The sequence below is a fragment of the Enterococcus mundtii genome (genome assembly GCF_002947535.1).
In the GTDB taxonomy this organism is placed as follows: Bacteria; Bacillota; Bacilli; order Lactobacillales; family Enterococcaceae; genus Enterococcus_B; species Enterococcus_B mundtii_B.
Window position 1 is genome coordinate 1 of the sequence record NZ_PUAP01000036.1, and the last position, 42172, is coordinate 42172.

Sequence of the window (42172 nt, forward strand, 5' to 3'; positions counted from 1 at the left end):
GATGTATGGAGCGGACTGATACTAATCGATCGAGGACTTAACCAAAATAAAATGAAAAAACTCGGAGAGTTTCTTACTGATACTTCAAATCCAGTTTTGAGTGAACAAGATTTACTCAATATAGATAACACCAAGTGTGGTGGCGATGGCGAGAAGGATACACCTGTAACCATGCCGAACACAGAAGTTAAGCTTCTTAGCGCCGATTGTAGTGAGGGGTTGCCCCTTGTGAGAGTAGGACGCCGCCACGCAAATGAAAAACAGTTGAACGAAAGTTCAGCTGTTTTTTTGTCTGGATGCGAACAAATTTTCGGTTTTTTGCTGAAAAAAAGCAATGGAAATGTTATGATAAACCATGTATAAACCAAAAAAGCCAACAGATATCGATCTGTTTTAGTAAAGCGATACAGACAAACTTGTATTTTATTATCTTATATTATGGGGAGGTAGTAGCCTAATGGTCAAATTTATTCATGCGGCAGATTTGCATATGGATCGTTCATTTGAAGGACTAGTGGGAATCGATGGAAAAGTTCAAAAGAAATTATTACGGGCTAATTTGACCGTACTTGAAAATATTGTGGAACAGGCAATCAAACATCAGGTTGATTTTGTTTTGCTAGTTGGGGATAGCTTCCACCAGCATCGTCCTTCGCTAAAGATCCAAAAGCATTTTTCGGAACAAATCAAGCGTTTAGGAGAACACAATATCTCAGTTTTTTTAACATTTGGTAATCATGATTTTTATCAAAAAGAGAGATATTGGTTTGAATTCCCCGAGAATCTTTCTTTGTATACGTCGGAAACAGTAGAGACACAGCAATTAACAACTAATGTTGGTGAAACAATCGCACTCAGTGGATTTAGTTACACAAAACAATGGATCACTGATGAAAAAGTACCTGAATTTCCCCAACGTTTTGCTGTTGACTACCATATTGGACTCTATCATGGTGAAATTGGGTCAAATCATGGGAATTATGCACCATTTCAATCAAAGCAAATGGAAGCAAAAGGCTACGACTACTGGGCGTTGGGACATATCCATGTTCCCACCAAATTAAATGAAAAAGGAACAATTCTTTATCCCGGTGCACCACAAGGACATACCAAAAAAGAAGAGTCTGCGACTTCAGTAGTTCTAGTTGAACTTCAGGGAGCGACTTGTCGAACAATACCTATAAAAGTTGCAGAAGTTTATTGGGAACGCCAGCAAATTTCTCTCAGGGAAGTGAAACAAACGACGGATGTACTGAAGAAAATCCAACAAGAAGTAGTTGAACCCAATGCGATGACACTCGTCGAATTTGAGATCATTGATTATGAGCACTTAGATCAGGAAGTGTTGGATCGTATTCACTCCGGAGAATTATTAGATTATTTGAAGGAAGAAATAAATAGGAAATTTTCAAATTTGATTATTTGGCGTATATCTACTTTAGAAAGAGATAATGAGGCGAAAATTTCTTTATCTGCTTCAACAGCGATGTTTGAACAACTATTCGAAAATTACCAAACAAAGGAAGATTTTCAGCATATACTACAAGAAGCCTACACAAATCAAGAGGCAATCAAAGTGTTGGATCTACTACCGGATTTTCAAGAATCTACGATACAAAAGGCCCAAGAAATCATTCGGCAAGACTTTTTGTTTGAGGGGGATACTGAATGAATATTTTAAAAATCGAAATAGCAGCTTTCGGAAAGTGGCGTCAGCAAACCTTTGATTTTACCTCTGGCAATCAGTTGATTTATGGTGAAAATGAAGCGGGAAAGTCAACGATCTACCAATTTATCCAAGCCATCCTTTTTGGGTTTCCATCTAAAGGGAAGAAAAAGAAAGATTACACACCGCGAGACGGTTCTGCATATGGTGGGAAAGTATGGCTGAATCATCCCATACATGGAGAAATTTATGTTGAGAGATATAAACAACAAAATAGAGGTAAATCGAAGGTCACATGTAATGGCCAAAGTGGAAGTGATGAACTCTTAGAAAAACTACTTTCACCTTTGACGAAAGAGTTATTCCAACAGGTTTTTACATTTCAACAAGAGCAACTGAGTGAACTTGCTCATTTAACAGAAAAAGAATTACATGACGCGTTGATTTCATTAGGAATCACTGGAAGTTCTCATGTCTTTCAAAAAAGACAAGAATATTATCAATCAGCTGATAAGTTGTTTAAAAGAAAAGGTCAAAAATTAGTGATTAATCAGCGACTAAATGAATGGAAACAACTACAAGAAAAGATTCACCAAAAGCAAGAGCAAGAGGCGATCTATAGTCAATGGATCATGGAGGAACAACGTCTAGCAGAACAGCAACAGCTCTTATTGCATGATATCGAACAAATCAATCAAAGACTTACGTTATATCATCAACAAGAATTGAATTTCTCTTTATATGAAGAATGGCAATCACTGAAAAAAAATATGCTAGCTGAAGTACCGGATGAATCATTGATACAAGATTTAGAAGTATTTACCAAACGTTATCAACAAATGAACGAACGTCTGGAAGAACTTGAAGCTTCATTAGAGCGACATAGTGGGATGGATCAGCAGTCTGCACGTTATTATTTTTATTTAGAACAAGAACAAGAGTTGAAAGCACTACAGCAAAAGCAATTTTCAACTGAGCAATTAATGGATGAGTGGCAAAGACTGCAAGTAGAAACAAGGGAAACAGCGTCCGAATTGAAAATCTTGGAACAGCGTTGGCGCTGGGATCGTTTGCAACGACCACAGGAATTTATTGATGATAAAGAGTGGCGTTCTTTGTATACGATGGCGCAACAATTAAAGGATCACCATAATCAGTTGGCGATTCGCTTTGATATTGTGAAAGAACAGCAACAAACATTGGAAGCCGAGATCAATGAATTAGAAGTAGCCCACCCAACATTGATCCAAGCAGGACCGATCCAAGAAGTTCCAGAAAAACAATCCTTTTTAAAATTTTACATTAGTGCTTTAGTGTTAGCTGCAATTGGCTTATTCTTGCCCATGCCAGGGAAAATCTTAGGGCCCTTGCTTGCGTTAGGTGTGGTTGCCTATACGTTTACTCGTAGAAAAGGTAAGATACAACCAGCCCAAGGATTACCAGAAATCAAAGGGAAATGGCAAGAAAAATTAGGACAACTGGATATCGTATTAGCGCAATTAGAAGAACTTACCCAAACACTCAATGAAAATAAACGTAAACAACAAAATTTAGAGCAATCAGTTACTGATTATGCCTATGGTCATTCATTGGGGACGATGAATACGATTGAAACGATGAAAAATGAGGGCCAAGAAGTAACAGATTACCAAAAGCTTTATGCTGTTTTTCAAAAGAAACAACAACGGGAACGAGAGATACAAGAACAGCTATTACAGATAGAAGAGGCATTCGAGTTAGCAAAAGAGTGGTTACCACTACAACATAAATCGCTCTCAGAAAAAATGGATCTGTTAGCAACATTTATCCAAGAGATGGAACAAATGAAATATGCTAGAAGTTATCAACAGAATACTTTATTGAAACAAGAAATCAATGCCTTGAAAAAGAAACAAAAAATGTGGTTGGAGGAATACAAAGAACAATTTGCTAGAGCAGAACTTTCCTATCCATCAGAAGTACCGATCTTTTTACAAAAGGCGGAGCAAACGAAACAACAACAAGCGCGTTTTGAAGAATTGACGCATATTCTTTCCCCGATTTTTAAAACTGTCATTACTTATAGTCAGTTGCAGACTCAGATTGCTCATGAATCCGAACGGTTGCAAGAACTAAAGAGGGAAGAAAGTACGAAGAGTGAGCAACGTCAACGCTTGCAGTTGCAAATTGAAGGACTACAACAAGACGGGACATTAGATGAATTATATCAACAGGAGAGTCTCCAAAAAGCACAACTACAAGTCTTATTTGAGGAGTGGGGCGGCTTAGTGATTGCTGGGACATTTTTAGGTGATCTTTCGACAGAATTAAGTGAACGGCAATTACCACAGTTACTCAAATTAGCTGGAGACTATCTAAGTATCCTAACTGATCGACAGTACCAAGAAATACAATTGAGAAACGATACATTGACATTAACAAATGGTACAGATGAGTTTCCGATTTATGAACTATCGACAGGGACAAAGGATCAGATGATTATGGCGATGCGGTTTGCTTATCTTGCTTTGGAAGCGAAACGTTCGATCTGTCCAGTGATAATCGATGATGGTTGGCTACACTACGATCATAAGAGAAAATACCGTTTAGCTAAATTGCTAGCTGAATTTAGCAAAACCTATCAAGTAATCTGCTTGTCTTCTGACCAAGAAATGGTAAGCTATTATCATGAGCTAGAACAATCTGTGAGAAAGTTAGAAGGTGCAAATAGTGAAAAAAATACGTGAATTAGTCGTTGATGAACAATTCGAACAATTCGTTTTGATCAAAAATGCAGATGTAAGAATCGCTAAGAACGGTAAGAAATTTATCGCTTTTACATTTCAAGATACATCAGGAACAATTGATGGCAAATATTGGGATGCATCAGAAGACGAGATCAAAAAATTTACACCAGGAACAGTTGTTTTTTTAAATGGTAAACGCGAGGTCTATCAAGGAAATCCGCAAGTAAAAATCTTGCATATGCGTTTAACAAAAGTTGATGAACCGAGTGATCCAAGTTTGTACATGGAAAGAGCCCCATTGAAAAAAGAAGAAATGGAAGAAGAAATCAATCAATTGTTATTTGAGATCACAAATGCACATTGGAATCGAATCGTGCGTTATTTACTCAACAAATATCAAAAACAATTTTTTGAGTATCCGGCAGCCAAACGAAATCATCACGCATTTGCTAGTGGATTGGCATACCATACAGTATCAATGTTACACTTAGGTAAAGCGATTGCTGATGAATACCCTGAATTGAATCGTCCCCTACTTTATGCGGGAATTATCTTACATGATTTAGGGAAAGTGATCGAGTTGTCCGGCTCAATGGCAACTGAATACACGTTAGCTGGTAATTTAGTGGGTCATCTTGTATTGATTGATGAAGAAATCACAAAAGCTTGCTTGGCGTTGAAAATCAGTGAAGAAGAAGAGGATGTCTTGATTTTGCGTCATATGGTCCTATCACATCATGGGTTGTTAGAATATGGTTCACCTGTTCGTCCTCGGATCATGGAAGCTGAAGTCTTACATCAGATCGACACGATCGATGCCTCGATGCAAATGATGACTACTGCGATTCGTCAAACAGAGCCAGGAAAATATACGGATCGAATATTTGGTCTGGATAATCGTAGTTTTTATGTACCAAAACAGAAATGATGGTCATTGTTGGGTAGGTATTGAAAGATACGTAATAATTTAATATATTGCTATCATCTCACTAGTTTTAAAGAGGTCGAAACAGAAGTGTTTAGCCTCGATGAATAAGGTGACATCCACGAAAATTGTTTTTCAAACTTTTGGGGATGTCGCCTTATTTCCGAAGAGGGGACTTTTGTTCCCGTCGTTTATTCGCTTTTAGATGGTTCGAATGGATTATTACTCCAAACATTTTTATGAACCCAAATAATTTTTCATTTTCCGTTAGCAGAGACGGATAATGAGAAATTATCGTATTCAAAAAAAGTGGTTTAGGATGAGTTTTATCATCCTAAACCACTTTTTTAATACTTTCTCTAGCATTCATTTTTAAATGCCTAGACGCGTATAGTGCTTATTCGTTTGTTGATTCAGTCGTACTTTGCTCTGTTTCAGATGCTTCAGTAGAATCAGTTGATTTTGTTTCAGAAGTCTTTGTTTCTGAGCTTTCTGTTGCTGAGTCTTCAGTTGAAGATGTACTTGTCGTAGCTGAAGTAAATGGTGTCAAGATGTTTTGGAATGCGTCATCTTTGATTTTTACATTCGCTTCTTTTAGTTCTTCACCGATTACTTTTGTTGTAAATTCGCTGTCATTTACTTTTGCTTGAGTCGCAATTTCTTCTAATTGATCTTTGAATTTATCCATGTCGTTTCCTTTATCTTGGTTTTTCACCATTTTAACGACATAGTATTCTGTTGCGTAAGTAGAAGGATTTGTTGCAGTGATCACATCTGAGATCTCACCGTCTTTAAGTTTGAAAGCAGCTTCTTTTACTTCAGATGGAACAGTTTGTGTTTCTGAGTCAAACTTGATATTACCACCATCGTCTTTAGTTGTATCTGTTGATTTTTCTTTTGCTAGTTCTTCGAAATCTTTGCCGTCATCAGCTGATTTCTTAACTTCTTTTGCTTCGTCTTCACTAGCAACTTTGATGATTTGTGCTTCTACTTCTGGATGGAATGTTTCCCAAGTTTTCTTCAAGTCTTCATCTGTCAATTTCACATGAGATTCGATCCCAGCTTTAAAGACAAGATTATTACGAAGGAATTCTTTGTAGCTTTCTTCTGTAAATCCAGCAGATTCTAATTGTGTTTCGAAGCTGTCACCATAAGTTTCTTTTGTTTTATTATATTCAGCATCTACTTCTTTATCTGAAACTTTATCGTTGTATTTGCTATTGAATACATCATAGATGACCATTTGTTGAAGTAATTGTTGGTTTGCTGATTCAGATTTTGCTTTTTCATAAAAATCAGCGACGGTGATTGTACCGCCTTTCATGGTTACGATATCCTTATTTGTATCCCCGCCACCAGAACAAGCTGCTAGTGTTAGAATAGCTAACGCACTTGTCGCAGCTAAAATTATTTTTTTCTTTTTCATTTAAGTTTTGCACTCCTGTAATTTATTATTGGTTTTCACAAATATTACTATACCATATCTATTAGCGAATAAAAACGTTCTGACTGATAGTTTCAAACAAAATTCAAATTTTTGTCACATTCCACTCAACTTGGTACATGAAAAAGACACATAGATATCAAAAGTGCTTGTTTTTGCGTCATTATTGCACGTCTGTCAAGGCTTCAGGTAAATGTGCCGAAAGTTTTTCCACTTGCTCTTGGATTTGTGTAACTCGTGGTTCTGCTTGGAATTTGAAATTTTCAATGTCTTTTTCGATTGATTCTTGAAAAGATGGAATAACAGTTTCAGCTGTTCTTTTTGTTTCAGATAACGCCTGCTTAAAATGATTCAAGCTGTTATTTAACTCGTTGGTCAATTCAGTTGCTTCATCTAATTCTGCAATCAATTTCTCTCTGGTCTCATTTCCGCTGCGTGGGGCAAATAATAGTCCCGCTGCTGCACCAGTAACAGCACCGAATACTAATCCTTTTAGAAAATTTTTAACCATGAATCGTCACCTGCTCTTTGATTTTTTCTTGGATAGCCGTCATTTCTTCCGCTGTATAATCTGCTTGATGATTTCCAAAGTGGATGGAGAAGTCATCTTTTTTACTATAACGTGGAACTAAATGGAAATGGGAATGAAAAACGGTTTGATAGGCTAGTTCTCGGTTATTATTGATAATATTTAACCCTTCCATTTCCGGAAATGCTTTTTCAATGGAACGAGCAATTTTGGGGATGCGAGCAAAGACATCACTGGCTAATTCTTCGTTATATTCAAAGATATCAGTTACGTGTTCTTTAGGAATGATCAATGTATGACCTTTGGTTGATTGAGAGATATCTAAGAACGCATAGATTTTCTCGTCTTCATAGATTTTATAACTAGGGATCTCTTGCTTGATGATTTTACAAAAAATACAATTGTCCATATAAAAACACCTTTCTTCTATTCAAGTTTCGTTACCTCAACTTTAACATAAGTTCATGAGAATGCACGTAAAAAATAATTGGAGGTGATTTGCTTCGTGGTATAATGAAGACAGTATATTAACGGAGGAAGAAATATGAGTTTAAAAATCGAACATGTAACAGGAGGCTATGGTCATTTACCTGTTTTGAAAGATATCAGTTTTAACGTTCAGCCTGGAGAAATGGTTGGGTTGATTGGTTTGAATGGAGCAGGGAAAAGTACCACGATCAAGCATATTATCGGCTTGCTTGAACCAACGAAAGGCAAAATAGAGATCAATCAATTATCCCTTAAAAAGGATGTAGAAAATTACCGTAAACAAATTGGTTATATTCCAGAAACACCTTCATTATATGAAGAACTTACTTTAAAAGAACACATTGAAGTAACGGCGATGGCTTATAACATTCCAATGGATATCGCGATGAAACGGGCAGAAAAGTTGTTACACACATTTCGTTTGTCCAATCGATTAGAGTGGTTTCCAGCGAATTTTTCAAAAGGAATGAAACAAAAAGTCATGATTTTGTGTGCTTTTTTGATTGAACCATCTTTGTATATCATTGATGAACCTTTTCTAGGACTAGATCCGTTGGCAATCAATGCCTTGTTGGAATTAATGGTCGAGATGAAAAATGAAGGGTCTGGTATTTTGATGTCTACGCATATTTTAGCCACTGCTGAAAAATATTGTGACCGTTTTGTCGTTCTTCATGAAGGAGAAATCAGAGCAGATGGAACGTTAGAAGAGTTGCAGACTGCTTTTAGAATGCCAGAAGCATCCTTAGATGAAATCTACATCGCGTTGACGAAGGAGCAAGGTTATGAATGATTTTTTTCAAAAAAGACTAGCAAAACATCATAAAAAAATGATGAAATACTTACGCTATGTATTCAACGATCATTTTGTATTAGTCTGTTTGTTTTTGATTGGGGGTCTAGGACTTTATTATTCTAACTGGCTAAAAACACTGGAGGCTCCTTTTTCGCTTGGAGGTATCGTCGTCTCGTTGATTTGGTTGATTTGCTTGGCCGTTGGGAAAATCGCAACTTTTGCGGAACCAGCAGATTTAGTTTTTCTTCTACCAAAAGAAAACGAGATGAAAGGATACTTGCAACGAGCTTTTCGTTATTCTTGTCTTTTCCCGATGGTTTTTCTAGGATTAGTGTGCGGATTTGCGATGCCGTTAGTCGTTGTTTCAACGCAACAACCATTTTCGCTGTTTTTTGTTTATTTACTTATACTATGGAGTTTGAAATCTAGTCATTTACAGCTGAAACGAACAGATTTTTATCGTTTGGAAGAAACACGTAAAAATCTTTTTAAATATGGCTGGTGGGTCTCGTCATTTGGTATCTTACTTCTCTCTTTTTATGGGAATATTTGGTTGGGACTGATTCTTTCATCAGTTCAAGCTGGAATCTATTATTGGTTCTTATGGAGAAATCTGTCCGCTCATTTAGACTGGGAAAAAATGATCCAATTAGAAAAACAACGTTTGCACCAAATCTATCAGTTCATCAATTTGTTTACAGATGTGCCGGAGATCACCGCGAAAGTCAAAAGACGCCGTTATCTTGATCCTGTGATACAAGGAATCAAGAAAGAAACGAAAAACACGTATCTTTATTTGTTTGCTCGACGTTTTGCTAGAGGGTCAGATTTTATTGGCTTGTATGTACGTTTGACAGTGATCGGCTCGATCATTATCGCCGGAATCAACGACCTATACTTTACTTTAGGTATCGGCTCATTGTTTCTATATTTGATTGGCTTTCAGTTATTACCGTTATACAGTCAGTTTCGCTATATGATCTTGGTCCAATTGTATCCTATCCCAGAAAGTCAAAAAAGTGGAGCGCTCCAACGTCTTTTGACGTGGTTATTAACTTTTGTTGCTGTTTTATTTGGAGTGATTGCTGCGGTTGTTCTTGATGGAAATGAGAGATGGCTACCTATCTTGGTTTATCTTATTGTCAATGGACTCTTGATCAAATGGTACGTGCCATCGCGGATCAAGAAGATTGCGGAGTAACATTTGAAAAGTAAGTGGTGTGACCAGAAAAAGGAATCTTCTTGGATCGAAATTCAGAAGTAACATTTGAAGTGAGCTGAGAATCCTCACTTTTTTATGACAAATAAATAGGGATTCATGTAGGAAAGTCCGAAATCACTTTATGTTTTTTCGAACTTTCCTATTTTTTTCAATAGTCCAAAAAGTGTGTGCTAAACCTGATGAATAAGAAGAAATCACTAGGGAGTTTTTTTATTTTGATAAAAGTTGGTTTTTTAGAGGGCAAAAGATAGAAAAAGAACGTATATGTGCTTGACGTTCAAGACTTGGGCGACTAGAATAATAGATACTGCAAACATATAGTAGAGGACGGGAGAATGCGCGATGGAGTTTCAGTTAGACCAAGAGTGGCGGTTACGCCCCATCAAAGGTGACACAGGAAAAACATACATAGGCATGCGTGATAAAGACAAGGTTTTTATCAAGAGAAATACAACGCCAATGCTCGCTGCACTCTCTCGTGAAGGCATTACGCCGAAATTAGTGTGGACTAAGCGAACAGGAGATGGCGATACCTTGACCGCACAAGAATGGCTGGAAGGCCGATTGTTGACGCCTAGTGAGATTGGTCAAAGAAATGATGTCATTGATGTACTGTATCATCTACATCATTCGACATCTTTAAAAACGATGCTATCTCGAATTGGTGGTAGGGTAATGACCCCTCAAAAAATGCTCCAATATTATGAACAAGATTTACCCGATAGCTTAAAAAACAATCAATTTTTGCAACTCGTTTATCGCTATTTGTGTCAACAAATCCCTTCGGTGGACAAGGAAAAACTAGCGGTCGTGCATGGAGATGTCAATCATCGAAATTGGTTAGTCTGTAAAAATTATTTATATTTAGTTGATTGGGATTCGATCATGTTCGCTGATCCGGCTGTAGATATTGCAACCATTTTAGGGAATTACGTGCCTTTGTCTAGCTGGAACCAGTGGTTGATCAGCTATGGCATCCGACCAACAGATGAAATTCTAGAAAAATTACATTGGTATGCGGTGATGAATTTATTACAAGAAATCACGCGCTACTGCAAACGTGAAGATTATCGACGAATGAATGAAGAGATTTTACAACTCAAACGAATTTTTAGTGGTTAAGCTCGGATATTCAGTTGATTTTTTTATTTTTAGGGGCAATACCAATAGCGATTTACAATAAATTCAGTAGAATCTAAAGAACAATCTTTTGTAGGAATAGAGAGGAAGAAAAAGATGCGTGTTCGTAACCGACCAAATGCAGCAGAAATGCTAGCCGCTCATCCAGAGATCGTCATCAGTGAGCCAACAAAATGGCGTGGAAAATGGAAAGAATTATTTGGAAATGATCAACCAATCCATATTGAGATCGGTATGGGAAAAGGTCAGTTTATTACTGGGATGGCCAAAGCGCATCCAGAAATCAATTACATCGGGATCGAAATGCAAGTGAGTGTCGTATCGATTGCTTTAGACAAAGTATTGGAGGAACCACTACCCAATTTAAGATTACTGCATGTGGACGGTTCTGCTTTAACTGAGTACTTTTCAGAGAATGAGATCGACCAGATTTATTTGAATTTTTCAGATCCATGGCCCAAAAAGAGACATGAAAAACGTCGATTGACGTATCGTACATTTTTAGCTGTCGATGAAGAGATCTTAAAACCAAATGGCGAAATTCATTTCAAAACAGATAATCAAGGATTGTTTGAATATTCGTTAGCTAGTTTTTCACAATACGGGATGCGCCTTAAAAAAGTTTGGCTTGATCTACACCAAAGTGACTTTGAAGACAATATCATGACAGAATATGAAGAGAAGTTTTCTTCTCGAGGCCAAAGAATCTATCGTGTAGAAGCACAATTTGTGGACAAAACTAAATAAAAAAAGAAGAGGGGAGGAACATTGAGTTCCTGCTCTTCTTTTTTGTTATGCTCTTTTTTAGTATTATTGGTCACAGACTGGGATCAAATCAAATTTTGAAAAAGAGAAGAGCCCCATATCGGTGATTTTCAATTCAGGAATAACTGATAACGTTAGAAATGAAAGTGTCAAGAATGGATCGAATGCTTCACTTGCACCTAACTGATGCGCTTGATCAGTCAAGTTCAGCAACTGTTGATTAACTGTTTCATAAGGTTCTAGTGACATCAAACCGCCAATAGGCAAAGGTAAACAAGCTAATTCGGTTTTCTGATCTACAACGATCATCCCGCCGCCTTTTTTGATTAATTGTTCAGCAGCGTAGCACATATCTTCATCATTTGTTCCTACAACGACGATATTATGTGAGTCGTGAGCCACAGTAGTAGCTAAGGCACCACTTTTTAGTTGGAATCCTTTAACAATTCCTAGACCAATATTTCCTGTAGCATGATGCCGTTCGATGACAGCGATCTTTAGTTGATCATCTGCCACTGAAGGAGTAAAAGAACCGTTCTCGACTTGGACTTGCTCCAATAAATCATTTGTCAGTAAACTATTTGGAATGATCTCGATGACATGAGCGGTTGTTGAAGATAAAGCTAGTTCCAAAGAGTGTGGACCAAATGGTGCAACCGCCATTTTCGGTAACGCATCGATGGCTGGCTGATTTTTTGCTTCTGTAAGATCCGGAACCAACTGTCCATCTAGAACAACCGTTTTCCCTTGATGGAATACGGTATTGATCGGCAACTTATTCAAGTCATCTGTTAAGAAGAAATCTGCCTGATAGCCTGGTGCTACTGCCCCTAAATGTTGTAAGCCGAAGCATTCTGCTGCATTTAATGAAGCCATCTGGATCGCTTGTAGTGGGTCCATCCCCGCCAAGATTGCTTGGCGAACGATGTGATCGATTGAACCCTCTGCTACAAGATCATCGATCAATTTATCATCGGTCACGAATAAACAGCGACGTGAATTGTCAGGTGTGATAGCAGGTAAGAGTGCCTGTAGATCTTTCGCGACGGTTCCTTCTCGAACCATCAAATACATTCCTAGCGCTAAACGTTCCTCCGCTTCTTGGGCGGTCGTTGCTTCGTGGTCTGTGCGAATGCCCGCAGTTAAATAAACGTTTAAGTCGTCCCCGTTGATTCCTGCGGCGTGGCCATCGATTTTTTTGTTCTTTTGATGCATCAGCTGTAATTTATCGATAATCGTTTGCTCATTTGAAGCGACTGCCTGATAGTTCATTACCTCAGCTAGACCAAGTACTTCAGGATACTCAAGAAAAGGAGCAAGTGCTTTTGCATCTAAGACAGCACCACTTGTTTCAAATGGTGTGACAGGTACACAAGAAGGCAGCATGATAAATATATTCATCGGCGTTTCTTTCGCATCTGCTAACATAAATTCAAGACCCAAACTTCCAGCTACATTTCCGATTTCGTGAGGGTCAGTTACTACTGTTGTCACACCATGTAATAGAGAGATTTTCGCAAACTCTTTAGGTGCTAACAGAGAACTTTCGATATGCACATGACCATCGATCAGACCAGGAACTAAATACTGTCCTTTTGCATCATAGATAGTCGTACCTTCGTATTCCCCAATACCTACGATTCTTCCGTCGCAGACAGCGACATCACCCTCCATGATCGTTTTCGTAAAGACGTTGACGATTTTTGCATGTTTGATAACTAAATCAGCGGGTTGTTTTTTTCCTGCAACTGCAATGTGTTTGTTTAAGTGCGAATCCACTCTGAAACCTCCCCAAATAAATTTTTACTAGTATAACATAAATTCGGATTTAACCCATGATTTTCATTAAATTTTGTAAAAATAAACGATTCATCTGAAAAAGACGTATATTTTTTTGGAGGGCAAAGAAATGAAGATAAAAGATTTAGCTAATGAGATCATTTGTGGAGGAGCTAAAAATAAAGTGCAAGATATCTATATTTTGCCATTCGCAGAAGAATTTAAGATTTATTTCCGTACAGGTAAAAGACGAACATTCCAACGGTCGCTTTCTCTTGAAATCGGCCAGCAATTGATCGCTAGTTTCAAGTATCTAGGACAAATGGATATCGGTGAAAAAAGAAAAGCACAATTAGGCTCACTGACTTATTTAGTGGATGAACGAAAAATAAGGCTAAGGCTTTCGTCAGTGGGTGATTATTTACAAAGAGAGAGCTTGGTTATCCGGATACTCTATGCGTTGAGGGAAAAGAGTTTTCGTTGTTTTGTCCCCAGAGACTTACAAATCATTGAACGTGGTACGATCGAACGTGGGTTGTTTTTGTTCAGTGGTCCTGTTGGCTCTGGGAAAACCTCATTGATGTATCATCTTGCTCATAGAAATGAGGAACAAGTGATCACGATCGAGGACCCAGTAGAAATTGAGGAGCCATTGTTTTTACAGTTACAAGTCAATGAAAAAATCGACCAGACGTATGATCAGCTATTAAAACTAGCCTTGCGTCATCGTCCTGATTTATTGATTGTCGGTGAAATCAGAGATAAAAAGACAGCAGATGCAGCAATTCGGGCAGCATTGACGGGCCATCGTGTATTTGCTACAGTCCATGCACGAGACCTCAAGGGAACCTTGGCAAGGATGAAGGAACTAACGAACAACGATGGATTTGACGAATGTTTGTCCGGCATTGTCTATCAAGAGTTGCTGCCTGATTTTAATGAACAACCGACGGCATTGTGGTCTTTTTATTTTCCTGACAATGAAATCGAAAGAAAAGAATGGAGAGCTAGCTATGAAGAGGCACAAAAAAATGTTTGGCAATCCTATCCATTTTAAAAAGATGGATCACAAACAACAAGCTCGTTTTATCCAAACGATCGGTGAATTACTCTTGAATGGCTTTAGTTTACAGCAAGCGATTGATTTATTGGAATTGCTTCGACTGATACCACAAGTTTATGTCCATTTCGCCAAAAGAAATCTTCAAGCTGGCGAATCTTTTCATTTTGTCCTTCAGCAATTGGGGTTTAAGCAAGAGCAACTCGTACAGGTGGAACTAGCAGAAGTCCATGGGAATTTAGTCGAAACTTTAAAGGGTATCGCTGAACAATTTCGATTGATTGAACAATTTCGAAAAGAATTAAAAAAGGTCATCAGCTATCCACTAGTATTACTTGTCTTTTTAATCGGTATTTTTGTTAGCCTACGTGAGTTCGTCTTGCCTCAATTGCTTCAGACCGACATGGTCACTGCGACACATTGGGGGATTCGATTGCTTCAATCAAGTCATTGGCTATTCTTGGGTGTCTTTGGTAGTAGTGTTTTTTGCTGTTCAGTGATTTTTTTCCGCATGAAAAAGTGGGAGGTTATCAAAAGAAGTGAGTGGATCAGTAAGCGCGGGGTGATTGGAAAGCTCTATCGTTCCTACCAATCAGCTTATCTAGCACTAGAAATAGGCAAACTATTTTATGAAGGCCTCGACTTGAAACAAATCATTCGTTGTTTGAAAGAAACCAAAGAAGGAAGTTTGGTCCAAGCTTTAGCGTATCAATTAATGGAAGGGCTCGAACTAGGTATTCCTTTAGCGCAACAATTTGAGCAATACCCTTTTTTGACGACAGAGTTTAGTCGTATCGTACTACAAGGAGAAGCCAAAGGAAATTTAGGCAAAGAATTGTTGTTTTACAGTGCTTTGACACGTAAAGAATTTTTCCAAAAGATCCATCGTTGGTTATACTGGGTCCAACCAGTCCTTTTCTTAGGGATCGCTGCATTGATCTTACTGATTTATGCGGCTATCTTATTGCCAGTATATGGAAATATCGAGGAGGTCCTAATATGAAGAATAGAAAAAGAATGGCTCGGCTAAAAGGTTTTACACTGATTGAAATGTTGATCGTCTTACTCGTCATCAGTGCATTAGTTTTATTATTTGTCCCAAATATTTCTCGTTATCGTGACCATGTCAATAAGGAAGGACGTGAAGCAGTCTTGCAATTGATTGATGCTCAAAGTGAACTTTACGCATTACAAAATGATGGAAAGATCCCAAGTATTGATGAGCTGTTACGAGAAGGATACATCAAACAGGAACATGCCGATGCGTATCGCAAAAACTAAACAACACCTCACCGAAGCTTACACTTTAGCAGAAACGATCATGGTCTTAATGGTTTCCCTCTCTTTCTTTATCTTTCCTGTGCTTTCATTCCATTCTTTAGAAAAAGAACAATCGATCCATCGTTTTTTTGATCAGTTAGAAAAACGGATCGACCTCGTGCAACAAAGCGCTATTATCCATCAGCAAGCCACTCGCTTTTACTATGATCCAAACCGCCATAGTCTTTTATTTGAGGTGCCTTCTTACTCATCAATGGAGTGGCAAGTGTTACCGATTCCTGAAGCATTGACTATCCAACGTCATGCACCGATTACTTATGCTGCAAAGACAGGAAACGAAAGCTCGTTGAAGGCGTATGAATTTTATTGGTCAGAAAAGAAACAAAGAATCATTTACCAATTCCAACTAGGGGGTGGTCGCTATATCAAAAAAATCCAAGCTAGCTAGTTTTGTATTGCTTGAATCGCTAACTGCGCTAATGATCACAGCCATGAGTATGTATATTATGAGCTCAGGTAATTTGTTCTTGATCCGACAAGAACAAACAAAAGACCAAGAAATCCTTCTGTTGAGGACACTGTATGAAGACGTGAGAAACTATCGTATGTACGGAGAGGTACCGACAAGACCAGCGGAGTGGGAACAGGAGACTACAGTAATCGATGCGCAAAGCCAGAGAATAAGAAAAGTTTCAATCAGTGATGGAAATGAAGTGATCGTCATTGAACGGAAAAAATAAAGTATCTGCTTTTACAATGATTGAATGTCTGATCGCGTTACTTATTCTAAATACGATTCTTTTATCATTTGGTCTCTTTATTCGACAAAGTGAAAAGATGAATACATTTTTTCAAAAAGACGAACAAACAGAATGGTTGATTTTCTTAGCTCAATTCGAAAACGAAATTGCTTCAAGTCAACGTATTTCGATCATTGAGAATCGCTTATATTATGAAAACGAGAAAACGTTCGTCATAGAAGGCTATCAGCAAATGATCAGAAAACGGGGAACTGCTGGTGGCCATCAGCCGATGCTGACAGGTGTTACGCGTGTCCAATTCAAAGAAGAAGATCAAGTGATTTTACTGCATGTCGAATTTATGAATGGAGATAACAAGTATGGTATTTGGACAAAGCCAAAAACATAGGCGATTAAAAGGGAATGTGTTGTTTTCGACCTTAGCACTTTTTCTGCTGTGTTTATTCCTCATGCAAGGTTTCCTCGAAAGTTATCGTCTAAAAATAGACAGTTATTTACGTATCAAAAAATATTACCAAGCAAAGATCATCAAGCAAATGTTTATGATGGAATCCAATCAGTTGGAAGAGCAAGGCAAAGGGGAGTATGATTACAATGTAGGCACAGTCCAGTATACAGTCAAACAGGACCTAGTGGAGCTAGTAATAACTGTTTCACCTTTCCAATTTGAATTTACAGAGCGAGTCATTGATACAGATAATACTACAGATTAAGAGGTTCCAAAGCAATAACCGTTCTTTTCTGTAATACAGCTGTTTTGAAGGTGTTGAATGTTCGCTATTTCACAAAGAAAAAGGATGAAAACGATTGAAATTTTAGCAATTGTTCGTTAGAATTAAACAGGTAAAATAATTGTTATAATATATCTAGAAATGAGGCGCACGATGTTACCAGAAAAAATGGAACAAGGGTTTGAGCAAAACCTGGAAGCTATTCAGCTTTTACAAAACGCATTGGGAACTTCTTTTTTAGAAGCTTATGTTGAAAATGCCGAAAATTTAAGAGACAACTATCAAGTACGTGTAGTAGATGGCGTACCAAATGAAAAGACAGCCCAAAAGATCTCAGAGCTTTATCAAAAACTGAGTGAGTTATCTTTCGAACCGGAAGAGTGGCGTCGTTTGTCGCAGTTGCTTTTGTTAAAGGGAAGTCAAACCGAGCACTTACAAGCAAACCATCAATTGACACCAGATAGTATTGGTTTCTTGTTTGTTTTCTTGATCGAACAACTATTCCCAGATCATAAAGAAAAAATCGGTGTCTTGGATATTTCAGCAGGAATGGGCAATTTGTTATTAACAGTTCTTTTAAACCTAAAGATTGCCGGATACCACACAGAAGGTTTTGGTGTGGATATCGATGATACACTACTGGCTGTTGCGGCTTCTACAAGTGAGTTGACGCAAGCGAGTGTTCAATACTTTCACCAAGATGGATTACAAGACTTATTGATCGAACCAGTTGATGTCGCTATCAGTGACTTGCCAATCGGATTTTATCCGAATGATCAAAAAGCGCAAGACTTTTTGACAAGCGCGACAGAAGGTCACAGTTATGCTCATCATCTTTTATTGGAACAAGCAATGAAATACGTCAAGCCAGATGGCTTCGGTTTGTTCTTGATGCCGAGCAATTTCTTGGAGACAGAGCAAAGCGAGTACATTAAAAAATGGTTTAAAGAAGAAGGCTATCTTCAAGGTATGATCCAATTACCGGATGAGTTGTTCCGAAATAAGCAATCACAAAAAAGTATTTTGATTTTACAGAAAAAAGGCAAACAAGCAAAACAAACCAAAGAAGTACTGCTTGTTAAACTTGATTCACTAAAAGAACCAGAGAAGGTGACGAAGTTTTTTAACGAATTTAAAAACTGGAAATCAGCTTCCTTATAACTATTTACCAAAAAGGAGAGTAACATGTCAAAAACAATTGCAATCAATGCTGGAAGTTCAAGTTTAAAATGGCAGTTATACCAAATGCCAGAAGAAACTGTAGTCGCTAAAGGAATCGTTGAAAGAATTGGATTAAATGATTCAATTTTTACAATCAAGTATGGTGAAGGCCAAAAATTTGAACAAATCTTAGATATTGATGATCATGAAGTTGCTGTAAAAATGTTATTGGATCAATTGATCGAATTAAATATTTTAGGCGCATATGATGAAATCACAGGTGTCGGACATCGTGTCGTTCACGGTGGAGAAACTTATGGTGACTCTGTAGTCATTGATGAAGAAGTAATGGCACGCATCCAAGAATTAGCAGAATTTGCGCCATTGCATAATCCTGCCAACTTAATGGGAATCAAAGCATTTAAGAAAATTTTGCCAGATATCCAAAGTGTAGCTGTCTTTGATACGTCTTTCCATGCGACTATGCCGAAACACAATTACTTGTACAGCTTACCAATCGCTTACTACGAAGATTTTAAAGTGAGAAAATATGGGTTCCACGGAACAAGTCACCGTTACGTTTCTGAACGTGCGGCAGACATGTTAGGTAAACCGATCGAAGACTTAAAAATCATTACGTGCCATTTAGGAAATGGTGCTTCGATCACTGCTGTTGACGGTGGTAAATCTGTTGATACATCAATGGGCTTCACGCCATTAGCAGGTGTAACGATGGGTACTCGTTCTGGTGATATCGATCCAGCGATCTTACCTTATCTAATGGAAAAATTATCGATCGATATCAATGAAATGGTTGATATCTTAAATAAAAAATCTGGTCTTTTAGGGTTAACAAATCTATCTAGTGATATGCGTGACCTTGAAAACAATTACGATAAAGAAGAAATCCGTTTGGCTTATGATGTGTTTGTTGACCGTATCCGTAAATACATCGGTGGCTATGTAACAACAATGAACGGTGTCGATGCAATCGTCTTTACTGCGGGTATCGGAGAAAACGATGGTCATGTGCGTAACGAAGTCATCAAAGGTATGACATGGTTTGGCTGTGAGATCGATCCAGAATTGAACAAATTACGTGGTGAAGAGTTAGACATCTCAACAAAAGACTCAAAAGTCAAAGTATTAGTCATCCCAACAGATGAAGAATTAATGATTGCACGTGACGTAGAACGCTTGCGTTAAGTTGGTTCAAATAAAGAAGTAATGGATGTTTGTCCGCGTGATTTTAATGACGCTAAGAAATTAGCCGGATTAATATAAAGTTTCTATAAAAAGAGAGTTGGACATTGTCCAGCTCTTTTTGGTTTTTTGCCTGACTTAAATCAGCTGAACGAAGCTAGAAGCAACGCCTAAGAAAAGTATATCTTCTAGTAATAGGAAATTAGAAGATACACTTTCGTTCAAATAGCTGATCATCTTATGTCGTGCTTCCTTGAATCAATTTCACTGGTAACACATAGTTAGATTCAAGTGGTTTCTCTGGATCTTGGATCCGTTGGAGCATTAGGTCGACTAAGATGTCAGCAATATCTGTAATTGGTTGTGCGATGGTCGAGAGCTGTGGGAAATAATTTTGAATCATTTTTGTTCCATCATACCCGATGATTTTTATTTCTTCAGGAATTTTAATGTGCAATTCTTGACAGAGATTATAGGCTAAAATAGCAGTTAAATCATCTGTACAAAATAAAGCATCAATTGTTTCCATTTCTAAAATCCGTTTGATCTCTAAATTTTTTAAAGCAGTTGAGCGAGCAGTGGAATGAAAATGAAACACGTGCGGCTCTAACTGGAATTCTTCCATAAATGCCAAATATCCATTCAATCGTTGATTGGTCGGTGAATTTGATTCTTGGGAGCCAGTTAAAATGGCAATGTTTCTGGCACCTTTTAAATAAAGGTTTTCGGTAGCTAAGTATCCACCACGTAAATTGTCACTACTGATAATTGGAATTCCTGCTGCTAAATAGCGGTCGAAGGAGACAATGGGTAGTTCAATATTTTCGTATTCTTGGATACCCAGATTATGCGCTCCAGCAAGGATACCATCTACTTTGTTTGCAGCTAACATGTTGAGGTAGTTTCGTTCTTTTTCTTTATTGTTTGCACTATCGCATAATATTGAACGGTATCCTAAATCAAATAGCTTACTTTCTAATTGTTCGACTAATTCACCAAAGAAAGGGTTAGCAACTGTAGGAAAAATCAAGCCAATCAATTGGGTGTTTTTTCCTTGAAGAGAACGAGCCAATGAATTGGGTTGATAATTCAATTCTTTCATTGCTTGATTTACTTTATCGATTGTTTTTTGGCTCAGTGAGCCGTAGTTATTGATGACACGTGATACAGTGGTTGGTGAGACTCCAGCCTTTTTGGCTACATCGGTTAATTTAACAACCATTTAACTTACCCTCTATTCATTCATTTTACGTAACTTCCAAAGCGTTCCTGAGAAGGCATGGTCACATTCGATCAAGAGTGTGGTCTGTTCGCTTGAAGGGAAAATTCGGGCAGTAGCCGTTTGTTTACCGTCATTGATAAAGATTTCGACTACAGAAATATCAACAAAGATTTGTAAAGACAAAGGTTCTTGTGAAATTGTAAATTCTCTGGTGACACCATAATCTTCTGCAAATACTTCTCCTGATAAGCTACGATCTATTTTCATTTTACCATGCCTGCGATCGAAAGAGAGGATCAATCCGTTATTTCCCATGGGATCACTACATAAATGAATTTTTCCACTTTGATTTTCTTTAAACTCTAAGTTGATTTCGTAGCGATTTTGCTCGGTATTTATCTGTGAGACTGATTGATTCAAAGAACATGGCGGATCAATCCGTAATTGACTCATTTCTTTTACAGGACGTTGATGGAGTGTCCCATTTTCGATCGTCAACTCTTTGACGATACTTAAACAATGAGCCCAGCCAAATGGATCAGTCGGATAACTAATTTCAGGCAACCCGATCCAACTAACTGCTAAGGCACGACCATCAGGAGCGTTGAATGCTTGAGTAGCATAAAGATCAAAGCCTTCGTCAAGATTTTTAAGGGTTGAAGGTTGGGTAAGTTGATTCGTTTCGATGTCATAGGCTTCTCCGATGATGTAAGCATTCGGGTATATATTTTGATACTCCAAATTAGACTGTTCTAAGCCTTGTGGACAAAAGAGCAATAGCGCTTTTCCGTCAATGAATACTAAGTTAGGACACTCGATCATAAATCCCATCGATTGTTGCGTAAATTGTAAAGGACCTGCGTAAGACCAAGTGTCTAGATCGGGACTACGGTAAACTAAAATTTCCCCTTGTTTATTTTGATTTTGTGCACCCAACAATAACAAATATTCGTCTTTATAAAAAATCATTTGAGGATCTCGAAATTCTTGTGTATAGCCGTAAGGTGGCTTAGAAATCAGTGGGGTGGTTAATTTGGATAGTTCGCCATTAGGTTGCATCCATGCACCCAACTGATACGAAGTGCGTGTCCAATTTTCATCACGGACATTGCCTGTATAGGCCAAAAATAATTTGTCATTAACCGGAAGTGCTGAACCGGAATAGACGCCATGACTATCATATGATGTGCTGGGTAGAAGTTTCAATCCTTCCTCTTGCCAATCGACTAAATTCTTAGAAGTCAAGTGGTACCAAGATTTTAACCCATGAACCGTGCCCATCGGATAAGCTTGGTAAAATAAGTGCCATTTGTCGTTGAAAAAAGAAAAACCATTTGGGTCGTTCAACAAACCAGTAGGTGGTTGAATGTGGTAATCCAAACGCCAAGGAGAATGAGCTACTTGTTCCTTTAACAGTGTTTGATACTCTTGAGGCCACGCCTGATAAGCTTGATAACGTAGTTGACGTGTCCATTTAAAATTATTATTCATAAGTACGACTCCTTGTAAACGTATTCTATTATAGAATAGCTCGAACCAACATCAATGTCAAACGTATATCATTATTGTTATTTGTATTATTGTTTTTCTGGTTATTTATTTTAAAATATAAGTTTTATTTTTGATAAACGTTTGACAATTTAGAGGCATCGTGGCATACTCAAGCTAGGATAACGGTTACAAAAAATGAGGTTTAGATTATATAGGGGGGACAAAAAGTGGATTATAAAAAAGTGGCAAAAGAAATCAATGACGCACTAGGGGAAAGTAATATCCAAGCCGCCGCACATTGTGCAACTCGTTTGCGTTTAGTATTAAAAGATCAAGCGAAAGTGAATCAAAAGGCACTAGATGCCATTGATGAAGTAAAAGGAACCTTTGAAGCAAATCATCAATTCCAAATCATTATAGGCGCAGGTGATGTGAATAACGTTTACGACGAACTTATACAGCTGACCGGTACAAAAGAAGCATCGACTGACGATTTGAAAGCGGTAGCACAATCAGGGAAGAAACAGAATCCTTTTATGTCCTTGATCAAAGTATTGTCTGATATATTCGTACCAATTGTTCCTGCTTTAGTCGCAGGTGGGTTATTGATGGCAATCAATAATGTTTTGACCGCACAAGATCTATTCGGACCACAATCAGTGATTGAGATGTATCCTAATTTAAAAGATGTGACTAGCATTATTAATTTACTGGCTTCTGCTCCATTTGCATTTCTCCCGATCCTAGTAGGTTTTTCAGCAACGCGAAGATTTGGTGGCAATCCTTATCTAGGAGCAGCAATGGCAATGGCGATGGTGATGCCGGAGCTGGTCAATGGGTACAGCGTAGCAAATGCTGTGGCAGAAGGAACAATGCCTTATTGGAATATTTTTGGGTTAAACATTGCTCAAGCAGGTTACCAAGGATCGGTCTTACCAGTTTTAGCTGTTTCGTGGATTTTGGCGAATTTAGAGAAATTTTTCCATAAACGTTTACTTAATGCATTTGATTATACATTTACACCGATGTTAGCAATTATCATTACAGGTTTTTTGACATTCGTTGTGGTTGGTCCAGTGATGCAAGCAGTCGGAGACAGCTTAACAGCAGGGTTGAGTTGGTTGTATCAAACAACTGGAGCAATCGGCTTAGGGATTTTTGGTTTGTTCTATTCACCAATCGTGATCACTGGTCTTCATCAAAGTTTTCCAGCAATTGAAACATCTTTATTGGCTGATGTGGCTCGAACGGGAGGAACATTTATTTTCCCAGTTGCTTCAATGGCAAACGTTGGACAGGGTGCAGCAACACTTGCCATCATGTTATTGACTAAAAATACAAAGCAAAAAAGTTTAGCAACTTCTGCTAGCATCTCTGCTTTGCTAGGAATTACAGAGCCAGCAATTTTTGGTGTCAATCTAAAATTAAAGTTTCCATTTATTTGTGGAATGATTGCTGCCGGGATCTCCTCCATGTTCATCGGTTTTTTCCATGTACTTGCTATTGCTTTAGGTCCCGCCAGCGTCATCGGCTTTATTTCAATTACACCTAATCAGATTCCTTTTTTCATGATAGGTATCCTGATCAGTTTACTTGTTGGTTTCACTACAACATATCTTTATGGGAAAAAACATGCATACCTACTTGCTAGTGAAGAACCGGAAACAGCAGATGTACCGAGTGTTGCAAAAGAAGAGGAGGAACGTGTGATAGAGGAAGTAATCGTCGCTCCTGTTTCTGGTGAACTGATATCACTGCAAGCAGTAAATGACCCTGTGTTTTCTCAAGAAATGATGGGGAAAGGAATAGCAATCAGACCAACGGAAGGACTTTTATTTGCTCCAGCCGATGGTGAACTGACTGTTGTTTATGAATCGAAACATGCCTATGGGTTGAAAACAGATGCTGGTGGAGAAATTTTGATCCATATCGGTATTGATACAGTTGAATTAAATGGTCAAGGGTTTTCGACAGAATTTCAGGTGGGAGATAAGGTAAAGAAAGGCCAGCTGTTGGGAAGATTTGATCAGCAAAAGCTCAAGCAAGCCGGCTATGATGGTACGGTAATGGTGATTATTACCAATTCTTTATCGTATGAATCAATTACTCCTGTTACAGAAGGCACAGTAGATAGCAAAGAAAGATTAATCATGCTACGTTCAAAGACAGAATCTAACTAATAAAAAGCATTGAGAAATTTTTATTTCTCAATGCTTTTCATAAAATAATCACTTATTTTCTTTTTTTGGTAATTGATTTTCTAAGTTTGTACGTACGACTAGAACATCACATGCTGCATTGCGAATAACGTATTCTGAAACAGAACCGATAAATAGACGTTCGACTGCGTTGAGTCCAGTTGCACCTAAAAGGATCAAGTCCACTTCATGGTCTTCAGGGATTTCTTTAGCAATGATATGCTTTGGAGAACCGTATTCTACCACAGTTGTCACTTGATGTAATCCAGCTTTTTTAGCTTTCAGCTCATAATCGGCTAGTGTTTGCTTGGCCATCTCTGTTGCTTGTTCTGCCAACATGCCATCAAAGGATGAAACAGTTTGGAAAGATCGTGTGTCAATGACATGAGCTAATAAAAGCTCGCTGTTATTTCTTAAAGCAACGTTTACTGCTTTTTTAAACGCCAATTCGGCTTCTTCAGAACCGTCGACCGCAACCATGATTTTTCTATATTGTTGTAACATCAGCATTCACTCCTTCAAAAAAGATACTTGGTTTACAATTCTATTGTAAAGCAAATCCGTAGAAATGAGAATTATTTACTGTCAGGTTTCGTCATTTTTTTGGCAAAACCGATGCTGAAGACAGAGGCAACAGCAATTACGATGACTAAATAAAGTAATGCAAAAAAACGATGGTTGATGGCTACGACAACAAGTCCTAGAAGTCCTAAAAACGCATAGATCGAACCGAAAATACTTAGAAAATCTTGATTCTTTTTATTCTGTTCGATAAGAACGAAAAAAATCGTTTGTTTTTTAAATAAGTAATAACTGACAAATAATAGCAATAAGGCGGCAATCGCCATCAATAAACGAATCATTGTATCCACTCCTACTTTTTCTAAAACCAATCATACCATAAAAGAGGCAGCACCGATAAATCGGTACTGCCTCTTAATAGATAAAAAAATGGTAATCTCCGTTAATGCCGTTGTTTGTCCTGTAGTATTGATCCCGCGAATTCAAGCAGGTGGGTCCCATGGTCGTCGCATCGAACTACCAAATGATAAGGCATGTTACCAGCTGTGACACAAGACAGGTCCCAAGATATCAATAAAAATGTTCGGTCAACACACAAAGAGGACAATTCGAACATCACAGATTTCCCACTTCTATAGTAGCACATGGATTTAAAAAGAGCAATGTGGGCGCTCAATAATTTTGAACGCTTTCAATGACGGGCGTTATTGTGTTTTTTTCTGCCATTCTTTGATGCGCTGATATTGCTGTCCTAAGGCTTGTTCGTACTTACCTGTATTTTTAGGTTGATAATACTGTGTATGTTTCAGTTTATCAGGTAGATATTGTTGATCGACCCAAGCATTTTCGTAGCTATGAGGATATTGATAGTCTACACCTCGATTTAATGACTTGGCACCTTGATAATGGCTATCTTTTAAGTGATCAGGAACTTCGCCTGCTTTTCCTGCTCTTATGTCTGCAATGGCTGTATCTAATGCGGTATAGGCAGAATTGGATTTTGGTGAAAGGCAAAGATCGACGACTGCATCAGCTAAAGGGATACGACCTTCTGGTAAACCTAAACGTTCGGCAGCTAGCACAGCGTTGACTGTTCGAGCCGCAGCAGCAGGGTTGCCTAAGCCAATATCCTCGTAGCCAATCACCATCAAGCGACGACAAATACTTGCTAAATCTCCAGCTTCAACTAAACGCGCCAAGTAGTGTAATGCAGCATCCACGTCGCTCCCACGAATGGATTTTTGAAATGCGGAGATCACATCATAGTGAGCATCCCCATTTTTATCATGCGTCAATGCTTTTCGCTGGATACATTCTTCGATAATAGCGAGGGTGAGGTGGATCGTGCCGTCTTCTTGTTTTTTAGTGGAACGTACAGCAAGTTCTAAGCCATTGAGTGCGCTTCTTAAATCGCCGTTGGTGGCACGAGACAAATGGAGCAAAGCATTTTCATCTATTTTGATCGACGATTCTCCTAAGCCATTTTCTTTATCTGACAGTGCACGATGAATGGCTGTTTGAATGTCTTCTTCATCTAACGGTTTTACTTCAAAAATCTGTGTCCGACTACGGATTGCTGGATTAATAGTGATATAAGGATTTTCAGTGGTTGCCCCAATCAAGATGATACGACCGTTTTCTAAATGCGGAAGTAAAAAATCTTGCTTTGTTTTATCTAATCGATGGACTTCATCAAGTAAAAGAATCACAGTGCCACTCATTCTAGCTTCTTCGGCGACAACTTGTAGATCTTTTTTAGAATCGGTCGCGGCATTCAACATCCGAAACGCAAAATTAGTTGAGCCAGCAATGGCACTAGCGATACTTGTCTTTCCTGTGCCGGGTGGTCCGTATAAAATCATGGAAGATAACATTTCTGCATCAACCATACGGCGAATGATCTTACCTTCACCAACTAAATGGCGTTGGCCAACGACTTCATCGATATTTTTCGGACGCATCCGATAGGCTAATGGTTGTTGCATCAGTCTGCCTCCTTTGGATTATTCGTTCGTTTATTATAACATATCTCACAGGATAAAGGGTCACGAAAGGCGAGGGAATAGTCAGAATAGGGAGAGGAACTAGAAATAGTTTTCGCTAGTTTAACCATGGAAATCGCAAACTCGTTGACCCGCTTTTTTCATAGCTTCTTTGCCTAATATTGTGTATGATAAAGGTGGTGAAGCAAATGACAAATCAAAAACAATTAGATGAACTTTTATTAAATAAAACAACGGCCGAAGTTGCAAGAGATTTATTAGGCATGTATTTGGAATACGAAACGCCCAATGGGATATTAGGCGGGTATATCGTAGATGCAGAAGCTTATTTAGGTCCGGAAGATCTGGCTGCACACAGTTATGGTATGCGGCGTACGCCTCGAGTGCGTGCAATGTATGAAGAACCAGGAACGATCTATCTCTACACGATGCACACGCACTTGATTTTAAATATCATCACGCAACCTGAAGGAGTACCACAAGGAGTGATGATCCGTGCCATTGAGCCTGTAGAGGGGATTGAGCAAATGAGTCTGAATCGCAAAGGGAAGGCGGGTCCTGATATTAGTAATGGTCCGGGGAAATTAGTGGCAGCCTTAGGTCTATCACCAGATTTATATGGACAGTCGATTCGTGATAGCTCGTTGCGTTTGGTTTTTGAGAAAAAACGGCTACCTAAAAAAATCTTGGCGTTGCCGAGAATAGGCATACCGAATAAAGGAGAATGGACGGAAAAACCATTGCGTTTTGTCGTCGCTGGAAATCCGTATCTTTCATTACAAAAAAAGAACCAAGTCGATGAAGACTGGGGTTGGAGGAAACAAAATGAAGAAAACAACAATATTGGATTACCTTGATACAGCCATCGAAAAGAAAATCACAGACTATGATGTGGCGTTAGATTGGGACACAAAAAATCATACGATTGAGATCGTGGTACGTTTATTTGCAGAAAATCAAGCACATTTTGAATTAGATGATGCCCAAGGTGTTGTCTCAGAGGAAGATATTATTGAATTTGAAGATGGTGTCTTGTTATTCAACCCAGAAAAATCAACATTTGATGAGCAAGATTATCTTGCGGCGATTCCCTATGAAGGTAAGAAAGGTTTAGCGAGTTCTGTAGCTGATGCTTTGATTGACTACTTGAATGATGTTTTAGCACAAGGTCAAAGCGACTTGTTAGATTTTTTAGATGCAGAAGACGACTCAGCTGTCTTTGAATTGAAATGGGACAACCATGAATTCGCACGTTTAGTCGAAGAAAATCAGCAAAATGGTAAAGAGACATATTTACCTTATCCTAGTTATTAAGGAGCAACGTATATGAAATGGAATGAAGTCAAAATCGAAACGGCGAGTGAAGCGGTTGAAGCAGTCGCAAATATTTTAATGGAAGCAGGAGCGAGTGGTGTCGCGATCGAAGATTCATTGGACGTCGAAAATTTTAAATCTGATCCTTATGGAGAAATCCTGACAAAAGAAGATTTTACAACGATTGAAGAGGGTGCCATTGTGATGGCTTATTTCCCTGAAACGATCTTTTTACCGGAAATTTTACCTTTTATCAAAGAACGTGTGACAAAATTACCCGAATTTGGATTAGCGATCGGTAAGAACATTGTGACGGTGAGTGAAGTCGAAGAAAGCAATTGGGCAACGGCTTGGAAAAAATATTATCATCCGGTTCGGATCACACGTCTACTAACTGTCGTACCAAGTTGGGAAAGTTACCAAACGAATGATCCATTAGAAAAAATCATTACATTAGATCCAGGGATGGCGTTCGGAACAGGGACACATCCAACGACTTCTTTGACATTACAAGCACTGGAGTCTACCTTGCGAGGTGGAGAAACGCTTTTAGATGTCGGTACTGGTTCCGGAGTGTTGAGTATTGCGGCGAAGCATTTAGGAGCAAAAGAAGTCTATGCGTATGATCTCGATGAAGTGGCAGTGCGTTCAGCAAAAGAAAATATGGATCTAAATGAAGTAGCAAAAGATGTGCACGTGTCAGCTAATGACCTATTGAAAGGTATCGAGATCGAGAGCGATGTGATCGTGGCTAATATTTTGGCAGATATCATTTTGTTGATGATTCCTGATGCGTGGCGTTTACTAAAACAAACTGGGACGTTGATCGTTTCTGGAATCATTGAAGAGAAGAAAGAAATGGTTCTTGCAGCGATGGAAGAACAAGGTTTTGTTGTCGACCAAGTGTTCCAACAAAAAGATTGGTATGCCATTATGCTAAAAAAGCCTGAGGTGGATTAAATGCAACGATATTTTCTAGATGAGCCTTATCGACCACAAGAGCGTTTTGTAATAGAGGGTGAAGCCTATCACCATATGGTAAGAGTCATGCGAATGGCAGTGAAAGATCAGGTCTATTTAGCATTTAACGACCAGATCGCGATCATTGCAGAAATCAATGAAATGAACGAGAATGAAGTTTTCTTAGTCGAAGTGGCGAAAGAAAGTGTTCAAAAAGAATTGCCATGCAAGATCACGATTGCTAGTGGATATCCTAAAGGGGATAAATTGGATTGGATCGTACAAAAAGGGACAGAACTAGGCGCTCACGGGTTTGTGGGATTTCCTGCTGCGGCTTCTGTCGTCAAATGGGATGCCAAAAAACGCAAGAAGCGGCAAGAACGATTGATCAAGATTGCACAGGAAGCGGCGGAGCAGTCGCATCGCCAAGTCGTACCGCAAGTATCTTTAATGGAGACAGAAAAGGAATTTTATGCGACGCTCAGTTCGTATGATGTCCTTCTGATTGCATATGAAGAATCAGCAAAACAAGGGGAAGCTGCTAATTTAGCCAAAATACTTCAATCTGTTTTACCAGGTACTCGGATCCTTGCAGTGTTTGGCCCAGAAGGCGGGTTATCTCCAAAAGAAGTTGCTTATTTTGAAGCACAAGGTGGCATTCTTTGTGGCCTTGGTCCAAGAATCCTACGAACAGAAACTGCCCCATTGTATTTGTTAAGTGCTGCAAGTTTTCAACTTGAATTACAAGCACCTAGCAAGTAATAGGCGAGTTAATCGTCAGGGATAGCGATCCTCTACAAAACAAATGAATGACTTTTTCTGTTTTCTTGATCCCTCAAAGTGAAGGGGGCATTTTTCCTTTTGTACGGAATTGAAAATCATTGACACAATCGGTATAATAAGAACAATTATTTAATCCTAAGCTATAAAAAAGTGCTTTCTCACGATAAAAAATATCTGTTTTGATTATGAATAGAAAGGGGGATGTTTCCCATGCCAAAAGAAGAAATATTAACGGGCCCTGACGTCATTAAGATGGTTAGCCAATACATGGGACCTGAACATGTCGCTTTTGTGCAAAAAGCATGTGACTATGCGACCACTGCCCATGAAGGACAGTTTCGTAAATCAGGGGAACCTTATATCATCCATCCGATCCAAGTTGCAGGGATTCTTGCAGATCTACGGATGGACCCCCACACGGTTGCCACTGGATTTTTACATGATGTGGTGGAAGATACAGAAGTAACCTTAGAAGACCTAAGAGAAGCTTTCGGGAACGATGTAGCAATGTTGGTCGATGGAGTGACGAAGTTAGGGAAAATCAAATATAAATCCCACGAAGAACAACTAGCGGAAAATCACCGCAAAATGTTATTAGCTATGGCTCAAGATTTACGTGTAATCATGGTGAAGTTAGCCGATCGTTTACATAACATGCGTACGTTAAAGCATTTGCGGGAAGATAAACAACGACGCATTGCACAAGAAACATTGGAAATATACGCACCACTTGCTCATCGTTTAGGGATCAGTCGAATCAAATGGGAATTAGAGGATACGGCATTACGTTACCTCAATCCGAAGCAATATTATCGAATCGTCCACTTGATGCAAACAAAACGAGAAGAACGTGAAAATTATGTCAGTGGTACAGTAGAGGATATCCGTTTAGCAACGGAGGAATTGGGGATTTTTGCAGAGATCTATGGTCGTCCGAAACACATCTATTCGATTTACCGTAAGATGAAAGATCAAAAGAAGCAGTTCAATGAAATCTATGATCTACTAGCGATCCGAGTGATCGTTGATTCAATCAAGGATTGCTATGCAGTGCTAGGAGCGATCCATACGAAATGGAAACCAATGCCAGGTAGATTCAAAGATTATATCGCGATGCCTAAAGCAAATATGTATCAATCGTTGCATACAACTGTTATCGGACCAGCTGGCAACCCTGTCGAGATCCAGATCCGTACCCAAGAAATGCACGAAATCGCTGAGTTCGGGGTAGCTGCTCACTGGGCGTATAAAGAAGGAAAAGGCGATAAAGTTGAACCTGATGGGATGACCAAACAGTTAAGTTGGTTCCATGAGATCATCGAGTTGCAAGATGAAAGTTACGATGCTTCTGAATTCATGGAGGGTGTGAAAGGCGATATCTTTAGTGATAAAGTCTATGTGTTCACTCCAAAAGGCGATGTGACTGAGCTTCCTAAAGGATCAGGACCATTAGACTTTGCTTATAGCATCCATACAGATATCGGGAACAAAACGACTGGTGCCAAGATCAATGGGAAAATGGTCCAATTAGATTACAAGTTGAAGAATGGTGATATCATCGAGATTCTGACTTCGCCAAATTCATTTGGGCCAAGTCGTGATTGGCTGAAATTAGTAGCTACTAGTAAAGCGAGAAATAAAATCAAGCGTTTCTTCAAAGGACAAGATCGAGACGAAAATGTGACGAAGGGCCATGAAGCTTTAGTGAAGTGTATTACGGATCTTGGCTTTGTACCAAAAGAGATCCTTTCAAAAAATAAATTACATGACGCATTAGAACGTTTGAATTTCCAAACAGAAGAAGATATGTATGCCGCGATTGGTTATGGCGAAGTAAGTCCATTGACGATGGCTAATCGCTTGACTGAAAAAGAGCGGAAAGAACAAAAAATCGAGCAACAAAAACAAGAAGCAGAAGAGTTGATGAACCAACCTAAAAAAGAGCCTGAAAAAATGAAGGTTCGTCATGAAGGTGGCGTCGTCATCCAAGGTGTTGAAAACTTGTTGATTCGGATCAGCCGTTGTTGTAATCCTGTACCAGGTGATGACATCGTGGGCTATATCACCAAGGGACGGGGGATCTCGATCCATCGTAAAGACTGTCCAAATGTCCAACCAGATAAGCCACATGTGGAAGAACGGTTGATTGACGTTGAATGGGAAGACACATCAAATACGAACAAAGAGTATGATGCTGATTTAGAGATCTATGGCTATAATCGTTCGGGCATGTTAAATGATGTCTTGCAGACAGTGAATGCGATGACTAAAAATCTGAACAGTGTCGAAGCACGGACGAATAAGGACAAAATGGCGACGATCCATTTGACAGTAGGGATACGTAACTTGTCACACTTGAAAAGTATTGTCGATAAAATCAAGACCGTACCGGATGTATATAGCGTACGCCGGATGAATGGCTAGGAGGTAGTACCTTGCGCGCAGTGATCCAACGAGTGAGTCAAGCAGCTGTGTCGATCAACGAACGAGAAGTTGGTCGTATCGATCATGGCTTGTTGATTTTGCTAGGTGTTCATGATACAGATACGCAAACAGACGTAGATTATTTGATTAAAAAAATTGCTCAGATGCGTATCTTTGAAGATGAACAAGGAAAAATGAATTTAAGTATTGAAGATGTCAAAGGAGCGCTGTTGAGTATTTCTCAATTCACTCTTTTTGCAGACACAAAAAAAGGCAATCGACCAAGTTTTATTGCAGCCGCCCGTCCGGAAACAGCGATTCCTTTATACGAAGCATTTAACGAAGGGCTAAGACAACGAGGAATCACAGTTGAAACAGGAGAGTTTGGTGCAGATATGGCGGTTTCTCTTGTGAATGATGGCCCAGTGACGATCATTATCGATTCTCAAAATAAATGATAAATGAATAAAAAAGATCGGTCTGATTTTGATGAAGTTTCTCAAAATCAGACTTTTTTTCTTACTCTAACTACAAAATTCGCTTTCATTTTCTGTTCGTCAGGAGTATTGATATGCGATAAAATGGAACATAGGAGGTGCTTGCCAATGACGAATAAAAACCAGAAAACGATAGGCGAGATACTTTCCCAGCGCTATGATAATGGCTTTGATTACTGGGCAACGCCAGATAAAAAATTGATCAAAGGAGCACCGTTCACTACTTTAGAATGTCCATCGTATCTTTTAGGTGGAAGTAGAATATCCCTTTAGAAGCTATATTTTATTTTGTGATGTCTATGTTTTGTCTTTTTACAAACGCGCTAGAAAAGACGTGCGCTTCAAAGAGGCATTTCATGCGTTGACTTCAAAGCTAGACGAAGAAATGAGGCGAGTGACCGAGCCGCAGAACGTTATAATGAAATCTTATTTCATTTGAATGAGTGATGAGGAAGCCGTTTCTTCGAGTTTAGGCAATGCAAGAGAAATAGATGGTATAGTTTCGTCTCAAACACTTCTTTTGTCAGTTTTATTGTACAAGGAGTATCCTAATAATATCTAAAGTTATTTATTAGGAGGAGCAAAAAATATGCAAGAAATTCCAGTGGTCGATATCAAAATGACCGAAATCAAAAAATACTATAATGAGGGCTACAAAATGCTTGGAAAGCTAAGAGAAGAAGCCCAATCACCTGTTGTGAAAGCAAAGATATTCAATAAGGAAGCTGTGATCATCTATGGAGAAGAGGCAGCGAAACGTTTTTATGATCCGAGAAATTTCAAACGAGAAGGTGCGATGCCTAAAATGGTCCAAAAAACATTGTTCGGAAAGGACGGGGTGCAGTCCTTAGATGGTGCAGAGCATCATCATCGTAAAGCAATTTTTATGGATTTGATGACGCCAGAGCGAATGGAAGACTATCATCAAATACTGGATCGCGTACTGGCACATGAATTGGAACAACAACATGGTACCTTTGAGTTATTTGATTTAAGTAAAAAAGTACTTTTTACCGCTATATGTGAGTGGTCGGGAATCAACTTAGCTGATTACTCAGAAGAAGAAATCAACCAACTGGCAGATTATCAGATCTCCATGATCAGTGGAACAGTGACTTCACCGATCGATCATTTTAAAGGCGTTGACAATCGGAAAAAATCAGAGAAATGGGCGCAAGAGTTGTTGGAAGAAGCACGAGCAAATCCAGTAGCCGGAAAAGAAAATGTCGCCCTGTATGCTTTTGCGCATGCGACCGATCTTAAGGGCAATCTTTTACCATTGGATATTGCGGCGGTAGAATTATTGAATATCATTCGGCCGACCGTGGCATTGACCGTCTGGGCGGCGTTGATGGGGCATGCTCTTTTCAGTCGTCCAGATATCTATCAACAACTAAAAAACGATTTTAAGGAACTACAAGATCCGTTTATTCAGGAGATGCGTCGGTATTACCCATTTTTCCCAATGTTACCGGCATTTGCTTTACAAGATGTTGAAGTAGATGGCTATCGCATCCCTAAAGACAGTTGGGTGATTTTAGATTTGTATGGAACAAATCATGATGAACGGACAGTGGATTCACCAGAGGCATTTTTGATCAAACGGTATATTGGTAAAGCGAAAAAAATCTCTTATGAAGAAGAGTATGAGATGATTGCGCATGGTGGCGGTGATTTCCGAAAAATGCACCGATGCGCAGGTGAATGGATCACGTTGCATAGTTTACGTGTCTTTTCCGATCAATTAGTGAATCGTTTTGCCTTTTCTGTACCAGAACAAGACTGGACGATTCCATTCAATCAATTTCCGACTTATCCGAATAGTCGAGGATTGTTATATAAAGAGTAACGTGGGTTTTCAGCTTGGATTAGCTTGGATTGCTCAGTGAGTGAGAGACAAAAGTAACATTCGCTTTTATCTCTTACGTAAGAATGGATTAGGTAGTGGGCAGAGAAGTAGCCTCTTAGGTAATTAGAGTCCTTCTCTCCCGACCTCGTTCTATAAAAATATACAGGAGGTGTGAAGGAATGAGCGAAATTACAATTCGTGTATCAGAGGAAGAAAAATCATTTATTTTGGCAATGGCTGATTTGAAAGGACTGACAATATCGGAATTAGCTAGAACGATGATATTAGGTACGCTAGAAAAACAAATTGACTTGGCTATCTATAATGAAGCGATGAAGGCTCATCAGAAACTTGATGAAAGTCTCTCGCATGACGAAATGAAAAAAGAGCTAAGGTTATGCTGAAACATCGTGTACATAATAAAAAAACAACCACCGCATTTTCTCGCGATGGTTGTTTTTGAGTATTATTTAAACTCTCGGAATAATTGATCGATTGTTTGGGCATCTTCTAAAGACAAATGAATATCCAAAGCTTTGGCATTGTCTACGACTTGTTCTGGTTTTTTTGCGCCAGGAATGACAAATGAGATACGTGGGTGCGCGATATACCAAGCCAAGACCAATTGAGCAGTGGTTGCTTGGTACTTTTCAGCAAGCGGTTTGAGTTGGTCGACCGCTGTGATGATTTGTTCATATCGTTCACCTTGAAAGTTTGGTTTGTTCTTTCTAGGATCATCTTCAGAAAAATGTTTCGGACTTTCTAGATCATACTTGCCAGTCAATAAACCTGAAGCAAGTGGGAAATAAGGAACGAAACCAATCTCGTTCCCTTCGAGGTAAGGGAATAATTCTTTTTCCGCTGTGCGATGGATCAAACTGAATTGATCTTGTACGATATCGACATAGCCGTCTTGATTGGCTTCTTTCAATTGTTCTAAAGTGAAATTCGATACACCGATAGCACGGATTTTCCCTGCTTCTTTTAGTTCGTGTAAAGCGGCAACTGCTTCATTTTTAGGTGTTGCTTCGTCTGGGAAATGGATATAAAAAATATCGATATAATCTGTCTGCAAACGTTCTAACGCTTCATCAACTGATTTCTTCAAAAATTCAGGAGAGTTATCAAATTTTTTCGGTTGATCTGGACGATGTGCTGCTTTGGTGGCAATAATAATACGTGAACGATCATAAGCCGGCTCTTGCAGAACTTCTCCAATCAATTGTTCTGAACGACCTTCGCCATAAATATAAGCAGTATCAATAAGGTTCAAGCCATTATCTAAGGCAGCTCTGACGACTTCTTTACCAGTTTCATCAGCTAATCCTGAAAAAAGATTGTGCCCTCCGACGGCATTTGCCCCTAAGCCGATTGCTTCGGCATATACTTGAGAATGACCAATTTTTACTTCTGACATTTTTTTACCTCCTTTTTTATTTAGTCTAAATCAAAAAGAAAAAAAGCTGAATCAAAATGACTTTGAAAAAGAAATCAACAAGAATCTACTTGACTTTGGGCTGTGTTTTTAGTAGGTTATAATTAATATCTAAATATCGATGAAAGAGCGAGTAAGTAACTAAATGCTTTATAAGAGAGGATCGTCGTGGCTGAAAACGATCTAAAACAATTAGTTTCTGAAAGACACTCTGGAGATGGACGCGTGCAAAGCCGTCCCGTAGACGAGCGTTAATCGTGAGAGGAAAGAGCAATCTTTCAAATATAGGTGGTACCGTGTATGAAATAATCATTCACCCTTGTTCATGGCGAACAAGGGTGTTTTTTGTTTGCATTGATTACATAGCGTGAAGAAAAGGAGAGAAAAAGATGAGCTTCCAAAGACCAAAAGGAACAAACGATATTTTACCTGGAGAATCTGAAAAATGGCAATTTGTTGAAGAAACTGCCCGTTTATTATTTAAAGATTACCAATATAATGAGATCCGCACGCCGATTTTTGAGCATTATGAAGTGATTGCTCGTAGTGTAGGGGATACGACTGATATCGTTTCAAAAGAAATGTATGATTTTTATGACAAAGGCGAGCGTCATGTTACGCTTCGCCCAGAAGGAACTGCACCAATCGTTCGTTCATTTGTTGAGAATAAATTATTTGGACCAGAATATACAAAACCTTACAAAACATTTTATATGGGACCAATGTTTCGTTATGAGCGTCCTCAAAAAGGTCGTTTACGTCAATTCCATCAAATCGGTGTGGAAGCATTTGGCTCTGAAAATCCCGCGACAGATGTTGAAAGCATGGTGATGGCATTAGACTTCTTCAAGCAATTAGGAATCAGTCAAATCCGTTTAGTGATCAACTCTTTAGGCGATCAAGAAACGCGACAAGCGTATCGTCAAGCGTTGATCGATTACCTTGTGCCGTTCGAAGCAGAATTAAGTGAAGATTCACAACGTCGTTTACATGAAAATCCATTGCGTGTATTGGATAGCAAAGACAAGCGTGACCAAAAATTCGTAGCAGAAGCGCCTTCGATCTTAGATTATTTGAGTGAAACAGCAAAAGCACATTTTGAAACAGTGATTGCGATGTTGGATGCGTTAGATGTACCTTATGAAATCGACAGCAATATGGTTCGTGGGTTAGATTATTATACGCATACGATTTTTGAAGTGATGAGTGACGCGCCTAAAATGGGCGCACAAGCAACGATTTGTGCGGGTGGTCGTTATGACAACTTGGTCGAAGAACTAGGCGGACCAGCAACACCAGGATTTGGTTTTGCGATGGGGATCGAACGTATTTTATTAACGATGGAAGCAGAAGAAGTAGCTGTCCCTGTACTGAATACATTAGATGCCTATGTGGTGGCACTAGGCGAAGAAACAAATATCGAAGCGTTAAAAATCGTTCAAGCAATCCGTGATTTTGGTTTTTCTGCCGATCGTGATTTTATGGGACGTAAAGCGAAAGCCCAATTCAAGACAGCAGACAAAGCCGATGCGAAGTTAGTCTTAGTGATCGGCGCCGATGAATTAGCAAATCAAACAATCAACGTCAAATCAATGGCTAATCGTACAGAGAAAAGTTATTCATTAGAAGAAATCTATAACCACTTTGACAAAGTCTATGATGAAATGGCGTTATCGACTGAACAGGAGGAAAAATGATGGCACAACGAACAGTTTACTGTGGACTGGTTTCAGAAAAGCAGTTAGGACAAACAGTCACATTAAAAGGCTGGGTACAAAAAAGACGTGATTTAGGTGGCGTGATTTTTATCGATTTACGTGATCGTGAAGGGATCGTTCAACTTGTTTTTAATCCAGAAATCAATAAAGAAGCGTGGGAAATCGCAGATAAATGCCGTAGTGAATATGTCATTGAAGTGACAGGTACAGTAAAAAATCGGGATGAATTGGCAATCAACCCTAAAATGGCAACAGGTAAATTTGAAGTCATCGCAGATGAAATCATTATTTTAAATCAAGCAAAAACACCACCATTTTTGATTGAGGATGAACAAACGATCAATGATGAGATTCGTTTGAAGTATCGTTATCTTGATTTACGTCGTCCAAAAATGACGAAAAATATCAAATTGCGCAATGATACAACGAAAGCGATCCGTCATTACTTGGATGACCATGATTTCTTGGATATTGAAACACCTTATTTAGGCAAATCAACACCAGAAGGAGCGAGAGATTACTTAGTACCTTCTCGTATCCATGCGGGGCATTTCTATGCTTTACCACAATCACCACAGTTGTTCAAACAATTGCTGATGAATGCTGGCTTTGATCGTTACTATCAAATCGTTCGTTGCTTCCGCGATGAGGATCTACGTGGCGACCGTCAACCAGAATTTACACAGGTCGATATCGAAACGACGTTCTTGACTGCTGAAGAAATCCAAACCTATACAGAAGGTTTGATTGCTAAAGTGATGAAAGAGGTACGTGGTATCGAAGTCACTTTGCCATTCCCACGTATGACATATGATGAAGCAATGAGCCGTTATGGAAGTGACAAGCCAGATACACGTTTTGACATGGAATTGATCGATTTGAGCACGGTTGTGAAAGACGTTGAATTTAAAGTCTTCCAAATGGCGCTTGAAAATGGTGGAGTAGTCAAAGCGCTGAATGCGAAAAATGCAGCAAGTAAGTATTCACGTAAAGATTTAGATAATCTTGGACAATATGCCACTCAGTTTGGCGCAAAAGGACTAGCTTGGTTAAAAGTAGAAGAAGATGGCTTGAAAGGTCCTATTGCGAAGTTTATGGGCGAGGCATCTGAAGCATTGATCCAAGCAACAAACGCTGAAGTTGGGGATATTTTATTATTTGGTGCAGATAAAGAAGAAATCGTTGCAGCCACTCTTGGAGCGATTCGTTCTCGCTTAGGAAAAGAATTAGATTTGATCGACGAATCAAAATTTAATTTCTTATGGGTGACTGAATGGCCACAATTTGAATATTCAGCAGAAGAAGGCCGATATGTTTCTGCGCACCATCCGTTTACGATGCCTAAAGCATCCGACGTCGAGTTATTGGCAACTGATCCGGCAAAAGTCTATGCAGAAGCGTATGACATCGTCTTGAACGGCTATGAATTAGGTGGGGGATCATTACGTATCCATACAAGAGAATTACAAGAAAAAGTATTAAAAACACTAGGCTTTTCTGAAGAAGAAATGGAAGAACAATTCGGTTTCTTGTTAAGTGCATTAGATTATGGCTTCCCACCACATGGAGGAATTGCTTTAGGGCTTGACCGCTTTGTGATGTTGCTTGCAGGTGAAGAAAACATTCGTGAAGTCATTGCTTTCCCTAAAAATGGTAAAGCAGCTGATGTCATGAGTGATGCGCCAAGCACTGTTTCTGATCTTCAATTATTTGAGTTGAACATCGACGTTACAGAAGTTGAATAACAAATAAGAAAGAGAAGTTATTTTCATAGGAATACCGAGGTTGTGGAAGTGGCACAAATAAGTCGCGATTGATTCGTGCGTGTGACGCTGACACAACCTTTTTTCTATTATATTGGAATTTCCAATCTTTTTTTCAAAAATGTCTCTTGATTAAATTTTAAAAGATCATATAATAAGGGCATACCAGATAAAGCGAGGCTTTTTTCATGAAAAAAACTTTCGAAAATTGGGCGTATCATGATTATACGACCAAACTTTCGGTGTCGATCGTCTATGCACTGATTGCGTCAGTCGCATTGAATTTTTTTTATCAACCAGGAAACATCTATTCAAGTGGGATAACCGGTCTTGCGCAAATCTTAACGACGCTTTCAAAATCAGTGATTGGTTTTGAGATTCCAGTCTCAACCACGTTGTATTTGCTGAATATCCCATTATTCTTTTTAGCTTGGTTTAAACTTGGAAAGAAATTTACGATTTTTACATTTATCACTGTGACATTAACCTCGCTTAGTATCCATCTTTTGCCACAAACGATTCTTTCGACCGATCCGATCATTTGTGCGATATTCGGTGGTGCCGTCAATGGGGTTGGTATTGGTTTAGCATTAAAAAATGGCTTGTCTTCTGGCGGATTAGATATCGTGAGTATTACGATCCGTAAAAAAACAGGTCGATCCATCGGTTCGATTTCCATTTATTTCAATGCACTGATTGTTTTCGTAGCGGGCTTGCTCTTCGGTTGGCAGTATATGTTTTATAGTGCTTTGTCGATTTTTGTGAGTGGTAAAGTGACGGATGTCGTCTATACGAAACAAAAAAAGATGCAAGTCATGATCGTGACTAAACATCCTGAAGCAGTGATCGAAGCCATCCAAAAATGTATGCGTCGTGGGATCACGATCATCAACGAAGCAGAAGGTGCGTATAACCACGATAAACAAACGGTCTTAATGACGATCGTTACTCGTTATGAGCTTCCGTTGTTACGTGAAGCAATGAAATCATCTGACCCACAAGCATTTGTCAGTATTGCGGAAAATGTCCAAATTCTCGGACGTTTTTATGAAGATGGGATATAGCGTTTAGTAAAATAGTTAGATAAAACACAGTGGATAACTTGATTGGTTATCGCTGTGTTTTTTTGTATGTAGTGAGGTGAGAATAGGGAAGAATTAAAAAATTTCTCGATATTAAAGACTTCTTTTCTAATCTCATTGTTACTTAAAAGATGCAGTTTAAAAGCATCGTGTGTCGATTTTTTTTATGGTTTTCATTTGTCAAATTAAGCTAGACAAATCATCTTTATCTACGTAACTCAAAAATAGTTCCAATGGTGTTCGATAGTTTAATGATTTTCTCGGAATATGATTTCGTTTTGATGCCACTGATTGGATAAAGGTTTCGGATACACCATTAAAATCCATAGCTTTATATAAGCCATCTTTACGTAATAATCCATTCGAATTTTCATTTAATCCTCGTTGAGAAGGTGTTCCTGGATCAGCGAAATAAATAGAAATATCATTGATGTTACTGATGTTTTTCCAATTAGAAAATTCTTTCCCACAATCAAACGTAATTGATTTAAATAAGTGCTTAGGAACAGAGCCGAACCACTGGTTCAATCTATTTTCAATATCTTTGGCTTGTCTACCAGTAGGTTTTAACGTAATGATCACTTTAGATAATCTTTCCACTAAAGTAATGACTGCACTTTTATGTTTTCCACCGACGATGGTGTCACCTTCCAGGTGACCAAATTCATGATTGAAGTGGGTATAATCATGAGTTCTATCATGAATTGAACGGCGAAACGCTTGTTTTCCTCGGGTTTCTTTGTGGCCGTTTGGTTTTCTTTTCCCCTTCATTGGTAAGTGTTTACTATCAAAGGTTTGGTCTTTAAACATCCGATACAGTGTACGTACCGAACAAGCAATAGGAAACTCTGCTCGACCAATAAGGACATCAGGAGCCCACCCTTGAACCACCTTTTTTTGAATGTATTCCTGTTGCTCATCTGGTAAAACAATCGGACGTCTTCCACAGTTACTTTTGTTTTTCTTATATTGTTTATAGTAACTCATTGCGTTTCCACCATTTTTAAGAAAACGATAGACATTATAAATGGTTTGTCGAGAACGTTGTAATCGTTTGGCTACTTTTGAAACAGAGTGCATTTGATTAAAATACGCTTCTATCATTACGAGTTCAGTTGGTGTAAGATGGGTATAGGTCATTTGTGATCACTCCTTATAATTCTTTCGACGGAACTATATTGAGTGTAGCACAAATGACTTTTTTAATTGTCTAGCTTAATTTTACAATCAGCG

The 42172-nt window shown here is 38.8% G+C and carries 40 protein-coding genes, 1 rRNA gene, 1 other RNA gene and 1 other annotated feature; of the genes, 30 read left to right on the plus strand and 12 right to left on the minus strand.

Annotation, left to right across the window (positions count from 1 at the left end; all coding sequences use genetic code 11):
* The first annotated feature begins 135 nt into the window (after positions 1 to 135).
* From rrf to CUS89_RS12035, 4 genes are all read left to right on the plus strand, one after another.
* A 5S ribosomal RNA gene (gene rrf, locus CUS89_RS12020) occupies positions 136 to 251 on the plus strand.
* Between the two features lie 206 nt (positions 252 to 457).
* A complete protein-coding gene (locus CUS89_RS12025; protein WP_104872302.1) occupies positions 458 to 1672 on the plus strand; it encodes a metallophosphoesterase family protein in 1215 nt (404 codons plus the stop codon).
* Positions 1669 to 4392 (plus strand): ATP-binding protein, encoded by a 2724-nt coding sequence (locus CUS89_RS12030; protein ID WP_104872303.1) that lies wholly within the window; start codon positions 1669 to 1671, stop codon positions 4390 to 4392. Before CUS89_RS12025 ends, CUS89_RS12030 begins: the two co-directional genes overlap by 4 nt.
* A complete protein-coding gene (locus CUS89_RS12035; RefSeq protein WP_065096617.1) occupies positions 4376 to 5320 on the plus strand; it encodes a 3'-5' exoribonuclease YhaM family protein in 945 nt (314 codons plus the stop codon). The genes CUS89_RS12030 and CUS89_RS12035 overlap by 17 nt, the downstream gene beginning before the upstream one ends.
* 394 nt (positions 5321 to 5714) lie before the next feature.
* Here the strand turns inward: CUS89_RS12035 and CUS89_RS12040 are convergent, their stop codons facing one another.
* The 3 genes from CUS89_RS12040 to CUS89_RS12050 form a co-directional block, all read right to left on the minus strand.
* Positions 5715 to 6743, minus strand: a complete 1029-nt coding sequence (locus CUS89_RS12040) for a peptidylprolyl isomerase (protein WP_065096618.1) — start codon at positions 6741 to 6743, stop codon at positions 5715 to 5717.
* A 181-nt stretch (positions 6744 to 6924) separates the two neighbouring features.
* Positions 6925 to 7272, minus strand: a complete 348-nt coding sequence (locus CUS89_RS12045; protein WP_065096619.1) for a YtxH domain-containing protein — start codon at positions 7270 to 7272, stop codon at positions 6925 to 6927.
* Positions 7265 to 7699, minus strand: a complete 435-nt coding sequence (locus tag CUS89_RS12050) for an HIT family protein (RefSeq protein ID WP_104872304.1) — start codon at positions 7697 to 7699, stop codon at positions 7265 to 7267. The genes CUS89_RS12045 and CUS89_RS12050 overlap by 8 nt, the downstream gene beginning before the upstream one ends.
* Positions 7700 to 7834: 135 nt before the next feature.
* Between CUS89_RS12050 and CUS89_RS12055 the strand changes: the two genes are divergently transcribed.
* From CUS89_RS12055 to trmB, 4 genes are all read left to right on the plus strand, one after another.
* Positions 7835 to 8572, plus strand: a complete 738-nt coding sequence (locus CUS89_RS12055) for an ABC transporter ATP-binding protein (RefSeq protein ID WP_065096621.1) — start codon at positions 7835 to 7837, stop codon at positions 8570 to 8572.
* Positions 8565 to 9776, plus strand: coding sequence for an ABC transporter permease (locus tag CUS89_RS12060; protein ID WP_104872305.1), 1212 nt, complete (start codon positions 8565 to 8567; stop codon positions 9774 to 9776). The genes CUS89_RS12055 and CUS89_RS12060 overlap by 8 nt, the downstream gene beginning before the upstream one ends.
* A gap of 363 nt (positions 9777 to 10139) precedes the next feature.
* The gene (locus tag CUS89_RS12065) at positions 10140 to 10919 is read left to right on the plus strand and encodes a phosphotransferase family protein (RefSeq protein ID WP_104872306.1); all 780 of its coding nucleotides are present in this window, start codon (positions 10140 to 10142) and stop codon (positions 10917 to 10919) included.
* A 114-nt stretch (positions 10920 to 11033) separates the two neighbouring features.
* On the plus strand, positions 11034 to 11684 hold the full coding sequence (gene trmB, locus CUS89_RS12070; RefSeq protein WP_010734194.1) for a tRNA (guanosine(46)-N7)-methyltransferase TrmB: 651 nt from the start codon (positions 11034 to 11036) through the stop codon (positions 11682 to 11684).
* Positions 11685 to 11747: 63 nt separating this feature from the next.
* Here trmB and ade read toward each other — a convergent pair whose 3' ends face one another.
* Positions 11748 to 13481 carry an adenine deaminase gene (ade, locus tag CUS89_RS12075; RefSeq protein WP_104872307.1) on the minus strand — a complete coding sequence of 578 codons (1734 nt, stop codon included), beginning with the start codon at positions 13479 to 13481 and terminating at the stop codon, positions 11748 to 11750.
* A gap of 130 nt (positions 13482 to 13611) precedes the next feature.
* On the opposite strand from ade, the gene comGA reads away from it, so the two are divergent.
* The 9 genes from comGA (at position 13612) to CUS89_RS12120 (ending at position 19681) form a co-directional block, all read left to right on the plus strand.
* A complete protein-coding gene (gene comGA / locus CUS89_RS12080; RefSeq protein ID WP_104872308.1) occupies positions 13612 to 14538 on the plus strand; it encodes a competence type IV pilus ATPase ComGA in 927 nt (308 codons plus the stop codon).
* The gene (gene comGB, locus CUS89_RS12085) at positions 14495 to 15544 is read left to right on the plus strand and encodes a competence type IV pilus assembly protein ComGB (protein WP_181055365.1); all 1050 of its coding nucleotides are present in this window, start codon (positions 14495 to 14497) and stop codon (positions 15542 to 15544) included. Before comGA ends, comGB begins: the two co-directional genes overlap by 44 nt.
* Positions 15541 to 15822: a competence type IV pilus major pilin ComGC gene (gene comGC, locus CUS89_RS12090; protein ID WP_104872310.1), complete on the plus strand. Its 282-nt coding sequence runs from the start codon at positions 15541 to 15543 to the stop codon at positions 15820 to 15822. The genes comGB and comGC overlap by 4 nt, the downstream gene beginning before the upstream one ends.
* Positions 15803 to 16270 carry a competence type IV pilus minor pilin ComGD gene (gene comGD, locus CUS89_RS12095; RefSeq protein ID WP_104872311.1) on the plus strand — a complete coding sequence of 156 codons (468 nt, stop codon included), beginning with the start codon at positions 15803 to 15805 and terminating at the stop codon, positions 16268 to 16270. Before comGC ends, comGD begins: the two co-directional genes overlap by 20 nt.
* 58 nt (positions 16271 to 16328) lie before the next feature.
* The gene (locus CUS89_RS12100) at positions 16329 to 16562 is read left to right on the plus strand and encodes a hypothetical protein (RefSeq protein WP_104872312.1); all 234 of its coding nucleotides are present in this window, start codon (positions 16329 to 16331) and stop codon (positions 16560 to 16562) included.
* Positions 16546 to 16971, plus strand: a complete 426-nt coding sequence (gene comGF, locus CUS89_RS12105) for a competence type IV pilus minor pilin ComGF (protein ID WP_258082421.1) — start codon at positions 16546 to 16548, stop codon at positions 16969 to 16971. Before CUS89_RS12100 ends, comGF begins: the two co-directional genes overlap by 17 nt.
* Positions 16943 to 17296: a competence type IV pilus minor pilin ComGG gene (gene comGG / locus CUS89_RS12110; RefSeq protein WP_104872313.1), complete on the plus strand. Its 354-nt coding sequence runs from the start codon at positions 16943 to 16945 to the stop codon at positions 17294 to 17296. Before comGF ends, comGG begins: the two co-directional genes overlap by 29 nt.
* A gap of 171 nt (positions 17297 to 17467) precedes the next feature.
* A complete protein-coding gene (locus CUS89_RS12115) occupies positions 17468 to 18475 on the plus strand; it encodes a class I SAM-dependent methyltransferase (protein WP_104872314.1) in 1008 nt (335 codons plus the stop codon).
* Positions 18476 to 18499: 24 nt separating this feature from the next.
* Entirely contained in the window at positions 18500 to 19681 is a 1182-nt protein-coding gene (locus CUS89_RS12120; protein WP_062806107.1) for an acetate/propionate family kinase, read from the plus strand.
* A gap of 235 nt (positions 19682 to 19916) precedes the next feature.
* Here CUS89_RS12120 and CUS89_RS12125 read toward each other — a convergent pair whose 3' ends face one another.
* Both CUS89_RS12125 and CUS89_RS12130 read right to left on the minus strand, forming a co-directional pair.
* On the minus strand, positions 19917 to 20900 hold the full coding sequence (locus CUS89_RS12125) for a LacI family DNA-binding transcriptional regulator (protein ID WP_104872315.1): 984 nt from the start codon (positions 20898 to 20900) through the stop codon (positions 19917 to 19919).
* Positions 20901 to 20912: 12 nt separating this feature from the next.
* On the minus strand, positions 20913 to 22391 hold the full coding sequence (locus tag CUS89_RS12130) for a sucrose-6-phosphate hydrolase (RefSeq protein ID WP_104872316.1): 1479 nt from the start codon (positions 22389 to 22391) through the stop codon (positions 20913 to 20915).
* 227 nt (positions 22392 to 22618) lie between these two features.
* On the opposite strand from CUS89_RS12130, the gene CUS89_RS12135 reads away from it, so the two are divergent.
* Positions 22619 to 24571 (plus strand): sucrose-specific PTS transporter subunit IIBC, encoded by a 1953-nt coding sequence (locus CUS89_RS12135; protein WP_104872317.1) that lies wholly within the window; start codon positions 22619 to 22621, stop codon positions 24569 to 24571.
* A gap of 48 nt (positions 24572 to 24619) precedes the next feature.
* On the opposite strand, the gene CUS89_RS12140 is transcribed toward CUS89_RS12135, so the two are convergent.
* The 4 genes from CUS89_RS12140 to CUS89_RS12155 form a co-directional block, all read right to left on the minus strand.
* Positions 24620 to 25093 carry a universal stress protein gene (locus CUS89_RS12140; protein WP_104872318.1) on the minus strand — a complete coding sequence of 158 codons (474 nt, stop codon included), beginning with the start codon at positions 25091 to 25093 and terminating at the stop codon, positions 24620 to 24622.
* Between the two features lie 71 nt (positions 25094 to 25164).
* A complete protein-coding gene (locus tag CUS89_RS12145; protein WP_010734216.1) occupies positions 25165 to 25452 on the minus strand; it encodes a hypothetical protein in 288 nt (95 codons plus the stop codon).
* 91 nt (positions 25453 to 25543) lie between these two features.
* Positions 25544 to 25738: non-coding RNA, 6S RNA (gene ssrS, locus CUS89_RS12150), on the minus strand.
* A 77-nt stretch (positions 25739 to 25815) separates the two neighbouring features.
* Positions 25816 to 27096 carry a replication-associated recombination protein A gene (locus CUS89_RS12155; protein ID WP_104872319.1) on the minus strand — a complete coding sequence of 427 codons (1281 nt, stop codon included), beginning with the start codon at positions 27094 to 27096 and terminating at the stop codon, positions 25816 to 25818.
* A gap of 206 nt (positions 27097 to 27302) precedes the next feature.
* On the opposite strand from CUS89_RS12155, the gene CUS89_RS12160 reads away from it, so the two are divergent.
* The 9 genes from CUS89_RS12160 (at position 27303) to relB (ending at position 35345) form a co-directional block, all read left to right on the plus strand.
* Positions 27303 to 27971, plus strand: coding sequence for a DNA-3-methyladenine glycosylase (locus CUS89_RS12160; RefSeq protein WP_104872320.1), 669 nt, complete (start codon positions 27303 to 27305; stop codon positions 27969 to 27971).
* The gene (locus CUS89_RS12165) at positions 27940 to 28428 is read left to right on the plus strand and encodes a DUF3013 family protein (RefSeq protein WP_104872321.1); all 489 of its coding nucleotides are present in this window, start codon (positions 27940 to 27942) and stop codon (positions 28426 to 28428) included. Before CUS89_RS12160 ends, CUS89_RS12165 begins: the two co-directional genes overlap by 32 nt.
* Positions 28429 to 28440: 12 nt before the next feature.
* On the plus strand, positions 28441 to 29388 hold the full coding sequence (gene prmA, locus CUS89_RS12170; RefSeq protein WP_086335196.1) for a 50S ribosomal protein L11 methyltransferase: 948 nt from the start codon (positions 28441 to 28443) through the stop codon (positions 29386 to 29388).
* Positions 29389 to 30150, plus strand: a complete 762-nt coding sequence (locus tag CUS89_RS12175) for a 16S rRNA (uracil(1498)-N(3))-methyltransferase (protein ID WP_104872322.1) — start codon at positions 29389 to 29391, stop codon at positions 30148 to 30150.
* 231 nt (positions 30151 to 30381) lie between these two features.
* Positions 30382 to 32595 (plus strand): RelA/SpoT family protein, encoded by a 2214-nt coding sequence (locus CUS89_RS12180; RefSeq protein WP_104872323.1) that lies wholly within the window; start codon positions 30382 to 30384, stop codon positions 32593 to 32595.
* A gap of 11 nt (positions 32596 to 32606) precedes the next feature.
* Positions 32607 to 33053 (plus strand): D-aminoacyl-tRNA deacylase, encoded by a 447-nt coding sequence (gene dtd / locus CUS89_RS12185; protein WP_104872324.1) that lies wholly within the window; start codon positions 32607 to 32609, stop codon positions 33051 to 33053.
* A gap of 147 nt (positions 33054 to 33200) precedes the next feature.
* Positions 33201 to 33365: a hypothetical protein gene (locus tag CUS89_RS16405; RefSeq protein ID WP_258082422.1), complete on the plus strand. Its 165-nt coding sequence runs from the start codon at positions 33201 to 33203 to the stop codon at positions 33363 to 33365.
* 316 nt (positions 33366 to 33681) lie between these two features.
* A complete protein-coding gene (locus CUS89_RS12195) occupies positions 33682 to 34941 on the plus strand; it encodes a cytochrome P450 (protein WP_104872325.1) in 1260 nt (419 codons plus the stop codon).
* A gap of 179 nt (positions 34942 to 35120) precedes the next feature.
* Positions 35121 to 35345, plus strand: a complete 225-nt coding sequence (gene relB / locus CUS89_RS12200; RefSeq protein WP_104872326.1) for a type II toxin-antitoxin system RelB family antitoxin — start codon at positions 35121 to 35123, stop codon at positions 35343 to 35345.
* 62 nt (positions 35346 to 35407) lie between these two features.
* Here relB and CUS89_RS12205 read toward each other — a convergent pair whose 3' ends face one another.
* On the minus strand, positions 35408 to 36358 hold the full coding sequence (locus CUS89_RS12205; protein ID WP_104872327.1) for an aldo/keto reductase: 951 nt from the start codon (positions 36356 to 36358) through the stop codon (positions 35408 to 35410).
* Between the two features lie 130 nt (positions 36359 to 36488).
* Positions 36489 to 36700, plus strand: a binding site (T-box leader).
* Positions 36701 to 36765: 65 nt separating this feature from the next.
* On the opposite strand from CUS89_RS12205, the gene hisS reads away from it, so the two are divergent.
* From hisS to CUS89_RS12225, 3 genes are all read left to right on the plus strand, one after another.
* Entirely contained in the window at positions 36766 to 38073 is a 1308-nt protein-coding gene (hisS, locus tag CUS89_RS12215; protein WP_086335190.1) for a histidine--tRNA ligase, read from the plus strand.
* Positions 38073 to 39839 (plus strand): aspartate--tRNA ligase, encoded by a 1767-nt coding sequence (gene aspS / locus CUS89_RS12220; RefSeq protein WP_104872328.1) that lies wholly within the window; start codon positions 38073 to 38075, stop codon positions 39837 to 39839. Before hisS ends, aspS begins: the two co-directional genes overlap by 1 nt.
* Positions 39840 to 40045: 206 nt before the next feature.
* Positions 40046 to 40921: a YitT family protein gene (locus CUS89_RS12225; protein WP_104872329.1), complete on the plus strand. Its 876-nt coding sequence runs from the start codon at positions 40046 to 40048 to the stop codon at positions 40919 to 40921.
* A gap of 198 nt (positions 40922 to 41119) precedes the next feature.
* Here the strand turns inward: CUS89_RS12225 and CUS89_RS12230 are convergent, their stop codons facing one another.
* On the minus strand, positions 41120 to 42079 hold the full coding sequence (locus tag CUS89_RS12230) for an IS30 family transposase (RefSeq protein WP_104872330.1): 960 nt from the start codon (positions 42077 to 42079) through the stop codon (positions 41120 to 41122).
* Positions 42080 to 42172: the final 93 nt, after the last annotated feature.

Excerpts from the sequence above, each read along its gene's own strand:
- CUS89_RS12045 (WP_065096619.1), bottom strand. The coding sequence starts at position 7,272 with ATGGTTAAAAATTTTCTAAAAGGATTAGTATTCGGTGCTGTTACTGGT.
- CUS89_RS12225 (WP_104872329.1), top strand. The coding sequence starts at position 40,046 with ATGAAAAAAACTTTCGAAAATTGGGCGTATCATGATTATACGACCAAA.
- CUS89_RS12230 (WP_104872330.1), bottom strand. The coding sequence starts at position 42,079 with ATGACCTATACCCATCTTACACCAACTGAACTCGTAATGATAGAAGCG.
- CUS89_RS12195 (WP_104872325.1), top strand. The coding sequence starts at position 33,682 with ATGCAAGAAATTCCAGTGGTCGATATCAAAATGACCGAAATCAAAAAA.
- comGB (WP_181055365.1), top strand. The coding sequence starts at position 14,495 with ATGAAGAGGCACAAAAAAATGTTTGGCAATCCTATCCATTTTAAAAAG.
- CUS89_RS12050 (WP_104872304.1), bottom strand. The coding sequence starts at position 7,699 with ATGGACAATTGTATTTTTTGTAAAATCATCAAGCAAGAGATCCCTAGT.
- CUS89_RS16405 (WP_258082422.1), top strand. The coding sequence starts at position 33,201 with ATGACGAATAAAAACCAGAAAACGATAGGCGAGATACTTTCCCAGCGC.
- CUS89_RS12180 (WP_104872323.1), top strand. The coding sequence starts at position 30,382 with ATGCCAAAAGAAGAAATATTAACGGGCCCTGACGTCATTAAGATGGTT.
- hisS (WP_086335190.1), top strand. The coding sequence starts at position 36,766 with ATGAGCTTCCAAAGACCAAAAGGAACAAACGATATTTTACCTGGAGAA.
- CUS89_RS12055 (WP_065096621.1), top strand. The coding sequence starts at position 7,835 with ATGAGTTTAAAAATCGAACATGTAACAGGAGGCTATGGTCATTTACCT.
- CUS89_RS12140 (WP_104872318.1), bottom strand. The coding sequence starts at position 25,093 with ATGTTACAACAATATAGAAAAATCATGGTTGCGGTCGACGGTTCTGAA.
- CUS89_RS12165 (WP_104872321.1), top strand. The coding sequence starts at position 27,940 with ATGAAGAAAACAACAATATTGGATTACCTTGATACAGCCATCGAAAAG.
- CUS89_RS12040 (WP_065096618.1), bottom strand. The coding sequence starts at position 6,743 with ATGAAAAAGAAAAAAATAATTTTAGCTGCGACAAGTGCGTTAGCTATT.
- CUS89_RS12125 (WP_104872315.1), bottom strand. The coding sequence starts at position 20,900 with ATGGTTGTTAAATTAACCGATGTAGCCAAAAAGGCTGGAGTCTCACCA.
- CUS89_RS12060 (WP_104872305.1), top strand. The coding sequence starts at position 8,565 with ATGAATGATTTTTTTCAAAAAAGACTAGCAAAACATCATAAAAAAATG.
- CUS89_RS12025 (WP_104872302.1), top strand. The coding sequence starts at position 458 with ATGGTCAAATTTATTCATGCGGCAGATTTGCATATGGATCGTTCATTT.
- CUS89_RS12115 (WP_104872314.1), top strand. The coding sequence starts at position 17,468 with ATGTTACCAGAAAAAATGGAACAAGGGTTTGAGCAAAACCTGGAAGCT.
- aspS (WP_104872328.1), top strand. The coding sequence starts at position 38,073 with ATGGCACAACGAACAGTTTACTGTGGACTGGTTTCAGAAAAGCAGTTA.
- CUS89_RS12130 (WP_104872316.1), bottom strand. The coding sequence starts at position 22,391 with ATGAATAATAATTTTAAATGGACACGTCAACTACGTTATCAAGCTTAT.
- CUS89_RS12155 (WP_104872319.1), bottom strand. The coding sequence starts at position 27,096 with ATGCAACAACCATTAGCCTATCGGATGCGTCCGAAAAATATCGATGAA.
- CUS89_RS12120 (WP_062806107.1), top strand. The coding sequence starts at position 18,500 with ATGTCAAAAACAATTGCAATCAATGCTGGAAGTTCAAGTTTAAAATGG.
- trmB (WP_010734194.1), top strand. The coding sequence starts at position 11,034 with ATGCGTGTTCGTAACCGACCAAATGCAGCAGAAATGCTAGCCGCTCAT.
- CUS89_RS12145 (WP_010734216.1), bottom strand. The coding sequence starts at position 25,452 with ATGATTCGTTTATTGATGGCGATTGCCGCCTTATTGCTATTATTTGTC.
- CUS89_RS12100 (WP_104872312.1), top strand. The coding sequence starts at position 16,329 with ATGAGCTCAGGTAATTTGTTCTTGATCCGACAAGAACAAACAAAAGAC.
- CUS89_RS12065 (WP_104872306.1), top strand. The coding sequence starts at position 10,140 with ATGGAGTTTCAGTTAGACCAAGAGTGGCGGTTACGCCCCATCAAAGGT.
- comGC (WP_104872310.1), top strand. The coding sequence starts at position 15,541 with ATGAAGAATAGAAAAAGAATGGCTCGGCTAAAAGGTTTTACACTGATT.
- prmA (WP_086335196.1), top strand. The coding sequence starts at position 28,441 with ATGAAATGGAATGAAGTCAAAATCGAAACGGCGAGTGAAGCGGTTGAA.
- comGA (WP_104872308.1), top strand. The coding sequence starts at position 13,612 with ATGAAGATAAAAGATTTAGCTAATGAGATCATTTGTGGAGGAGCTAAA.
- relB (WP_104872326.1), top strand. The coding sequence starts at position 35,121 with ATGAGCGAAATTACAATTCGTGTATCAGAGGAAGAAAAATCATTTATT.
- CUS89_RS12175 (WP_104872322.1), top strand. The coding sequence starts at position 29,389 with ATGCAACGATATTTTCTAGATGAGCCTTATCGACCACAAGAGCGTTTT.
- CUS89_RS12160 (WP_104872320.1), top strand. The coding sequence starts at position 27,303 with ATGACAAATCAAAAACAATTAGATGAACTTTTATTAAATAAAACAACG.
- comGG (WP_104872313.1), top strand. The coding sequence starts at position 16,943 with ATGGTATTTGGACAAAGCCAAAAACATAGGCGATTAAAAGGGAATGTG.
- CUS89_RS12030 (WP_104872303.1), top strand. The coding sequence starts at position 1,669 with ATGAATATTTTAAAAATCGAAATAGCAGCTTTCGGAAAGTGGCGTCAG.
- comGD (WP_104872311.1), top strand. The coding sequence starts at position 15,803 with ATGCGTATCGCAAAAACTAAACAACACCTCACCGAAGCTTACACTTTA.
- CUS89_RS12205 (WP_104872327.1), bottom strand. The coding sequence starts at position 36,358 with ATGTCAGAAGTAAAAATTGGTCATTCTCAAGTATATGCCGAAGCAATC.